This is a genomic window from Haemophilus seminalis (assembly GCF_006384255.1).
Lineage (GTDB): Bacteria > Pseudomonadota > Gammaproteobacteria > Enterobacterales > Pasteurellaceae > Haemophilus > Haemophilus seminalis.
The window spans coordinates 115343-173013 of the sequence record NZ_VCED01000004.1 but is presented as its reverse complement, the minus strand read 5'-3'; the positions used below and the strand labels follow the sequence as shown (position 1 = coordinate 173013).

General features: G+C 36.9%; 55 protein-coding genes, 1 pseudogene and 1 riboswitch (1 of these 57 cut by a window edge). Of the genes and pseudogenes, 34 read left to right on the top strand and 22 right to left on the bottom strand.

Annotation, left to right across the window (positions count from 1 at the left end; genetic code table 11):
* On the top strand, positions 1–1763 hold the 3' portion of the coding sequence (fdhF, locus tag FE813_RS07140) for a formate dehydrogenase subunit alpha (RefSeq protein WP_232604891.1). It extends 397 nt beyond the left edge of the window; only the last 1763 of its 2160 coding nucleotides appear in the window; its start codon lies beyond the left edge, outside the window; the stop codon is at positions 1761–1763.
* A 104-nt stretch (positions 1764–1867) separates the two neighbouring features.
* Here fdhF and hypA read toward each other — a convergent pair whose 3' ends face one another.
* From hypA to htrB, 5 genes are all read right to left on the bottom strand, one after another.
* The gene (gene hypA / locus FE813_RS07135; protein ID WP_005633520.1) at positions 1868–2209 is read right to left on the bottom strand and encodes a hydrogenase maturation nickel metallochaperone HypA; all 342 of its coding nucleotides are present in this window, start codon (positions 2207–2209) and stop codon (positions 1868–1870) included.
* A 94-nt stretch (positions 2210–2303) separates the two neighbouring features.
* Positions 2304–3518 (bottom strand): sodium/glutamate symporter, encoded by a 1215-nt coding sequence (gene gltS / locus FE813_RS07130; RefSeq protein WP_133498681.1) that lies wholly within the window; start codon positions 3516–3518, stop codon positions 2304–2306.
* Positions 3519–3547: 29 nt separating this feature from the next.
* Complete coding sequence (gene parC, locus FE813_RS07125) at positions 3548–5803, bottom strand: DNA topoisomerase IV subunit A (RefSeq protein ID WP_139990022.1); 2256 nt, start codon at positions 5801–5803, stop codon at positions 3548–3550.
* A gap of 67 nt (positions 5804–5870) precedes the next feature.
* The gene (gene parE / locus FE813_RS07120) at positions 5871–7769 is read right to left on the bottom strand and encodes a DNA topoisomerase IV subunit B (protein ID WP_139990021.1); all 1899 of its coding nucleotides are present in this window, start codon (positions 7767–7769) and stop codon (positions 5871–5873) included.
* 73 nt (positions 7770–7842) lie between these two features.
* Positions 7843–8778 (bottom strand): lipid A biosynthesis lauroyl acyltransferase HtrB, encoded by a 936-nt coding sequence (gene htrB, locus FE813_RS07115; RefSeq protein WP_139990020.1) that lies wholly within the window; start codon positions 8776–8778, stop codon positions 7843–7845.
* A 96-nt stretch (positions 8779–8874) separates the two neighbouring features.
* Between htrB and hldE the strand changes: the two genes are divergently transcribed.
* The 3 genes and pseudogenes from hldE to rpsO all read left to right on the top strand — a co-directional run bounded on the left by hldE (position 8875) and on the right by rpsO (position 10950).
* Positions 8875–10308 carry a bifunctional D-glycero-beta-D-manno-heptose-7-phosphate kinase/D-glycero-beta-D-manno-heptose 1-phosphate adenylyltransferase HldE gene (hldE, locus tag FE813_RS07110; RefSeq protein WP_139990019.1) on the top strand — a complete coding sequence of 478 codons (1434 nt, stop codon included), beginning with the start codon at positions 8875–8877 and terminating at the stop codon, positions 10306–10308.
* Between the two features lie 56 nt (positions 10309–10364).
* Positions 10365–10502, top strand: a pseudogene (locus tag FE813_RS10700) (ModD protein); the annotation flags it as partial.
* Positions 10503–10680: 178 nt separating this feature from the next.
* Positions 10681–10950 carry a 30S ribosomal protein S15 gene (rpsO, locus tag FE813_RS07100; RefSeq protein ID WP_005628925.1) on the top strand — a complete coding sequence of 90 codons (270 nt, stop codon included), beginning with the start codon at positions 10681–10683 and terminating at the stop codon, positions 10948–10950.
* 55 nt (positions 10951–11005) lie between these two features.
* On the opposite strand, the gene FE813_RS07095 is transcribed toward rpsO, so the two are convergent.
* Positions 11006–11668, bottom strand: coding sequence for an NAD(P)H-dependent oxidoreductase (locus tag FE813_RS07095; protein WP_139990018.1), 663 nt, complete (start codon positions 11666–11668; stop codon positions 11006–11008).
* A 108-nt stretch (positions 11669–11776) separates the two neighbouring features.
* On the opposite strand from FE813_RS07095, the gene siaB reads away from it, so the two are divergent.
* A complete protein-coding gene (siaB, locus tag FE813_RS07090; protein ID WP_180978703.1) occupies positions 11777–12451 on the top strand; it encodes a 5-acetyl neuraminic acid cytidyl-transferase in 675 nt (224 codons plus the stop codon).
* A 37-nt stretch (positions 12452–12488) separates the two neighbouring features.
* Here the strand turns inward: siaB and FE813_RS07085 are convergent, their stop codons facing one another.
* Complete coding sequence (locus FE813_RS07085) at positions 12489–13223, bottom strand: YdcF family protein (RefSeq protein ID WP_139990016.1); 735 nt, start codon at positions 13221–13223, stop codon at positions 12489–12491.
* 133 nt (positions 13224–13356) lie between these two features.
* Between FE813_RS07085 and lsgA the strand changes: the two genes are divergently transcribed.
* The 7 genes from lsgA to FE813_RS07050 are packed head-to-tail and all read left to right on the top strand — an operon-like array spanning position 13357 to position 20130.
* On the top strand, positions 13357–14562 hold the full coding sequence (gene lsgA, locus FE813_RS07080) for a lipooligosaccharide flippase LsgA (RefSeq protein WP_139990015.1): 1206 nt from the start codon (positions 13357–13359) through the stop codon (positions 14560–14562).
* Entirely contained in the window at positions 14559–15473 is a 915-nt protein-coding gene (lsgB, locus tag FE813_RS07075; protein WP_139990014.1) for a lipooligosaccharide biosynthesis sialyltransferase LsgB, read from the top strand. Before lsgA ends, lsgB begins: the two co-directional genes overlap by 4 nt.
* Position 15474: 1 nt before the next feature.
* The gene (gene lsgC, locus FE813_RS07070; protein ID WP_139990013.1) at positions 15475–16536 is read left to right on the top strand and encodes a lipooligosaccharide biosynthesis family 4 glycosyltransferase LsgC; all 1062 of its coding nucleotides are present in this window, start codon (positions 15475–15477) and stop codon (positions 16534–16536) included.
* A gap of 11 nt (positions 16537–16547) precedes the next feature.
* Positions 16548–17321 (top strand): lipooligosaccharide biosynthesis galactosyltransferase LsgD, encoded by a 774-nt coding sequence (lsgD, locus tag FE813_RS07065; RefSeq protein ID WP_139990037.1) that lies wholly within the window; start codon positions 16548–16550, stop codon positions 17319–17321.
* An 11-nt stretch (positions 17322–17332) separates the two neighbouring features.
* Complete coding sequence (lsgE, locus tag FE813_RS07060; RefSeq protein WP_139990012.1) at positions 17333–18214, top strand: lipooligosaccharide biosynthesis N-acetyl-glucosamine transferase LsgE; 882 nt, start codon at positions 17333–17335, stop codon at positions 18212–18214.
* Between the two features lie 9 nt (positions 18215–18223).
* Positions 18224–19027, top strand: coding sequence for a lipooligosaccharide biosynthesis galactosyltransferase LsgF (gene lsgF / locus FE813_RS07055; RefSeq protein ID WP_180978702.1), 804 nt, complete (start codon positions 18224–18226; stop codon positions 19025–19027).
* An 8-nt stretch (positions 19028–19035) separates the two neighbouring features.
* Positions 19036–20130, top strand: coding sequence for a lytic murein transglycosylase (locus tag FE813_RS07050; RefSeq protein WP_139990011.1), 1095 nt, complete (start codon positions 19036–19038; stop codon positions 20128–20130).
* Between the two features lie 40 nt (positions 20131–20170).
* On the opposite strand, the gene aroA is transcribed toward FE813_RS07050, so the two are convergent.
* The 3 genes from aroA to FE813_RS07035 form a co-directional block, all read right to left on the bottom strand.
* On the bottom strand, positions 20171–21475 hold the full coding sequence (aroA, locus tag FE813_RS07045; protein WP_139990010.1) for a 3-phosphoshikimate 1-carboxyvinyltransferase: 1305 nt from the start codon (positions 21473–21475) through the stop codon (positions 20171–20173).
* Positions 21475–22311, bottom strand: a complete 837-nt coding sequence (purU, locus tag FE813_RS07040) for a formyltetrahydrofolate deformylase (protein ID WP_139990009.1) — start codon at positions 22309–22311, stop codon at positions 21475–21477. The genes aroA and purU overlap by 1 nt, the downstream gene beginning before the upstream one ends.
* A gap of 70 nt (positions 22312–22381) precedes the next feature.
* The gene (locus FE813_RS07035) at positions 22382–22786 is read right to left on the bottom strand and encodes an H-NS histone family protein (RefSeq protein ID WP_139990008.1); all 405 of its coding nucleotides are present in this window, start codon (positions 22784–22786) and stop codon (positions 22382–22384) included.
* Between the two features lie 224 nt (positions 22787–23010).
* A riboswitch (Lysine riboswitch) is annotated at positions 23011–23187 on the top strand.
* Between the two features lie 57 nt (positions 23188–23244).
* Between FE813_RS07035 and FE813_RS07025 the strand changes: the two genes are divergently transcribed.
* The 3 genes from FE813_RS07025 to ilvN all read left to right on the top strand — a co-directional run bounded on the left by FE813_RS07025 (position 23245) and on the right by ilvN (position 27245).
* Positions 23245–24765 carry a Na+/H+ antiporter NhaC family protein gene (locus FE813_RS07025; protein ID WP_139990007.1) on the top strand — a complete coding sequence of 507 codons (1521 nt, stop codon included), beginning with the start codon at positions 23245–23247 and terminating at the stop codon, positions 24763–24765.
* Between the two features lie 267 nt (positions 24766–25032).
* Positions 25033–26754, top strand: a complete 1722-nt coding sequence (locus FE813_RS07020) for an acetolactate synthase 3 large subunit (RefSeq protein ID WP_139990006.1) — start codon at positions 25033–25035, stop codon at positions 26752–26754.
* A complete protein-coding gene (gene ilvN, locus FE813_RS07015) occupies positions 26754–27245 on the top strand; it encodes an acetolactate synthase small subunit (protein ID WP_048952595.1) in 492 nt (163 codons plus the stop codon). Before FE813_RS07020 ends, ilvN begins: the two co-directional genes overlap by 1 nt.
* 50 nt (positions 27246–27295) lie before the next feature.
* Here ilvN and cmoB read toward each other — a convergent pair whose 3' ends face one another.
* Together cmoB and putP are read right to left on the bottom strand one after the other, a co-directional pair.
* On the bottom strand, positions 27296–28261 hold the full coding sequence (gene cmoB, locus FE813_RS07010; RefSeq protein WP_139990005.1) for a tRNA 5-methoxyuridine(34)/uridine 5-oxyacetic acid(34) synthase CmoB: 966 nt from the start codon (positions 28259–28261) through the stop codon (positions 27296–27298).
* Positions 28258–29772, bottom strand: coding sequence for a sodium/proline symporter PutP (putP, locus tag FE813_RS07005; RefSeq protein WP_139990004.1), 1515 nt, complete (start codon positions 29770–29772; stop codon positions 28258–28260). The genes cmoB and putP overlap by 4 nt, the downstream gene beginning before the upstream one ends.
* A 115-nt stretch (positions 29773–29887) precedes the next feature.
* Here putP and rng point away from each other — a divergent pair, with 115 nt between their 5' ends.
* Positions 29888–31363, top strand: coding sequence for a ribonuclease G (rng, locus tag FE813_RS07000; protein WP_046950290.1), 1476 nt, complete (start codon positions 29888–29890; stop codon positions 31361–31363).
* Positions 31364–31429: 66 nt separating this feature from the next.
* Here rng and FE813_RS06995 read toward each other — a convergent pair whose 3' ends face one another.
* Positions 31430–31729, bottom strand: a complete 300-nt coding sequence (locus FE813_RS06995; protein ID WP_139990003.1) for a hypothetical protein — start codon at positions 31727–31729, stop codon at positions 31430–31432.
* A 110-nt stretch (positions 31730–31839) separates the two neighbouring features.
* Between FE813_RS06995 and FE813_RS06990 the strand changes: the two genes are divergently transcribed.
* Together FE813_RS06990 and FE813_RS06985 are read left to right on the top strand one after the other, a co-directional pair.
* Positions 31840–32385, top strand: a complete 546-nt coding sequence (locus FE813_RS06990; protein ID WP_009500308.1) for a sigma-70 family RNA polymerase sigma factor — start codon at positions 31840–31842, stop codon at positions 32383–32385.
* Between the two features lie 9 nt (positions 32386–32394).
* Entirely contained in the window at positions 32395–32592 is a 198-nt protein-coding gene (locus FE813_RS06985; protein WP_139990002.1) for an anti-sigma factor family protein, read from the top strand.
* Between the two features lie 37 nt (positions 32593–32629).
* Here FE813_RS06985 and FE813_RS06980 read toward each other — a convergent pair whose 3' ends face one another.
* From FE813_RS06980 to FE813_RS06970, 3 genes are read right to left on the bottom strand one after another with little or no spacing between them, the layout of a single operon-like run.
* Positions 32630–33754, bottom strand: a complete 1125-nt coding sequence (locus FE813_RS06980) for a hypothetical protein (RefSeq protein WP_139990001.1) — start codon at positions 33752–33754, stop codon at positions 32630–32632.
* A 17-nt stretch (positions 33755–33771) separates the two neighbouring features.
* Positions 33772–34632 (bottom strand): Nmad3 family putative nucleotide modification protein, encoded by an 861-nt coding sequence (locus FE813_RS06975; RefSeq protein ID WP_109128443.1) that lies wholly within the window; start codon positions 34630–34632, stop codon positions 33772–33774.
* The gene (locus FE813_RS06970; protein ID WP_139990000.1) at positions 34629–35243 is read right to left on the bottom strand and encodes an Nmad2 family putative nucleotide modification protein; all 615 of its coding nucleotides are present in this window, start codon (positions 35241–35243) and stop codon (positions 34629–34631) included. The genes FE813_RS06975 and FE813_RS06970 overlap by 4 nt, the downstream gene beginning before the upstream one ends.
* 606 nt (positions 35244–35849) lie before the next feature.
* Between FE813_RS06970 and FE813_RS06965 the strand changes: the two genes are divergently transcribed.
* Together FE813_RS06965 and FE813_RS06960 are read left to right on the top strand one after the other, a co-directional pair.
* A complete protein-coding gene (locus FE813_RS06965) occupies positions 35850–36395 on the top strand; it encodes a sigma-70 family RNA polymerase sigma factor (protein WP_139989999.1) in 546 nt (181 codons plus the stop codon).
* 9 nt (positions 36396–36404) lie between these two features.
* A complete protein-coding gene (locus FE813_RS06960; protein WP_005636028.1) occupies positions 36405–36578 on the top strand; it encodes a zf-HC2 domain-containing protein in 174 nt (57 codons plus the stop codon).
* Between the two features lie 95 nt (positions 36579–36673).
* Here the strand turns inward: FE813_RS06960 and FE813_RS06955 are convergent, their stop codons facing one another.
* Complete coding sequence (locus FE813_RS06955; protein ID WP_139989998.1) at positions 36674–37537, bottom strand: DMT family transporter; 864 nt, start codon at positions 37535–37537, stop codon at positions 36674–36676.
* A 175-nt stretch (positions 37538–37712) separates the two neighbouring features.
* On the opposite strand from FE813_RS06955, the gene msrAB reads away from it, so the two are divergent.
* The 4 genes from msrAB to FE813_RS10490 all read left to right on the top strand — a co-directional run bounded on the left by msrAB (position 37713) and on the right by FE813_RS10490 (position 41046).
* Positions 37713–38774: a bifunctional peptide-methionine (S)-S-oxide reductase MsrA/peptide-methionine (R)-S-oxide reductase MsrB gene (gene msrAB, locus FE813_RS06950; RefSeq protein ID WP_139989997.1), complete on the top strand. Its 1062-nt coding sequence runs from the start codon at positions 37713–37715 to the stop codon at positions 38772–38774.
* A gap of 11 nt (positions 38775–38785) precedes the next feature.
* Complete coding sequence (locus FE813_RS06945) at positions 38786–39427, top strand: cytochrome c biogenesis protein CcdA (RefSeq protein WP_139989996.1); 642 nt, start codon at positions 38786–38788, stop codon at positions 39425–39427.
* 43 nt (positions 39428–39470) lie between these two features.
* A complete protein-coding gene (locus tag FE813_RS06940; RefSeq protein WP_005638585.1) occupies positions 39471–39941 on the top strand; it encodes a redoxin family protein in 471 nt (156 codons plus the stop codon).
* Positions 39942–40128: 187 nt separating this feature from the next.
* Positions 40129–41046 (top strand): LysO family transporter, encoded by a 918-nt coding sequence (locus FE813_RS10490; RefSeq protein ID WP_180978701.1) that lies wholly within the window; start codon positions 40129–40131, stop codon positions 41044–41046.
* A gap of 235 nt (positions 41047–41281) precedes the next feature.
* On the opposite strand, the gene argS is transcribed toward FE813_RS10490, so the two are convergent.
* Positions 41282–43015: an arginine--tRNA ligase gene (gene argS / locus FE813_RS06930; RefSeq protein ID WP_139989995.1), complete on the bottom strand. Its 1734-nt coding sequence runs from the start codon at positions 43013–43015 to the stop codon at positions 41282–41284.
* Between the two features lie 79 nt (positions 43016–43094).
* Here argS and FE813_RS06925 point away from each other — a divergent pair, with 79 nt between their 5' ends.
* The 3 genes from FE813_RS06925 to FE813_RS06915 are packed head-to-tail and all read left to right on the top strand — an operon-like array spanning position 43095 to position 44455.
* The gene (locus FE813_RS06925) at positions 43095–43664 is read left to right on the top strand and encodes a VOC family protein (protein ID WP_005638042.1); all 570 of its coding nucleotides are present in this window, start codon (positions 43095–43097) and stop codon (positions 43662–43664) included.
* Between the two features lie 4 nt (positions 43665–43668).
* On the top strand, positions 43669–43965 hold the full coding sequence (locus tag FE813_RS06920; RefSeq protein ID WP_005633732.1) for a hypothetical protein: 297 nt from the start codon (positions 43669–43671) through the stop codon (positions 43963–43965).
* A 25-nt stretch (positions 43966–43990) separates the two neighbouring features.
* A complete protein-coding gene (locus FE813_RS06915) occupies positions 43991–44455 on the top strand; it encodes an outer membrane lipoprotein (protein WP_139989994.1) in 465 nt (154 codons plus the stop codon).
* Between the two features lie 69 nt (positions 44456–44524).
* On the opposite strand, the gene FE813_RS06910 is transcribed toward FE813_RS06915, so the two are convergent.
* Together FE813_RS06910 and FE813_RS06905 are read right to left on the bottom strand one after the other, a co-directional pair.
* On the bottom strand, positions 44525–46291 hold the full coding sequence (locus FE813_RS06910; protein WP_139989993.1) for an ABC transporter ATP-binding protein/permease: 1767 nt from the start codon (positions 46289–46291) through the stop codon (positions 44525–44527).
* A gap of 62 nt (positions 46292–46353) precedes the next feature.
* On the bottom strand, positions 46354–48591 hold the full coding sequence (locus FE813_RS06905; RefSeq protein WP_139989992.1) for a TonB-dependent siderophore receptor: 2238 nt from the start codon (positions 48589–48591) through the stop codon (positions 46354–46356).
* A gap of 181 nt (positions 48592–48772) precedes the next feature.
* Between FE813_RS06905 and truA the strand changes: the two genes are divergently transcribed.
* Positions 48773–49570, top strand: coding sequence for a tRNA pseudouridine(38-40) synthase TruA (gene truA, locus FE813_RS06900; protein ID WP_139989991.1), 798 nt, complete (start codon positions 48773–48775; stop codon positions 49568–49570).
* A 55-nt stretch (positions 49571–49625) separates the two neighbouring features.
* Here the strand turns inward: truA and dacB are convergent, their stop codons facing one another.
* A complete protein-coding gene (dacB, locus tag FE813_RS06895; RefSeq protein ID WP_139989990.1) occupies positions 49626–51065 on the bottom strand; it encodes a serine-type D-Ala-D-Ala carboxypeptidase in 1440 nt (479 codons plus the stop codon).
* A gap of 163 nt (positions 51066–51228) precedes the next feature.
* Between dacB and greA the strand changes: the two genes are divergently transcribed.
* Positions 51229–51705, top strand: a complete 477-nt coding sequence (greA, locus tag FE813_RS06890) for a transcription elongation factor GreA (RefSeq protein ID WP_005637913.1) — start codon at positions 51229–51231, stop codon at positions 51703–51705.
* 38 nt (positions 51706–51743) lie between these two features.
* Here the strand turns inward: greA and yhbY are convergent, their stop codons facing one another.
* A complete protein-coding gene (yhbY, locus tag FE813_RS06885) occupies positions 51744–52043 on the bottom strand; it encodes a ribosome assembly RNA-binding protein YhbY (protein ID WP_005628915.1) in 300 nt (99 codons plus the stop codon).
* Between the two features lie 126 nt (positions 52044–52169).
* On the opposite strand from yhbY, the gene rlmE reads away from it, so the two are divergent.
* From rlmE to sixA, 5 genes are all read left to right on the top strand, one after another.
* A complete protein-coding gene (gene rlmE / locus FE813_RS06880) occupies positions 52170–52799 on the top strand; it encodes a 23S rRNA (uridine(2552)-2'-O)-methyltransferase RlmE (RefSeq protein ID WP_005637911.1) in 630 nt (209 codons plus the stop codon).
* A gap of 89 nt (positions 52800–52888) precedes the next feature.
* On the top strand, positions 52889–54781 hold the full coding sequence (ftsH, locus tag FE813_RS06875; protein ID WP_139989989.1) for an ATP-dependent zinc metalloprotease FtsH: 1893 nt from the start codon (positions 52889–52891) through the stop codon (positions 54779–54781).
* A 123-nt stretch (positions 54782–54904) separates the two neighbouring features.
* Positions 54905–55732 (top strand): dihydropteroate synthase, encoded by an 828-nt coding sequence (gene folP / locus FE813_RS06870; RefSeq protein ID WP_139989988.1) that lies wholly within the window; start codon positions 54905–54907, stop codon positions 55730–55732.
* 32 nt (positions 55733–55764) lie between these two features.
* Positions 55765–57099 carry a phosphoglucosamine mutase gene (glmM, locus tag FE813_RS06865; protein ID WP_139989987.1) on the top strand — a complete coding sequence of 445 codons (1335 nt, stop codon included), beginning with the start codon at positions 55765–55767 and terminating at the stop codon, positions 57097–57099.
* Positions 57100–57157: 58 nt separating this feature from the next.
* Positions 57158–57637, top strand: coding sequence for a phosphohistidine phosphatase SixA (sixA, locus tag FE813_RS06860; protein WP_139989986.1), 480 nt, complete (start codon positions 57158–57160; stop codon positions 57635–57637).
* Positions 57638–57671 lie beyond the last annotated feature (34 nt).

Below are 57671 nucleotides of genomic sequence, written 5' to 3'. Positions count from 1 at the left end.
ACAACATTGACTGTTGTGCACGTGTCTGACATGGCCCATCTGTAGCAGGTCTGCTCAAATCAGTGGGTAATGGCGCGATGTCCAATTCAATCGTTGAGATTGAAGACACTAAATGCGTATTTATCTTTGGCTATAATGCCTCAACGTCTCACCCTATTGTGGCGCGTCGTATTAACCACGCAAAAGCAAAAGGGGCTAAGGTTATTGTTTGTGACCCTCGTAAAATTGAAACCGCTCGTATTGCTGACATTTATGCGCCACTTGCCAATGGTAGTAACGTCGCATTTTTGAATGCAATGATGAACGTAATTCTTGAAGAAGGGCTACAAGATCAAAAATTCATTGATGAACATACCGAAAATTTCGATGCGTTCTATGAAACTGTAAAAGCTTATACACCTGAATCAACTCAACATATCACTGGCGTTGAGCCTGAAATGTTGAGAGAAATTGCCCGCACTTATGCGAAAGCAGAAACTGCGACAATCCTATGGGGTATGGGTGTATGTCAGTTCCGTCAAGGTGTGGAAACCGTACGTGCGTTGGCAAGTTTAGCAATGCTTACTGGTAACTTAGGTAAACCAAATGTTGGTGTAAACCCTGTGCGTGGTCAAAATAACGTACAAGGCGCATGTGACATGGGGGCTTTATATAATACTTTACCTGGTTATCAAAGTTATGCGGATCCAGAAATCAACGCTAAATTTGCGAAAGCATGGGGCGTACCGTCTATTCCAACCAAACCAGGTGTACCATTGAGTGAAGTGCCACATGCAGTGGCAGAAGGTAAACTCAAAGCATTCTATATTATGGGTGAAGATACTTTACAAACTGAACCTGATTTGAATGCCATGAAACAAACCTTTAAAGATCTTGAGTTTATTATTGTTCAAGATATCTTTATGACTCAAACGGCAGCGGAAGCGGATGTGATTTTACCAGCAACATCTTGTGCTGAACACGAGGGTGTTTATAGTGCGGCTGACCGTGGTTTCCAACGTTTCTATAAAGCGGTGGATCCTGTTGGTGATGTGAAAGACGACTGGGAAATCATTAGTCTTATGGCACAAGCTTTGGGTTATCCAATGCATTATAACAATACCAAAGAAATTTGGGATGAGTTGCGTGAGCTTTGCCCAATTTATAAAGGTGCAACTTACGAAAAAATGGAAGGCTTGGGTTATATTCAATGGCCATGTACGGATGAAGGCCCTGAAGATCAAGGCACTACATACTTGTATGAAGGTCAAATCTTCGACCGTCCAAATGGTAAAGCTGAATTCTTTGCTTGCGACTGGGAACCGCCAATGGAAGAAGTCTCTGAAGAATATCCATTAGTGCTTTCTACCGTGCGTGAAGTTGGTCACTATTCTTGCCGTTCAATGACGGGTAACTGCCGTGCACTTGCTGCGTTGGCTGATGAACCAGGATTTGTTCAAATGAACGATCAAGATGCGAAAGCTTTAGGTATTAAGAATAATGAGCTTGTTTGGATTTCTTCATCTCGTGGTAAAGTTATATCTCGTGCTGATGTAAGTTCTCGTACTAACAAAGGTGCGTGTTATATGACTTACCAATGGTGGATCGGAAAATGTAACGAACTCACGGCTGAACATTTAAATCCGGGATCTCGTACTCCGGAATATAAATACAGCGCAGTGCGTATCGAGAAAATTGAAGATCAACGTTGGGCTGAGCACTATGTTGTAACTGAATATACTAAGCTCAAATCACGCTTAAAAGAAACCGCACTTGTGGCTTAATTATCATATTTATCATGATGAGGACAGGCTTTATGCCTGTCCTTTTTTATACTTAATGAAATATGATATGGGTAAGAATATTGGAAATGCTAAAAAAGAGCGGTTTATTCAAAGGCAATTTCTTTAATACGTAATTCATCACCACTTTGTCGTTGCAAGTGTATGCTGCCACAATTTGGGCAGGAATCATGATGCGCTTGTATCTCAACTAATTTTTGACACTGCCAACACCAGGCTTGTGCTGCTATAGGAATCAGATGAAGTTTACAGCCTTCAGCAGCGGTACCTTGAAAGGTTATATCAAAACAAAATTCTAATGCGTCAGGTTCTACACAAGAGAGTGCGCCAATTTCTAACCAAAGATCCGTAACTTTTTTTATATCGTGACTCTTGCATTGTTGTTCTACTATTTCCAGCATATTTTGACAAAGAGATAATTCGTGCATAGTTTTTCCTTTTGTTTTTCTTCCTTAAAATAAATGCCTTTATCAATTCAAGATAAAGGCATTTCTCTAAAACATTGTCAATTTTAACCGCACTTTACGCGAGCATATTTACAACTGCAAATGAGACTTTTAATAGCGCAGCATTGATTAAATCAATAAAGAATGCACCGACCATTGGAACGATTAAAAATGCTTTGTGTGATGGCCCAAAACGGCTGGTAATGGCTTGCATATTTGCAACGGCTGTTGGTGTTGCACCTAAACCGAAACCACAATGACCAGAGCTTAATACAACCGCATCATAATCTTTACCCATTGCGCGATAAGTAACATAGATTGCAAATACCGCCATAAAGACAACTTGTACTGCAAGGATGATTAATACATCTACCGCTAAGCCTGCAAGTTCCCAAAGTTTTAATGACATTAAGGCGATAGCTAAGAAGATAGATAAACCCACGCTACCTAATACATCAATAGCCGAATCAGCTACTTGGAAACGGAAGATATTGGTTAAAATATTGCGGATAATTACCCCGGTAAATAAACACCATACGAATGTTGGTAATTGGAATGCGGTGCCTTTCGTTTGAGCATCTAAATATTGGCCGATAAGCAAACAGATAGACATCATTGCAATAGTTTCAATCAACGAGCGTGAAGTAATTTTACGTTTGTAAGTTGGATGTTCAAAAGCCTCTTGAATATCATCTACTTCATCATTTTCAGGATTTTCACCTTGTTTTTGACGATTTAATAAGAAACGTGCAACAGGACCACCGATGATACCACCAAAGACTAAACCAAAGGTTGCACATGCCATAGCAATTTCAGTAGCGCCTTGTAAATTGAATTGATGAACGAATGTATCAGCCCATGCTGCACCAGTGCCATGACCGCCAGTTAATGTTACAGAACCCGCTAATAAACCGTATGCTGGATGGATACCTAATGCTAATGAACCTACGACACCAATAACATTTTGGCAAATAATTAGCAAACCAGCGACGAACAAAAATACGATAAGTGGTTTTCCGCCTTTAATTAAACGGGAAAAGTTTGCGCTTAAACCAATGGAAGTGAAGAACACTAACATCATGGTAGTTTGCAAATTTTTATCGAAGTTAAAGGATGTCCCGTCAACTTTATTCCAAATTAAAAGACCAATGGCAACAATAAAACCACCAACAACTGGCTCAGGAATGTTGAAGGTTTTTAAGATGCTGATTCGTTTAACGAGAAAATAACCCAAGAGCAAGACTAAGCTTGCTAGTGCAAGGGTTTCATACGTGCTAAATGTATGACTCATAAATTGGATCTCCCTATGTTGTGTTTAAGTTATGTGTTGTGTTGCGGTTCGATTACCACTATTTCAACATTGCTATGTAATCCACGTGGTAATGTCGAACCTTTTCTGCCTCGTTCAGCACGGAACTTCTGCAGATCTTCCGGTTTTAATACAATTTTTCGTTTTCCGGAATGAAATTCAAGACTAGCTTGATCTGAAATGAGCAATAATTTCAGTAACAATTCACTACGCTCTTTTGCATTTGCTGCAGGAATTGTAACAATTTTATTGCCTTTGCCTTTTGATAATGCCGGTAAATCTTTTGCCGGGAAAATCAACATTCTGCCAGCGGATGTCATAGCGACAACAAGTGCGGTGGCATTCGCCAGCGTCTTAGGCTCCATCACTTTGGCATTTTCTGGTAAAGAAATCAAGGCTTTTCCTGCTTTATTACGTGCAATTAAATCCTCAAATTTACAAATAAAACCATAACCCGCATCAGAAGCCATCAATAATTCTTGCTGTTCACTCGCCATTAAGACATATTCAATGGTCGCACCAGCTGGTAAATTTAGCTTACCCGTGAGGGGTTCACCTTGCGAACGAGCGGAAGGCAATGAAAGCGGATCGAGTGCATAACTTCGCCCCGTACTATCAATGAATACAACGGCTTGATTACTCTTGCCACAAGCATGAGCTCGATAATTATCACCCGCTTTGTAGCTTAATGATTTAGGATCAATATCGTGTCCTTTAGCACAACGTACCCAGCCCATTTCTGATAAGATGACAGTGACAGGCTCTGCTGGCGTCATGTCACTTTCAGAGATCATTTTGGCTTCTTCACGTTCGACCAGTTGAGACATACGTGGACTGGCATATGTTTTCGCATCTTCTTGAATTTCTTTTTTGATAAGCGTATTCAAACGGCGTTCTGATCCTAAAATTGCTTCTAAATTTAACCGCTCTTTTTCAAGTTCATCTTGTTCAGCTTTGAGTTGGTTTTCCTCTAATTTTGCTAAATGACGTAAGCGTAAATTTAAAATTGCATCGGCTTGTTCATCGCTTAAATTAAAGCGAGCCATAAGCTCTGCTTTTGGATCATCTTCATGACGTATAATTTCGATAACTTCATCAATATTTAAAAAGGCTATCATCAAACCTTCTAAAATATGCAAGCGAGAGAGTACTTTATCTAGGCGATATTGAAGGCGACGAGTTACGGTCGTACGACGGAAGGTAAGCCATTCATTTAAGATTTCTAATAAACCTTTTACCGCAGGTTTATGATCAAGCCCGATCATATTCATATTTACACGGTAGCTTTTTTCAAGATCTGTGGTAGCAAATAAATGTGCCATTAACGCATCAGTATCGACTCGGTTTGATCGAGGGACTAGTACAATGCGAATTGGATTTTCGTGATCGGCTTCATCACGAATATCTTCTAGCATTGGCAGTTTTTTTGCCGTCATTTGTTCGGCTATTTGTGCAATAACTTTGGATGGCGAAGATTGATGTGGAAGCGCAGAGATAATAATCTCACCCTCTTCTTTTTTCCAAGTTGCACGCATTTTTATTGAGCCACGACCTTGCTCATAAATTTTACGAATTTCTGATTTTGGCGAAATAATTTCTGCTTCTGTTGGAAAATCTGGGCCTTGAACAATTTCAAGTACATTATCTAATCCCGCTTTCGGATTATCTAGCAACATTACTGCCGCATCAGCAATTTCGTTAATATTGTGTGGTGGAATATCTGTGGCCATCCCCACCGCAATACCTGTTGTGCCGTTCAATAAAATATGAGGTAAACGAGCAGGTAAATATTGCGGTTCAGCCAAGGTTCCATCAAAGTTTGGTTGATAATCTACCGTTCCTTGTCCGAGTTCACTCAGCAAGATTTCAGAGATTTTAGACAGGCGTGATTCAGTATAACGCATGGCAGCGAAAGATTTTGGATCATCCGGTGTCCCCCAGTTACCTTGACCATCTACAAGTGGATAACGATAAGAGAATGGTTGTGCCATTAACACCATCGCTTCATAACAAGCACTGTCACCATGTGGATGGAATTTACCGAGTACATCACCGACGGTACGGGCAGATTTTTTGTATTTTGCCGTGGCATTTAAGCCAAGTTCAGACATTGCATATACAATACGGCGTTGAACAGGTTTTAAACCGTCACCGATAAAAGGCAGAGCACGATCCATGATGACATACATGGAATAGTTGAGATAAGCCCTTTCCGTGAAGGTGCGTAGAGGCATTTGCTCAATGCCTTCATAATTGATATTTGTCATTTTGGTTTCTGTTAATTGAATAGATTCTTAATTTATTAAAATTCGGATTTGCTGAGATTAATTTAGTCTAAACAGATAAATCAACCTGATCGCCTTTCGCTTGCAACCAATTTTTACGGTCTTCGGAACGTTTTTTTGATAACAACATATCCATGAGTTCTAATGTATCCGCGCCTTGGTCTTCCTCTAAATCATAAGTTAATTGAACAAGGCGACGAGTATTAGGATCCATCGTTGTTTCACGTAATTGTGATGGGTTCATTTCACCTAAACCTTTAAAACGTTGAACATTCGGTTTGCCTTTTTTATTTTTCAATCGATCTAAAATTGTCTCTTTTTCACTTTCATCTAATGCGTAGAAGACTTCTTTATTTAAGTCAATGCGATAAAGAGGCGGCATTGCTACATAAACGTGACCGTCTTGTACCAATTTCGGAAAATGGCGTAAGAACAGGGCGCAGAGTAGGGTGGCAATATGGAGTCCATCAGAGTCAGCATCCGCGAGAATACATACTTTACCATAGCGAAGTTGTGATAAATCATTGCTGTCAGGATCGATCCCTAGAGCAACGGCGATATCGTGAATTTCGGTTGAACCTAATACTTGATCAGGTGAAACTTCCCACGTATTTAAGATTTTTCCACGTAACGGCAAAATCGCTTGATATTCGCGATCACGTGCTTGTTTTGCTGAACCGCCCGCAGAGTCACCTTCCACTAAAAATAATTCCGTTTTTTCTAAATCCTGTGAGCCACAATCTGCTAATTTTCCTGGTAATGCAGGCCCACTAACAAGTTTTTTACGTACGACTTTTTTAGCTGCGCGTAACCGGCGTTGTGCAGAACTGATCGCAATTTCTGCTAATTTTTCAGCGTCTTGTACGTTTTGGTTGAGCCATAGACTGAACGCATCTTTTAAAACACCGCTGACAAACACCGCACTTTGGCGTGATGATAAGCGTTCCTTAGTTTGCCCCGCGAATTGCGCATCCTGCATTTTAAGGGAAAGAATGTAAGAACAACGATCCCAAATATCATCAGCGGTAAGTTTTACGCCGCGTGGTAATAGATTTCTAAATTCGCAGAATTCTCGAATGGCATCTAATAAACCTTGACGTAGGCCATTAACATGCGTTCCGCCTTGAATAGTCGGAATTAAGTTTACGTAGCTTTCGCCAATCAATTCACCGCCTTCTGGCAACCAAAGTAATGCCCAGCTAACCGCTTCATTTGTTCCCTTAAATTCACCAACGAATGGTTTTTCCGGAAGGGTTTCAAAGCCGTTAACTGCTTCGATAAGGTAATCGGAAAGACCGTCTTCATATAACCAAATATCTTGAGTATTGTTTACTTTATCAATGAATTTGATTTCAAGCCCTGAGCAGAGTACCGCTTTCGCTCTTAATAAATGGCGTAGGCGGCTAACGGAAAATTTCGCGCTGTCAAAATATTTTGGATTCGGTTTGAAGTGAACGGTTGTTCCTGTTGTGCGTCTGCCACAACTCCCAATAACTTCCAATTCTTCTACTTTATTGCCGTTTTCAAAGGCAATTTTATACACTTCACCATTACGTTTGACTTGAATATCCACGCGTTCAGAAAGCGCATTCACCACAGAAATCCCAACACCGTGTAAACCACCCGCAAATTCATAATTTTTATTGGAGAATTTACCACCCGCATGCAGTTTAGTCAGGATTACTTCTACCCCAGAAACGCCTTCTGTAGGATGAATATCCACAGGCATACCGCGACCATTGTCTGTGACTTCAATGGATTGATCTGGGTGTAAAATTACTTCAATTTTTGTGGCAAAACCCGCAAGGGCTTCATCCACGCTGTTATCAATAACTTCTTGTGCGAGGTGATTCGGGCGAGTGGTGTCTGTATACATACCAGGGCGAATTTGCACCGGCTCGAGATCTTTAAGAACGGTAATTTCTTGAGCTGAATAATTAGTTGTCATGGTTAGATGAGTCGTTAATTTTTTAAATTTGAGAAAATTCTATCAAAAAGTGCGGTGATATTCGACCGCACTTTTAATCGTATAAACTAGGCGTATTTTCATCTGGACGCGTTTTAAAACGACGATGTAGCCACATATATATTGTTATGTCCTTCATTATTTCCTTTTCAACGATTTGATTCATTCGCGCAGCAATCGCCGTTTCATCTTGTAAATCCGTAAAATCAACAGGCGCTGAAATACTCACAGTATAGCCTGAACCATCTTTATTGCGTAATGGCGCAAATGGAATCACTTTGCTATTTGGTGAGGATTTCAATAAATAATAACTACCTGTGGTTGTGCAAGCATCGGGCACCGCAAAAAAGGGAACAAAAACGGCATTTTTTCTGCCGTAATCGTGATCAGGCGCATACCAAATGGTTTCTTCATTGCGTAAAGCTTTGATCATTCCGCGTAAATCTTTACGATCAAGCATATCTTTATTAGAGCGTAAACGGCCTTGTGTTTGTAGCCAATCAAGCAAAGGATTATCATTTGGACGATAAACACCAATGCCTGGATGATGCAAGCCAAGAATGCGTGCGCCAAGTTCTAGCGTTAAGAAATGAACACCGACGAGAATAATTCCATCTTTTTGATTTTCTTTTAGATAATGCAAGCCTTCAACTTTCGACCATTTTTTGATACGTGAATCCGACCAAAACCAAGCCATGCCGGTTTCGATAATTGCCATGCCTACTGAACGAAGATTTTCTTGTAAAATCGCCTCACGTTCGTTTTCAGGCATATCAGGGAAACAAAGTTCAAGATTACGGTGTGCAATGGCAGCTCGACGTTTACCTACTTTTAAATGTGAAAACAGCCAACCGAGACCATGACCAATATGGCGCAAAATAGGATAGGGAAGACATAAAATACTTCGCCAAATTGCCACGCCTAGCCAAAAAAGCCAGTATTTTGGGGCTAAAAAGTGCGGTTGAAATTGAGGGAGTTTTTCGTTTTTCATTGTTCTTTCCACGTAAGTTAGGGGCGTAGTTTATCGTAAATTTGAGTTGTGGTAAAATTGCCGCAATTTTGGTTATTCAAATAGAGAGATTTTAAAATGGCTCAATATTCAGCAGAATTTAAGCAAGCAAAAGTACTCGTATTAGGCGATGTGATGCTTGATCGTTATTGGTTCGGCGCAACCAACCGTATTTCACCAGAAGCACCGGTGCCAGTGGTTCGTGTACAGGAAGAAAATGAAGAGCGCGCGGGTGGAGCAGCAAATGTGGCGATGAATATTGCTTCACTTAATGTACCCGTTCAATTAATGGGATTGATTGGACAAGATGAAACCGGTTCTGCACTTTCCCTCTTATTAGAAAAACAAAAAATCGATTGTAATTTTGTTGCATTAGAGACCCATCCAACCATTACTAAATTACGTATTTTATCTCGTCACCAACAGTTACTTCGCCTTGATTTTGAAGAAGATTTCAATAATGTAGATTGCAAAGATTTATTAGCGAAGTTAGAAAGTGCGGTGAAAAATTACGGTGCTTTGATTCTTTCTGATTATGGTAAAGGCACGCTTAAAGATGTTCAGCAAATGATTCAAATTGCACGCAAAGCAAATGTGCCTGTATTGATCGATCCAAAGGGAACTGATTTTGAACGTTATCGTGGTGCGACATTATTGACACCAAATATGTCTGAATTTGAAGCTGTTGTGGGTAAATGTAATACAGAAAAAGAGATTATTGAGAAAGGTTTAAAATTAATTTCTGATATTGAATTAACCGCACTTTTGGTAACTCGTTCTGAAAAAGGGATGACATTATTACGTCCAAATCAAGAACCCTATCATTTGCCAACTGTCGCAAAAGAAGTGTTTGATGTGACAGGAGCTGGTGATACTGTTATTAGCGTATTAGCAACCGCATTAGCAGATGGACGTTCTTTCGAAGAATCTTGTTACCTAGCCAATATTGCCGCAGGAATTGTGGTGGGGAAATTGGGGACTTCAACGGTTTCGACTGTGGAACTTGAAAATGCGATTCATGCTCGTCCTGAAACGGGATTTGGCATTATGAGCGAAGCAGAATTAAAAGATGCTGTCGCACAAGCTAAAGCGCGCGGTGAAAAAATTGTGATGACGAATGGCTGTTTCGATATTTTGCATCCAGGGCATGTTTCTTATTTAGAAAATGCACGCAAATTGGGCGATCGTTTAATTGTCGCGGTAAACAGCGATGATTCCGTTAAACGCTTAAAAGGTGACAGTCGCCCAATTAACAACCTTGAAACTAGAATGGCGGTACTGGCTGGTTTGGCATCTGTGGATTGGTTGGTGCCATTCACTGAAGATACACCACAACGTTTAATCGGTGAAATTCTACCGGATCTTTTAGTCAAAGGCGGAGATTACAAACCCGAAGAGATTGCTGGCGCAAAAGAAGTTTGGGCAAACGGAGGTGATGTTAAAGTACTAAACTTTGAAAATGGTTGTTCAACAACAAATGTGATTGAAAAAATTAAATTATTGAAAGATTAAGTGAAAGGTTGGGGAGTCCCAACCTTTTTTGTTGCTTTAATATTTATATGAAATTAAAGGCTTTATCGCTATTTCAATTAAAACAGAAAGATATTCTGCTTTCTGTAGTTGGAGGGGGAAATAAAGATAACATATCAGATTATGCCAAATTAGGTATTCGTTTATTTATCACTTCTGTACCTTATTATGCATAGCCAGAGGATATAAAGGTGGTGATTGAGAAGATATAATGTTTTTCAATTTTATTTTTTAGCTTTTAGCTTTAAACCTTGCATTTAAGCTTATTGAACGCTAGAATGCGAGCTCCCTGTCATCGCTGAGTTAGAGATCGGCGAATGATGTATTAACAACACTACCTTTTAGGAGTAAAAAATGTCTCTAAGTACTGAAAAAAAAGCAGCAATCGTTGCTGAATTTGGTCGTGATGCGAAAGATACTGGTTCTTCTGAAGTTCAAATCGCATTATTAACTGCACAAATCAACCACTTACAAGCTCACTTTGCAGAGCATAAAAAAGACCACCATGGTCGTCGTGGTTTATTACGTATGGTTTCTCGTCGTCGTAAACTTTTAGATTACTTAAAACGTACTGATCTTGCTTTATACCAAAGCACTATCGCTCGTTTAGGTTTACGTCGCTAATTTTTAATGCTAAAAATAAAGCTCCCAAGTTGGGAGCTTTTTACTTTATACAGGATTATTCTACCCACTGTATAATTTCATCAAATTCCTTTCGAGATTTTTTAGTAATATCACGTGAGCGATAACCAAAGGTTGCTGCAACAGAAACGCCGTATTCATTAGGATCCAATAGACCTTCTTGAGCTAAGCATTCATTCATTTTATCATAATTGAATCCTTCAATAGGGCAGGAATCAATACCAAGTGCGGTTGCCCCAGTTAACATATTGGCAAGGGCAATATAGGTTTGTTTACTACACCAATCAAATAAAGCGCGTTCATTTTTAAGTAATTTCATGTCTTCTTCTTGAAAGCTCTTATATTTTTCTAGTGCCGCATGTTGTTGTTCTATATTTAGACCTTTACGTGTCATCACATCGGTAAAAAACTCACTATCATAACGTGTATTTTTCTTTGCTAGGATGATCACTAGATGGCTACAGTTATCTAATTGATTGTTCATTCCCCAGCTGAATGGTTTCATTTTTTCGCGTAAGGTTTTATTTTGGATGACTAAAAATTTCCAAGGCTCGGAACCAACAGAACTTGGTGATAATCTTGCGCATTCTAAAATAGCTTGAAAATCTTCGTTGCTAATTTTTTTGTTTGGATCGTAATAGCGTGTAGAGCTACGTCTATTGAATAGTTCAATAAGTTGTTCGCGAGTAAGTTGAATCATTTGTTTTCCTTTTATTAGAAAATAGATGAGGATATGTTAAAGATTAATTTTTGCTAAAACAAGGGAAACATTCTAAAATGAAAGACACTTTGTCATGTGGAGCAAAAAATGAAAAGAATTGCAATTATACCTGCTAGGGCTGGTTCAAAAGGAATTAAAGATAAAAATTTACAGCTTGTTGGAGGTGTGTCTTTAGTTGGTCGTGCCATTTTAGCTGCACAAGAATCGGGAATGTTTGATCAGGTTGTTGTAACCTCTGATGGGGAGAAGATTCTGAAAGAGGCAGAAAAATATGGTGCAATTTCGGTGGCTCGCCCTGAGAGTTTAGCACAAAGTGATACTCGCACAATTGATGCTATTTTACATTGCTTAGAAAGCCTAAATATTTCTGAGGGAGTAGCTGTTTTGTTACAGCCAACAAGTCCATTACGCAATGCTTTAGATATTCGTAATGCAATAGAAATTTTCCTAGGAGGAAAATATAAGTCGGTGATATCAGCTTGTGAATGCGAACATCATCCTTATAAATCATTTACTTTAGAAAATGAAGATGTAAAACCTATTCATGAGATAAGTGATTTTGAAGCACCGCGTCAAAAATTACCGAAATCTTACCGTGCAAATGGAGCTATTTATATTAATGATATTGAGAGTTTATTTGTAGAAAAACGTTTTTTTATTGAGCCTATGCGTTTTTATTTAATGCCTACTTATCGCTCGATTGATATTGATTCAACTCTGGATTTACAATTAGCCGAAAGTTTAATCTCAAAAGAATTTTAGAAGATTGGTCGCATTTTGTGACCTCTTTTATATCAGATTAATGTACTTTCCAATAACCAATCCACTCTTTTAATAAAACCATATTGCTATTCAACGCACCTAAGTCAGGAACAAAAGATTTTGCAGATAAATTTCCTTTGCTGCCATAGCTTGCCGCTGCAGCAGGAAGTACATCGAATCCTTGTTTTTCAAAAAGATATTTGGCTCGTTTCATATGCCATTGATTTGTTACTAAAATGATTTTTTGAATATGATCTTTAACCAAAATATTTTTAGTGAAACTGGCATTTTCTTCCGTATTACGGGCTTTATTTTCTATCCATTGCGTTGGTACATTAAAGAATTGGTTAAGTTCTTTTGCCATTAAGTCGCCTTCGGAAATACCTATCAAAGAATAGCCCGTTGTTAAAACAGGCAAGCCCGTTTCTTTTTGTAAAAATGCCGCATAACGTAAACGTTCTAGTTGTGGTGCGCCAGAAGCTGTTTCTGAATACAGTTCTTTGGTTGGGTAAGATCCACCGCCTAATATGACAATGGCTTGAGCTTGTTTATAGTCATTTATCGTAAGGGCTGGCGTATCATCATTATCTGTTAGCAATAAACCTGTAAAAGGCACACTCATGACATAAAGCCAAGTGAAACTGATAAGCGCAAGAAATTTGGCTAATTTTTTGAAATGAACACGATAAAGAATCACTGCAATAATTAGTAATACAAAGGTATTGAGAGGTGGCGCGATAAGTGCGGTAAGAAGTTTTCCTAGTTCTAACATAGATAAGATCCTTGATATAGAGCGGTTTTATTATAATGATTAGTCATAGCTTGTCTATGTTGATTTTGTTAAAATAAGCCCCTTATTTTTTGATAAACAAACGCTCGAATTCATCAAAAGTGCGGTTATATTTATGAAAGTTTTTAAAGACAGTGTCATTTACCTTTTTGGGGAATTATCGTCAAAGTTAGTTCCTTTTTTACTTTTGCCTTATTTATCACGTAAATTGGGCGTAGAAGGGTATGGCTCACTTTCTTATTATCAAACTTTTTTAAGTTTATTCTTGATTGTGGTTTCTTTAACTCAAGAGGGCGCAATTTCCCGTTATTTTTATTTTTACGGAAAACGTTCATTAAATTTAGTGGTGAATACTGGCTATGCTTATACCACGATAATTGGCTGCATTATTTTAATGGGTTGTTGGATTGCTCAGTCTGAAATATTATTTTATGCCGCACTTTCCTCAATTTTCCAATCTTTCTTAAATGTTCAGCTAAGTGTAAGACAATGCCAGAAAAAGGCTTGGTCCTATGCTTTTATTCAATTTTCACTCACTGTTACTGGTGCGGTGTTTACCGTCGCATTGCTTGAGTATTATCAAAATGATCTTGTTGAAAAAAGAATTTTGGCAATTTTATTGAGCAATTTGGTCGTTTGGTTTTTTTCTTATTTTCTTTACAGAAAGAGTGCAACATCTAAAAAATATCAATTTAAACATTATCAATCTGCATTATTTTATATTTTAGGATTTGGATTGCCGCTTATTTTGCATCATGCGAGTTTTTTCTTAAAAGGGCAGTTAGACCGTATTTTTATTTATCACAAATTCAGTGAAACAGATTTAGGGCTTTACGCCATGGGCGCCCAACTTGCTTTAGTTGTCTCTATTGCTATTCAAGCACTTAATAAAGCGATCATTCCCTATTTTTATGAAGCCTTAAAACAAAAAAAATTAATGATTCAACAATTACATAAATGGGCGTTATTTTCCTTTTTGCTGATACCTATTCCTGCTTTAGTCATGTGGATTATTCCTGAAGATGTGCTAGTTTGGATTTTAGGTAGCCAATTTGTGGGAACGAAATATTATATTATTTTATTTTTAATTTCGACCACATTAAGTATTCCTTATTTGATTTTAGTTAATTATCTTTTCTATTATGGAAAAAATAAACTTATTTCCCAATGTTCCGTTTTATCTACAATCATTTATGTAGCGAGCCTTGTGGTTTTAACTTTTACAGAAATTAAATATATCCCTTATGCTGGAATTATTGGTTCGCTTTCCATTATTCCTATTCTTTATTTTATGACATCTAAAGTGAGTAAAACCCTATGAATCTCATTCTTTGTTGCACACCATTGCAAGTATTAATTGCGAGAAAAATCATTGAATTACATCCTAACGAGCAATTCTTTGGCGTCATGTTTGGTGGTGTATGGGATAAAAAAAGAACCTTGTATGCGAGTAAATTAGCAGAAGTTTGTAATGATTCGATCAACATTGATACGGGAAAAGATCTAAAAGGTTTCGATTCTCTCAAGTTAATGCGTCAGCTTAAGAATAAAATTACGCACAAAGGTTTTGATAAGGTTTTTCTCGCCAATCTTAATTCATTATGGCTACAAACTTATCTTAGTCATGTTTCATTTAAAGAGCTTTATACCTTTGATGATGGTTCAGATAATATTTTCCCACACCCTAATTTATTGAGAGAGCCTGATACATTTAAATATAAACTGATTAAAGCCTTTATTGGCGATAAATATAGTGTGAATAAATTATTTAACAAAATAAAAAAACATTATACAGTTTATCCTAATTATAAAAATATTGTTCCCAATGTTGAACCTATTTCCTTATGGGATAATAAAGTAGATGGTGATATAGATGGTAAGGTCTCATTTTTTATTGGACAACCCTTGTTAAATACAAAAGAGGAAAACATCTCATTAATAAAAAAATTAAAAGATCAGATTCCTTTTGACTATTATTTCCCTCATCCAGCAGAAGATTATCGAGTGGATGGGGTAAATTATGTTGAATCAGAACTCATTTTTGAAGATTACGTATTTAAGAATTTAGCTAATAAAAAAGTGATTATTTATACGTTCTTCAGTTCTGTTGCATTTAATTTATTAAGTCATCCTAATGTAGAAATTCGTTTTATTAGAACGAGTATTCCAAGATGGCAATTCTGTTACGATTCATTTCCAGACCTTGGATTAACGATTTATAAGGAAATTTAAGATGAAAAAAATCGGTTTCTTTATTATGAATATCGAAAGTGCGGGTGGAACGGAGCGAGTTTCTATTAATGTTGCTAATGCTCTTGCTAAACAGGGATATGATGTTTCTTTTATTAGCATTGGCGGTAATAAGCCTTTTTTCCAAGTTGATGAAAAAATTAATATTTACGCAATGAATAAATTGCCCTATTCATTGAAAAAAGATTATTTTTCTATCACAAAAAAATTAAGAGAATTGGTTAAAGAATTACAGCTGGATACCTTAATTGTAGTTGATGGTGCGATTATGCTTTTTTCTGCTTTAGCGTTGGTTAATTTACATGTAAAGCATATTTTATGGGAGCATTATTCTTTTAACTTTACCGGCAATCGTCTAGTTCGTACACTTGGTAAATATTTAGCTTCAACAAGATGTGATAGAGTCGTTACATTAACCGAGTCAGAAAAAACGCTGTGGCAAGAAAAATTTAAAACGAACAATATAATCAGTATTGCTAATCCAAATACGCTTTTGCCAAAGAATAAATTAGCAAAATGGGAAAATAAAACTCTTTTATCTGTAGGGCATTTATTTTCTTATAAAGGTTTTGATTATTTATTAAAAGCTTGGCATTTTTTGTCAAAAAATCATCCGGATTGGAATTTAAAAATAGTGGGATCGGGTGAGGAAGAAGAGAATTTAAAAAATCTTGCTAAAGCATTGGATATTGAAGATTCAGTTAATTTTATTCCTCGTACCAATGATGTCGCTTTTTATTATGAAAGCAGTTCAATTTATTGTTTACCTTCACAAACAGAAGGCTTGCCTTTAGTTGTTATTGAAGCAATGGCATTTGGCTTACCTATTGTTGCCTTTAATTGTTCTCCTGGTGTAAAGCAATTAGTGGAACATAAAGAAAATGGTTTTCTTTGTGAACAAAATAATATTGAAGAAATGGTTAACGGTTTAGATTTATTAATGAATAATCCTGAACTTTATCAACAAATGTCAGATAAATCTCGTTTAATGAGTGAAGATTATGGCATTGAGAAAATTATTGAAGAATGGAAAGTGATTTTATAAGGAATAATTTTATGTTAAAAAAATATTTGATCTCTTTAGATAAAGATATTCAGCGTCGGGAATTATTCTTTTCTCAAAAAAATACTGAGGATTTCCAAATTTTTTCTGCCATTAATACCATGCAAAAAGATTGGGATGAATTAGCTACTATTTTTAATATTGAACAATTTAAAGCACATTATGGCCGTAATGTCACTAAGGGCGAAATCGGCTGTACATTAAGTCATCTTTCTGTGTACCAAAAAATTGTTGAAGACAATGGCATCGCTGAAGATCGTTATGCGTTAGTCTGTGAAGACGATGCTTTATTTCACTCAGATTTTCAGCAAAATTTAACCGCACTTTTATCAGAAAAACTTGAGTCTGAAATTATATTGGTTGGACAGTCTAAAATTAATGATTTCAATGATTTTGATTTAGAAATTAATTATCCGACAACTTTTTCTTGTCTATGCAAAAAAACAGGCAATGTAAATTACGCTTTCCCTTATAAAAGTTATTTTGCTGGAACTGTGGGCTATCTTATTAAAAAATCAGCTGCAAGAAGATTTATTCAGCAATTTTCTCAAAATAAGCCATTTTGGTTAGCGGATGATTTTTTACTCTTTGAACAGGATTTTAATATAAGAAATAAAGTGGTTCGTCCTCTTATGATAATTGAAAATCCTGTATTGATAAGCAATTTAGAAAGTGTTCGTGGATCTTTATCCAATAATTTGTTTAAAAAATTAATAAAATATCCATTGAAAAAATTTTTTGCGATTAAGAAAAATTTGGCTAATTAAAGGAAGGAATTATGTTAAGCATTATTGTGCCTTCTTATAATCGAAAAGCAGAAGTGCCAGCTTTATTAGAAAGTTTAACTCAACAAACATCGACTCATTTTGAAGTGATTATTGTGGATGATTGCTCCAAAGAGAAAGTCGTCGTTGAGGAAAGCTATTCTTTTCCAGTTACAGTGATTCGTAATGAAACGAATCAAGGTGCGGCAGAAAGTCGTAATATTGGCGCGCGTGCATCAAAGGGAGATTGGTTGCTGTTTCTCGATGATGATGATCGTTTTATGCCAGAAAAATGTGAAAAAGTGTTACAAGTTATTGAGCAAAATCCAGACATTAATTTTATTTATCATCCAGCTAAGTGTGAAATGGTCAATGAAGGGTTTACTTATGTGACTCAACCGATTGAACCTCAAGAAATCTCGACAGAACGTATTTTGTTAGCCAATAAGATTGGTGGCATGCCAATGGTTGCGATTAAAAAAGAGATGTTTTTAAAGATAGGCGGATTATCCACTGCACTTCGTTCTTTGGAAGACTATGATTTCTTGTTAAAACTGCTACAAGAGCCGAGTTTTAAACCTTATAAAATTAATGAGCTACTAACTTATTGTACTTTCCATACCAAACGTTCAAGTGTGTCTACGGATACTACTAATACGCAGAAAGCGATTGATTATATTCGCGAGCATTATGTGAAAACGGTAGAGCAAGCTCATAATTTTGATATTAACGCGAGCTATATTTTGGCTTATCCCCATATCATGAATTTATCGCGTAAAGCGGCAAAATATTATTTTGATATTTTTAAGAAAACAAAAAGCATTAAGCAATTCATTATTACGTTGGTTATTTTAATTTCGCCAAAATTAGCGATTAATTTAAAACGGTTTATGTAGGAAAATAAAATGAAATTTTCAGTCCTAATGTCCTTATATATTAAGGAAAATCCTCAATTCTTGCGGGAGTGTTTTGAAAGTCTTGTGGCACAAACTCGTCAAGCAGATGAAATTATATTGGTATTTGATGGGGCAGTAACGCCAGAATTAGAATCTGTTGTGACGGAGTTTGAAACAAAACTGCCATTAAAATTAGTTAAATTGCCACAAAATCGAGGCTTAGGGAAAGCCTTAAACGAGGGTTTATTGCATTGTGCTTATGACTGGGTTTTCCGTATGGATACCGATGATATTTGCGTGCCTGATCGTTTTGAAAAGCAAGTGGCGTTTATTGAAAAGCATTCTGAAACCATTATTTTTGGCGGACAAATTGCTGAATTTGGTGAAAATGTAAATGATATTGTGGCATATCGTAATGTGCCAACGTCTGCTCAAGAAATTATCAAATTCACGCAAAAACGTTGTCCGTTTAATCACATGACGGTGGCATATCAAAAAAGTGCGGTCATTAATTGTGGTGGATATGAAGATCTTCAAGAAGATTATTATTTGTGGATCAAACTTGTCGCGCAAGGTTTACATGTCGCGAATTTGCCTGATATTTTAGTTTATGCACGAGTAGGAAATGGCATGGTGAGTCGCCGTCGTGGTGTCAATCAAGCCAAAGCAGAATGGCGTTTATTCAAATTAAAATATCGTTTGGGAATTCAAGGATTGTTATCTGGATTATTTACTTTTGCATTGCGTTTTGGTTCTCGTTTATTGCCAACCTCGTTATTGAAAAACCTTTATCAAACTTTTTTACGTAAATAGGAAATCCAATGAAATTGAATATGTTATTTAAAATTTCTGTATTATCGACCGCACTTTTTTTAGTTGGCTGTTCTAGTTCGTCTGATATTAAGCCTGTAGTTAATAGCACTAGTTATACTAAGCAAAGAACACCAGAAAATTTTAATGATTATGTTCAATTTTTAAAAGGTAAAGCAGCCGCTGAAGGTGTGTCATTATCGGTATTGAATGCTCAAAATAATATTCTCTATATGCAAAAGGCAGTAGATTTAGATCGTGAACAAGCCGGTAAAATTCGTAAAAAAGATCCTAACTCCCCTCTAGTGGCTAATCCTAATGGCACGAGTAATTATCTCAATAGAGTGCTAACTCAAAATAAAGTGAATGTCGCGGCTGAGCGTTATTGGGAAGTGCAAGCACCATTGCAAAAAGCAAGCCAAAAATATGGTGTTCAGCAGGAGTATTTGCTTGCTCTATGGGGAATGGAAAGTAGTTTCGGGCATTATCAAGGCAAATATGATGTACTTTCTGCAGTGGCAACCTTGGCTTTTGAAGGTCGTAGAGAAAAATTATTTACGAAAGAATTTATCTCAGCCATGAAAATGCTTGAAAAAGATCATATTCAACGTGAACGTATGTTAGGTTCGTGGGCGGGCGCGATGGGACAAACTCAGTTTATGCCAAGCACTTTCTTACGTTATGCGGCTGATGGAAATAATGATGGCGTAAAAGATATTTGGAAAAACCAGTTTGATACTTTTGCTTCTATTGCAAATTATTTGCATACAGTAGGCTGGGATAATAGTTTACCTTGGGGCGTAGAGGTGATGCTCACCCAACCTATTGATTTGAGTTATTCTGGTACAGAAAGCAATAAAGCTCGCTCTTTAAAAGATTGGCAAACGATGGGGCTAATTTTAAAAAGTGCCAATCCACAAGAGCAAGCAAAATTAAATACACTTGAAAATGCTCAGCTTTGGTTAGTTCGCCCTGATCGCGAAGCGGATAGAGCGTTTTTAGTTTCGAATAATTTCCGTACTATTTTAGATTGGAATAAATCTAATTATTTTGCATTGAGTATCGGCATATTTGCTGAACGGATTAAAGATAATGTAGGATTATAATGTACGAAAAGTGCGGTCATATTTTTGGCCGCACTTTAAGTTAGTTTCTTATGCAAATTTTCTCAAATTCATAGAAGAATTTCGGAAATGTTTTGCTTGTACACTTAGGATCAAGTATTGAGACTGATGTATTTGAAAGTGCAATTAACGAAAAGCACATTGCCATGCGGTGATCATTATAAGTCTCAATATCAGCATGTTTAAACTGATTGAATGCAAGCGGTTGAATACGAATAAAATCTTCGCCTTCTTCGACTTCTGCACCAATTTTACGTAGCTCAGTTGCCATTGCTGTTAATCGATCTGTTTCTTTTACGCGCCAGTTATAAATATTTCTAATGACGGTTTCACTATTGGCAAAGAGAGCAGTGGTTGCGATCGTCATTGCAGCATCAGGAATATGGTTCATATCCATATCAATACCGTGTAATTCATTATGTTCGGCTTGAATAAAATCCTCTCCCCAAGTGATTTTTGCCCCCATTTTTTCTAATACATCAGCAAATAAACGATCGCCTTGAATTGAGTTTTTACCAATGCCCGTTACTTTTACTTTTCCTTTTCCTTTAATAGCACCAGCTGCGAGAAAGTAAGAGGCTGATGAGGCATCCCCTTCTACTAAATATTTACCCGGTGAAATATAGGACTGATTGCATTTTACGTGGAACTTTTGATAATCATGATTTTCAACATGAACACCAAAATATTTCATCATTGAAAGGGTGATGTCAATATAAGGTTTAGAGACTAATTCACCGATAATTTCAATTTCTGTATCATTTTCTGCAAGTGGAGCAGACATTAAAAGTGCGGTTAAAAATTGGGATGAAATAGAACCATCAATTTTGAGTTTTCCCCCTTTTATCCCTGTGTTGCGAATTGCGAGCGGAGGATAACCTTCATTTTCTAAGTAGCGAATCTCTGCACCCGCTTGGTGTAATGCATCGACTAAATGTAGAATTGGCCGTTCTTTCATACGAGGTTCACCTGTTAAGATGATTTCCCCCATTTTTTGCCCCTTTAAACAAAGCGCGGCAGTTAGGGGGCGCATTGCGGTTCCTGCGTTGCCAAGGAAAAGAGAAAGTCCATCTTGAATATTAAATGAACCTCCTAAGCCTTCAATTTCACAAATTGTTTTATCATCAGAAAGTTGATATTTCACGCCCAAGGAACTGAATGCATTAAGCATATGGCGAATATCATCGCTATCTAATAAATTGGCTACTTTTGTTGTGCCTTTAGCTAAGGCAGCCAAAAGTAATGCTCGGTTTGATAAACTTTTAGAACCTGGTAAATTAATCGTTCCTTCAACCGCACTTATTGGAGAAAGGGTGATTTTTTCCATTACAGCACCACCGTTTTATTTTTATAAACAAAAATTTTATCGTGTAAAGCAAGATCAAGTGCGCGACTTAATACTGTTTTTTCTACATCACGACCAGCACGCATCATCGCTTCTGCGCTATAAGTATGATCCACATTAATGACATTTTGCATAATGATTGGACCTTGATCTAATTCATTATTAATGAAATGTGCTGTTGCACCGATAATTTTTACACCTCGTTCATAGGCTTGTTGATAAGGTTTGGCGCCAATGAAAGCAGGTAAGAATGAATGGTGGATATTAATCACTCGATTTGGATAACGAGCAACAAATTCGGGATTTAGTACACGCATATATTTAGCGAGAACAATATAATCTGGCGTATATTCATCAATTTTTTCAGCTAATAATTTGTCGTGCTCAATACGAGTTAAGCCTTCATGACTAACTAAATGAAATGGAATATTGAAGCGCTCAACGAGCTCGCGTAAATTATCATGGTTGCCGATTACTGCTGCAATTTCTACATCAAGCGCACCATAATAATTTTTCATTAAAATATCGCCGAGACAGTGAGCTTCCTTTGTGACTAAAATAACAATTCGTTTACGTTTTGCACTAATTAATCGACAATGTGTTCCTTCGGGTAAGCTATATTTTAGATCTTCTAATAAAGTAGCTTCGTTAAAAATACCTTCCAATTCTGTGCGCATAAAGAAATGTTTGGTTTCAAAATCTACAAATTCATTATTATGCAGAATATTTAGTTGATGTTTGTAACAAATGTTAGTTATTTTAGCTATTAGGCCTTTATCATCAGGACAATCGGTGAGTAATATTTTTTTTTCGATCATAATGTTGTGTGCTAGGTTTAGATAAAAAAATAGAACCCATAAAAATGGGTTCTAGTTTCAAATAGAAAAATTAAATTTCGAAATCAGATAATGATTTACCTGAATTTAATGCATTTTGAATTGGGCGAGGTGTTCGGCCTTGACCAGTCCATGTTTTACGCTCTCCATTTTCATCAATAAAGGCATATTTTGCTGGGCGAGGTGCACGTTTAACTCTAGGAGTAACAGATGATACATTAAAAATAGCTTGGAATTCTTCAGCCGTTATACCATCTTGTTCCATTAATTCTTTATATTTTGCAATACGCTCTTTGCGTTCTGATTCAGACTTAATCAATTCCTCTTCAGCAATACGTTTTTCTTCAATTACAGTTTGTAGTTTTTCAAGCGCGCTTTCTGCTTGTTCTAAAGTGAGTTCACGTACAGCAACACGCAAACTGCGTAGATTCATTAATCCTTTTGTTAATTCATTCATTATAAACCTCATAGTAAAAATCAATGTTTGTTAATTTAAAATTGGCACTATTAATAATAGAGAAAGTTAAAAAATTTGTAAATACTGAATTTATATAAATATATTAAAATTAAATTATGTTAATATTTTGTTTTAAAATTAAGGTGTATTTATCTAAATTTATTATAAAAATAATATTATTTTTGTTGGCAATGCAAGATTTTTAAGGTAATCTTGTTAGACACTACAAAAGTAGAGGCGCAATTATTATAAGTATTTTTTCTGAGTGGATAACGATGAAGAAAAAAGAAAGGAATGATTGCCGAAATTAGTTGAAAGTCATTTCAGCTAGTTGGTGGCGTACTTGAAAGGGGCGTCACTGTCATAGTTTTTTTGATTAACTATGGAGCGCTACGGTTGTTCTGGTCTTATTCTGTCCTTTGCTTTCCGTTCTCTCCATTAATTGTAGGTATCTCTTAATGGAACTTATCGATTTTTCATCCTCAGTTTGGTCAATCATCCCAGCTTTACTGGCGATTGTCTTGGCGATTGCAACTCGTCGTGTATTGGTGTCTCTCAGTGCAGGGATTATTGTTGGTGCGTTAATGTTAGGTGGCTGGAATATTGGCCCCTCTTTCAGTTATCTATCAAGCAACGTGATTTCACTTGTTTATGCTGATGGCGCAATTAACTCTAATATGAACATTGTCTTGTTCTTATTATTGCTTGGTGTTTTAACCGCACTTTTAACCGTATCAGGTAGTAATCGTGCGTTTGCTGAATGGGCACAAAGCCGTATTAAAGGTCGTCGTGGTGCTAAATTATTGGCGGCATCATTAGTTTTTGTTACTTTTATTGACGATTATTTCCACAGTCTCGCTGTAGGTGCAATTGCTCGTCCTGTGACCGATCGTTTTAAAGTTTCTCGTGCGAAACTTGCGTATATTTTGGATTCAACGGCAGCACCTATGTGTGTAATGATGCCAGTTTCAAGTTGGGGCGCATACATTATTACCTTAGTAGGCGGTTTATTAGCAACTTATTCCATTACTGAGTACACACCAATTGGTGCATTCGTGGCAATGAGCTCAATGAACTTCTATGCAATTTTCTCAATTATCATGGTGTTCTTTGTGGCATATTTTTCTTTCGATATTGCTTCAATGGCACGCCATGAAAAATTAGCTTTGGAAAATTCTGAAGATGAATTAGAAGAAGAAACTGGTGCAAAAGGTCACGTACGTAATCTCGTATTACCTATCTTAGTTTTAATTTTTTCAACGGTTACAATGATGATTTACACCGGTGCATCAGCATTAGCAGCGGATAGCAAAGAATTTAGCATTTTAGGTGCGTTTGAAAATACGGTTGTTGGAACTTCTTTAGTTGTGGGTGGTACTTGCTCGATTCTAGTTTCTACTTTATTAATTATTATTGATCGTCAAGTAAGTGTTCCTGAATATGCACGCTCTTGGATCGCAGGTATTAAATCAATGGCTGGTGCAATCGCAATTTTATTCTTTGCATGGACAATTAATAAAGTCGTTGGGGATATGCAAACTGGTAAATATTTATCTTCGCTTGTTTCTGGTAATATCCCAATGCAATTCTTACCAGTAATTTTATTTATTCTTGGTTCTGCAATGGCCTTCTCAACCGGCACAAGCTGGGGGACATTTGGTATTATGTTACCAATTGCAGCGGCTATGGCTGCAAATACTGCGCCAGAATTATTACTCCCTTGTTTATCTGCAGTGATGGCGGGAGCTGTATGTGGTGACCATTGTTCGCCAGTATCGGATACAACGATTTTATCTTCAACTGGTGCAAAATGTAACCATATGGATCATGTGACTACTCAGCTTCCTTATGCTGCAACAGTTGCAACTGCAACGGCTATCGGTTACATCGTAGTTGGATTCACTTATTCAGGTTTAGCTGGTTTTGCTGCGACAGCGGTTTCATTATTTTTAATCGTATTTGCCGTGAAAAAACGTTAAAAATGTGATCTTGCTCAAAAATCTAAATAAAGTATAAAATTTTGATAAATTTATAAAATGCGACATAAGGTCGCATTTTTTTATTTTAAAGTGTTATTTTTTTTATAAAAATCTAATTTAGTGCGATTGTTTAATTTTTTATTCTGTTTTGTTGTTTTTTTTAGCCGTTATGTAGACTAGACAAAAACTTTTTGCTTAGTATGATGTAAATCATTGATACAAAGCATGAGCACTTTTGAAAGTGCGGGTTCGTTTTAGGAGTAAAAAATGAAGAAGTTATCTGGCGCAGAGATGGTGGTTCAATCTTTACGCGATGAAGGCGTAGAGTATTTATTTGGTTATCCTGGTGGGGCAGTATTAGATATTTATGATGCGATCCATACACTAGGTGGTATTGAACATATTTTAGTTCGCCATGAACAAGCAGCCGTACATATGGCGGATGGCTATGCACGTTCTACAGGTAAAGTTGGATGTGTATTAGTGACTTCGGGGCCAGGAGCAACAAATGCAATCACTGGGATTTTAACGGCTTATACAGATTCTGTGCCTATGGTTATTATTTCTGGTCAGGTCATGAGTAATTTAATTGGCCGAGATGCGTTCCAAGAATGTGATATGGTGGGGATTTCTCGTCCAGTTGTGAAGCATAGCTTTATTGTCAAAAAAGCGGAAGATATTCCATCTATTTTGAAAAAAGCTTTTTATATCGCCTCAACTGGTCGTCCTGGACCTGTTGTGGTGGATATTCCAAAAGATACTGTAAATCCGAATTTTAAATATCCTTATGAATACCCAGAATCTGTAGAGTTACGCTCTTATAATCCGACAGTAAATGGGCACAAAGGCCAAATTAAAAAAGCATTAAAAGCACTTTTAGTGGCGAAGAAACCGATACTTTTCGTTGGTGGCGGGGCAATTTCAGCGGAGTGTAGTGAAGAATTAACAATTTTAGCACATCGTTTAAATTTACCTGTAACAGCCTCTCTAATGGGATTAGGCGCGTATCCAAGCACAGATAAACAATTCCTAGGAATGTTAGGGATGCACGGTACTTTCGAAGCCAATACGGCAATGCACGAAAGTGATCTTATTTTAGGGGTTGGTGTTCGTTTTGATGATCGTACAACAAATAATTTAGAAAAATATTGCCCAAATGCCAAAGTGATTCATATTGATATTGATCCAACCTCGATTTCTAAAAATGTTCCAGCAGCGATTCCAATTGTCGGAAATGCGAAAAATGTATTGGAAGAATTTTTGAGTTTATTGAATGAAGAGGGATTAAAATCTCAAACAGATCTTGAAAGTTGGTGGCAAGAAATCAACCAATGGAAAGCAAAAAAATGTTTGGAATTTGACCGCACTTCTGGCGTGATTAAACCGCAACAAGTCATGGAAGCGGTATATCGTCTTACTAAAGGACAGGCATATGTGGCTTCTGATGTTGGACAACATCAAATGTTTGCAGCGTTACATTATCCATTTGATGAGCCTCGTCATTGGATTAACTCTGGTGGCGCTGGTACCATGGGATTTGGTTTGCCCGCTGCATTAGGCGTGAAATTGGCTCATCCGGAAGCAACGGTTGTTTGCGTTACTGGCGATGGAAGTATTCAAATGAATATTCAAGAGCTTTCTACTGCAACTCAGTATGGCATCCCTGTTGTTATTATTTGTTTGAACAATCATTTCTTAGGAATGGTAAAACAATGGCAAGATTTGATTTATTCTGGCCGCCACTCGCAAACCTATATGAATTCCTTGCCTGATTTTGTGAAATTGGCTGAATCTTATGGTCATGTCGGTATAAAAATTGCGACACCAGATGAACTTGAAAGTAAATTGCAAGAAGCATTCAGCATTAAAAATAAATTAGTATTTGTAGATATTAATGTAGATGAATCTGAGCATGTGTATCCAATGCAAATTCGTGGTGGCGCAATGAATGAAATGATTTTAAGTAAACCTCAAGAGGAGACAAACTAATGCGTAGAATTTTATCTGTTTTACTCGAAAATGAGTCTGGTGCTTTATCTCGTGTTGTTGGTTTATTCTCCCAACGTGCATTTAATATTGAAAGTTTGACAGTTGCACCAACGGACGATCCTACATTGTCTCGTATGACGATAGAAGCTGTGGGAGATGAGCAGGTTTTAGAGCAAATCGAAAAGCAACTTCATAAATTAGTTGATGTATTTAAAGTGATTAATTTGAGTGAGCAAGAGCATGTAGAACGTGAAATAGTTTTGGTTAAAGTAAGAGCAGTTGGTTCATCTCGTGATGAGATCAAACGTTTAGCGGATATTTTCCGTGGACAGATTGTAGATGTGACGCCAAAATCTTATACCGTTCAACTTAGCGGTACGAAAGATAAAATTGATGCTTTTATTAATGCATTAAAAGAGGAGGCGACATTGCTTGAAATAGTTCGTTCAGGATTAATTAGTTTATCCCGTGGTGAAAAGAATATTTTATAGTAGTAGGTAAAAATAAGGGGGATAATATCCCCCTTTTTTTGATTGAAAGCTTATTTATTCGATAAAATTACCGCTCTTTTCGGTGCTTGATAACCTTCAATGGTTTTACAGTGATCATTTGGATCTAAGAAATCAATCAGGCTTTCATTTTCCAACCAATCAGTTTTACGCTGTTCTTCTAATGTAGTTGTCGCAACATCCACACAACGTACGTTGGTAAAGCCAACTTTTTCTAGCCAGTTAATTAGTGCGGCGACAGAGGGGATAAAATAAACATTTTTCATTTTCGCATAGCGATCTGCTGGTACGAGCACAGTATTTACATCGCCATCCACTACTAACGTTTCTAATACCAATTCACCACCTTTTACTAATTGATTTTTCAACTGACTTAAATGATCTAATGGGGATTTACGATGATAGAGTACGCCCATTGAAAATACAGTATCAAATGCCGCTAATGGTTGCATTTGCTCAATACCAAGCGGGATAAGATTGGCTCGACGATCATTATTAAGCAGCTTGCGTACTGCTTCAAATTGGCAAAGGAAAAGTTCGGTAGGATCAATCCCGACGACCATTTTTGCGCCTTCGCCTACCATTCTCCACATATGATAACCGCTGCCACAACCCACATCTAAAATAGTGCGACCTTGCAGCGGTGCTAAATGAGGAAGAACACGATCCCATTTAAAATCTGAACGCCATTCACAATCTACATGAATATCGAAAAGATGATAAGGCCCCTTTCTCCATGGCATTAATTGTTTTAAATGATGGATAATTCGTTGTTTTTCACCTTCTGAAAGGGGAGAAGTGCGGTCAGATTTCACCGCACTTTTGAGATCGATTTCATCAGCATGTAAATCAGGTAGGAAATCAACAATTTTGCTCCATTTCTCATAATCGCCATGAGTTTGAGTTTCCCATTCTTTCAATTGGAGCGGTAAGGTCTCTAACCAGTCTGATAAATTTGTAGTCGCAATTTGTTGATAAAAAGGGCGAAAGTCGATCATTTTGCTTCCTTATAGGCCTTTTCTGCTTTGTCAAAGGTATCTAGAACATTTTTTTCTGGTTTGCTAGACAGCAATGAGACAACAATAATTGCAAGGCTACCGAAAGCAAAACCAGGGATCATTTCATATACTTTAAACCAATCGGTATCCGCTGGAATAACTTCTTTCCAAGCAAATACTGTTACTGCGCCTACAAGCATACCTGCCATCGCGCCTGATGATGTCATTCGTTTCCAGAAAAGAGAGAAAAGTACAACAGGGCCAAAAGCACTACCAAAACCAGCCCAAGCAAATTCGACAAGTTTTAATACTTTGCTGTTTTCATCTTGTGCGATCCAGATAGCAAGTGCGGCAATAACTAACACCATAATTCTTCCAAGCCATACGAGCTCTTTTTCAGATGCGTTAGGGCGAATAAAACCTTTATAGAAATCTTCTGTGATTGAGCTAGATGAAATTAACAATTGCGCGCTTAATGTACTCATTACAGCAGCCAAAATAGCAGAAAGTAATATGCCTGCGATCCAAGGATTAAACAAAAGTTTAGCGAGTTCAATAAACACTTGCTCTGGTTCATTGTTGACTGTGCTGGCAATGTTTGGATTGGCAAAGAAATAAGGAATTGCGAAGAAACCAATACCAATTGCACCACCTAAGCAAAGCACCATCCATGTCATACTAATGCGGCGAGCTTTGATAAGTGATTTGACAGAATAAGCCGCCATAAAACGCGCTAAAATATGTGGTTGCCCAAAATATCCCAATCCCCAAGCTGCAAGGCTTAATAGACCAAGTGGCGTAGTGGCAGTAAATAAATCTGTAAAATCTTTATTGGCAGCCGCTTCAGCTTGCGCTAATACCGCGGAAAATTGAGCGGTATCGCCAATGCTTAATAACACAAAAATAGGCGTTAAAAGCAGCGCAAAAATCATAAGGGTTGCTTGAATGGTATCTGTCCAACTTACAGCTAAAAAACCACCGATAAAAGTGTAGAGAATAGTGGCTAATGCTCCATACCAAAGTGCGGTGGAATATTCGACCGAAAATAAATTTTGGAATAATTTTGCACCTGCAACTACACCCGAAGCACAATAAATAGTAAAAAATACTAAAATAATGGTGGCAGAAACAAGTTTTAATAATTTGTGTGATGAACCAAAACGATTGTGAAAATATTCTGGGAGGGTGAGGGCATTATTATTTAATTCTGTATAAACACGCAAACGACCAGCCACTAAAAGCCAGTTAAAATAAGCCCCGATAGTTAAACCAATAGCAATCCAGCCTTCAACTAAGCCTGATAAATATACCGCACCAGGCAAGCCCATTAAAAGCCAACCAGACATATCTGAAGCACCAGCAGACATTGCGGTGACAAAGCTGCCTAAACGACGTCCACCGAGAATGTAATCTGATAAATTATTCGTATAATAATAGGCTAGTACGCCAATCAGCAACATCCCGAAAATATAAATAGTAAAAGTAACAAGAGTTGGGTCGAATCCAAACATTTAAAAAGTCCAAAATGGGTTAAAAATTTCAGAAAGGGTGCATTTTACCTTATTTCGGGCTATTATTCTATTTAGACTGAATATTTGATGAAATTTAAGAAATTAGGAATATAAAATGGATGCTGTAGAGTTATTGATGAACGTAACTCCTAACGAAACACGCATTGCGCTAGTAGAAACAGGAATGTTGCGCGAAGTGCATATTGAACGCCAAGCCAAACGAGGAATTGTCGGAAATATTTATAAAGGTCGTGTAACGCGAGTACTGCCCGGAATGCAGTCTGCGTTTGTTGACATTGGTTTGGAAAAAGCGGCTTTTTTACACGCTGCCGATATTGTATCTCATACGGAATGTGTAGATGAAAATGAACAAAAGCAATTTAAAGTTAAAAGCATTTCAGAATTAGTACGCGAAGGGCAAGATATTGTTGTACAAGTGGTGAAAGATCCCCTTGGTACAAAAGGCGCACGTTTAACAACAGACATCACATTGCCATCGCGTCATCTTGTTTTCATGCCGGAAAATAGCCATGTAGGCGTTTCACAACGCATTGAAAGCGAAGAAGAACGCGCCCGTTTAAAAGCATTAGTTGAACCTTTTTGTGATGAACTCGGCGGTTTCATTATTCGTACCGCCACAGAAGGGGCAAGCGAAGAAGAATTACGTCAAGATGCTGAATTTTTAAAACGCTTATGGCGTAAAGTCTTAGAGCGTAAATCTAAATATCCAACTAAATCAAAAATTTATGGCGAGCCAGCCCTTCCGCAACGTATTTTGCGTGATTTTATCGGAACAAACTTAGAGAAAATTCGTATCGACTCTAAACTTTGCTTTGGCGAAGTGAAAGAATTTACCGATGAATTTATGCCTGAACTAAGCGATAAACTTGTTCTTTATTCTGGCAATCAACCTATCTTTGATGTGTATGGGGTTGAAAATGCGATCCAAACAGCGCTAGATAAACGTGTTAATCTCAAATCTGGTGGCTATTTGATTATCGAGCAAACAGAAGCCATGACCACCATTGATATTAATACAGGCGCATTTGTGGGGCATCGTAATCTAGAAGAAACTATATTCAATACCAATATTGAAGCAACTAAAGCCATTGCTCAGCAACTACAACTACGTAATTTGGGTGGCATAATCATTATTGATTTTATTGATATGCAAACAGATGAACACCGCAATCGAGTATTAGAATCTTTATGCGATGCACTTTCTAAAGATCGTGTGAAAACTAATGTGAATGGCTTTACGCAATTAGGCCTTGTGGAAATGACTCGTAAGAGAACTCGTGAAAGCCTTGAGCATGTGCTATGTGATGAATGTCCAACATGCCATGGACGCGGTCGAGTGAAAACTGTTGAGACAGTTTGCTACGAAATTATGCGTGAAATTATTCGGGTGTATCATTTATTCAGTAGCGAACAATTTGTTGTTTATGCCTCACCAGCAGTTTCCGAATATCTTATTAACGAAGAATCTCACGGCTTACTGCCAGAAGTGGAAATGTTTATTGGCAAACGAGTGAAGGTGAAAACAGAACAGTTTTATAACCAAGAACAGTTTGATGTGGTGGTGATGTAAACTCTGTTTCAACAAAGTGCGGTGAAAAATTTTTGATATTTTCACCACACTTTTACAGACTGTTCTTTACATTTTTTCTTTTGTCATTTTCATTTTTTTATTTGATTTCATCTTTTTGTCAGATTTCATTTTCATATCAGATTTCATTTTCATATCAGATTTCATTCCCATTTCATCAGACTTCATTATGTGGTCAGAGTGCATTTGCATGTCATCTGATTTCATCATTTTTTTCATTGGCGCATTCATCATTGGTTCTGATTTCATTGACATGGTATCAGATTTCATTTCTTCTGCATAAACGGTTGTCGCACCAAATAACATAGTCATACTTAAGATTGCACTTTTCAATGTAATATTTTTCATTTTAAATTTCCTTGTTTGAGTGGTAAAAATAGTATTGAAAGAAATTGTTTCTTTCATTCTATTAGACGAAGCTCTCTTACATTTCTTACAAAAATTTTAAAGGAATTAAAATGAATGCCATTTCTGATACGGAACTCCAACAAATTCGTACGCAGATGTTGAAATTTGCAACGTTACAGTTGCACCATGCTGACCTCGCTGAGGATTTAGTACAAGAAGCATTTTTAAGTGCATTTAACAATCTCGCGAATTTTAAACATCAAGCCGCTTTTAAAACTTGGGTTTTTGCTATTCTAAAAAATAAAATTATTGATTATCTTCGCCAGAAAGGACGCTTTGTATTAGAAAGTGAAATTGAAGATGAACAGTCAACTAATACATTTTTTGATGATACAGGCCATTGGAAAATAGAATATTATCCGAGCGAATTACAGGGCGAAGAGGAAACGGTGTATTCTGATGAGTTTTGGTTGATTTTCGAAACTTGCCTTACTTGTTTACCCGCTAAACATGCCAAAATTTTCATGATGAGAGAGTTTTTAGAATTGTCATCGGATGAAATTTGTCAAGAAACTCAGCTTACCACATCCAACTTGCATACCACACTTTATCGGGCCCGTTTGCAGTTGCAAAATTGTCTATCAAAAAAACTTTAGGAGAAAATTATGCGTTGTATTCAAGCCACTCGGATAATTTCTGATTCTCATGAGCGACCATTAGAATTGCAAGAAAAAATGGGTTTAAAAATGCATTTGTTAACTTGTCCTCATTGTCGTCGTTTTCAAAGAAATTGTAAAACTTTAAGTGAAATGATGAAGCGGTTTAAAAATAGAAAAAATCAACCATTGTCAGCAAATGATTGATTTTCTTTCTAGCATTAATCGTTGTGGAATATGGTGCTTATATATTTTGCTCTTCCACAATATCTTGGAATTCGCGAATATAGTTTGCTATTTCTTCTGCGTACTCTTTTACCATTCTTGCTCGGCGTTGTGGGTGTTTGAAATAGTCAAAATCTTGGCTATCTAATGTCCAAAAGTTTAAATGATATTTATCGGGATTTTTCCAGCCAAACCACCAAGGGTTTGCATTTAATGATGACGAAACTAATTTGGTTAGTTCAATAATTTTATTATCAAGTTCAGTGTTTTCCCTTGTCTCTTGTGGGCGACGGAATCCATAATAAAGCGAATTGTCTAATTCCAGTTTAAAGGTTATATTTTCTCCATCTTGGGTTGTGTGAACTGGAATTTCAATACCATACCAGCGATGACGTTTTCTTGAACGAGCATAATATTGTGTAATATCTTGGCTAAAATCTTGTTTCTCAAACTCAATGCCTTGTACTAAAAGCTGATCTTGCATTTCATTCCAAAAATAATTTTGCATTTCATATTTATCTAGTTTTTCCCCTTCAATAAACAAATCACACCCATCTAACAGAGTTTTAATACTTTCTTTGGCAATTGGGTGGCTTGATGTTTTATATAAGTCATTTTTCAAAATTGCCACTATGCTAAATAACTCTTCGGCAAATGAAGCATAATAGCCAGCAACCAAACTTTGCTTATCTGTGCCTGCAATCATAAATTCATTCATTTTTTTGATTAAATTTGTCACACGTTCAAATATCGCTTGCGTGGTTTCTTCTGAACTATGCATTTGGATATAAGAAAGCTGGAACAGCAAGTCCTTTAATTCATCAATGGTATCTACAGGATCTTTATTCAGCGCAATTTGCACCTTGCCATCTTCCACAATATCTTTTAATTTTTCTAAGAATTGGTGATAAACCTCTTGTTTCTTTTCAAACACAGTTAAGTTTTTATCGCGTTCTTCTTCTGTTGCGGTTTGTCCTTGTAGTAAGAAAACCGTCACAATTGCTGTCAGAATAGCCCCGATTGCGCCATTGTTAATTTCTTCAATAATCTTGGGTAACGCATCTTCATAGACTTTATCCAACACGAATAAACTTAATGAAATGCTGAGTAAAATGCCAAGCCAGGCATAGATTTTTTTAGACATAATTTTTCCTTAGGTTGTTAGACATGATTTTTAATAAGGTTAATTGCCCAGTTTTTGACTTCCGGGAAATATTGGGTATCGAGGACAAATTCTTGTCCGCGCGCAACGGTTTTCAAAATAACCTTTTGACTATCTGAATCGTCCTCCCAACGGGTTAAATTTCCGTGATAACTCATTGCGTGATTAGAATTACTTCTTGCATCAAAACATTTTGGTAACGACCAAATTGAGCGTGAACGTCCTTGTTTCGTCAGAATTAAATCCGATGAAAATTGATTGAACATACCGCCTCCGAATGAATTTGGCACAAAATCCGATCGCTCTTTTGCAATGAAAATCAGATTATTTTCACCTTTACCGGCAGGATAATAATGCGGATGGATTGAAAGAAACGGATAAGGTTCTAACACTTTCATATCCTTAACATTAACAATCTCGTCAATTTCTAACCATCCGAATAAAGCATGAAAATGCGGTCCATAATATTCCCATTTTTCGGTTTGCGGATTTTGTCGAATATGTCTAAACCAACCTAGAAAAAGAAATAAATCACCTTTTTCAACATGTTGGTTTAACAAATGTCCGGCGGCTGCTTTGACTTGCCCGATTGCAGGTCGCCAGCCCTTTGTTCGCTTTTCCTTTTTTCGATTCAAATCAGGATCTAAATGAAGTGAAATATTCAGATAATCTGCAGGTAATAAATCTTGAATAATTTTCTTAAGATCAATCTCTTCAGTTTCCATATCGTCCCAAGATAAGTTGCCTTTAGATGAAGGAATTGGAAAAGAAATGATTTTTCCGTTAGGTAAAATAGGGCTGGGAAAGCGGCCATTATCTTTTCCACTATCAAACCCTTTTCTCGATAAAATAATTTTCATGCAAAATAGTTTCCGTGTTTGCCTGATGAATGAATTCCTCGTTGTTTTAATTCTTCATTAAAAAAGAGGATAAATTCATTAATAAGTTGTTGTTCTGTAGTTTTTCGATGCCCGCGACCGACTGAAAGATGATCATTTGGTAGTTGAATGTAATGTGTTGGATGATTTGAACCGAAATACCAATATTTACGCCCTATCAACACTCTTTTTCCGGAATAAAGATCCCTATATCTGCAGGATTCGTCGTGTCCTGATTTACTTTCTAGTAACACATACTCGCCATTTTCTTGGGGAATCCAAATACAATCACCATTGTGGCTTTTATCGGTAGGAATACGATGGTTTAAATCCGCCGAATTTTTACAACGTTGATAGTAATCCTTCCATTCAACGATTTCATCAATTACCATGCAGTACACAATATGATTCCCCATACGTTTCGGACTTAACCCTAAAACAATATCACCGATTTTTGCACAACGGCGAATGACCGGCTTGCAAATAGCGAGCGTGCAGATATTAAAATCAGGATTTGGTGCATTGCCGTGATCGTAAGAAACGATATAGCTGTACAATGAAGGATTTTCGGTTTGTTTGATTAATCGTTCCATAGGTTTTCTTGTGAAAAGTGAGGTTGAAATTAACCGCAATTATATTTCTTTTTATCAAGCGTTTTTTACTTCAAATAATTTGAATTCTGCATATCTTTTCAAAACATCTTTTTCAACTTTAGAAACAGCTTCATTCTCATTACTTGCTGAAACATAGCTGTTTCCACTAGTCCAAAGACGATCTGTTGTTTTTCTCTTGAATTGGTATCTCACATTGTATCTACTCATTTTTTTATTTTCTCCTAGGTCATTTAACGTAATTTTAGTCTGATGCTATGTAACCAAAACTAGTGCTAATAGCTGCATAAGTTTAAATCAAGCTCCAATCCTAAAATCTTTTCTCTTTACAGCATTTACCAATGAATGAAAAATAACAATTTGCACAAAACTTAAAACGAATTCTTGCAGAAAAAGGAATTTCACCTAAAGTCTAGGTGCTTGAGCGAGAATTTAATTTACATCCCTATGGCACCAATTGGCTTGCAAGCAGTAATTTGTCGGTTGTGCAGTGAAGTATTGTCTTCTTTGGTTCGGGTTACGTGCATTAGTAGACTGGCTGGAGGTCAAATTCTTCCATTTCTTACAAAAAATTTTAAAGGAATTAAAATGAATGCTATTTCTGATACGGAACTCCAACAAATTCGTACGCAGATGCTGAAATTTGCAATGTTACAGTTGCACCATGCCGATCTTGCTGAGGATTTAGTACAAGAAGCATTTTTAAGTGCATTTAACAATCTCGCGAATTTTAAACATCAAGCCGCTTTTAAAACTTGGGTTTTTGCTATTCTAAAAAATAAAATTATTGATTACCTTCGCCAGAAAGGACGCTTTGTATTAGAAAGTGAGATTGAAGATGAACAGTCAACTAATACATTTTTTGATGATACAGGCCATTGGAAAATAGAATATTATCCGAGCGAATTACAGGGTGAAGAGGAAATGGTGTATTCTGAAGAGTTCTGGTTGATTTTCGAAACTTGCCTGACTTGTTTACCCGCTAAACATGCCAAAATTTTTATGATGAGAGAGTTTTTAGAATTGTCATCGGATGAAATTTGTCAAGAAACTCAGCTTACCACATCCAACTTGCATACCACACTTTATCAGGCCCGTTTGCAGTTGCAAAATTGTCTATCAAAAAAACTTTAGGAGAAAATTATGCGTTGTATTCAAGCCACTCGGATAATTTCTGATTCTCATGAGCGACCATTAGAACTGCAAGAAAAAATGGGTTTAAAAATGCATTTGTTAACTTGTCCTCATTGCCGTCGTTTTCAACGAAATTGCAAAACCTTAAGTATGATGATGAAGAAATTTAAAGATTCACATTAAGAATAGTGAAAGTATAAAAAACACTACTATTTTTGACTGTACTTTATAGTGGTATTGCTAATTTATCCGTATGGCATTGGATAATCTCAAAGGTTTTATTTCTTCATCTTCGCCAATAAACTCACTGCACTCACAATTATAACTGCACCGAACCAAAAATAGAGGTTAGGCGTATGATGCCAAAAGAGCCAGTCGAAAACGCTAGAGAAAATTACGCCAGTGAACGCAAAAGGAGTAATGATATTGGCGGGTGCGTATTTAAAAGCGCGCGTGAGTAATAATTGGAAAATCAATCCAAATCCGCCCACTAATAGCAATAAACCAAGCTCATATAAATTAGGGATTTTCCATTGGTTAATAAAGAAGATTGGTAACATGAAGGTACCAATCAAGTGAAAATAAAATACGATATTTTTGGGGGTGTTGTATTTGTTTAATTCTTGTAAGCCAATAAATGCCATTCCTGCCAATACGGCACCAGATAATCCAATCAGCACATAAATAGGATCAACATTGCCATTGTTATTGGTGAGTAAAATAATGGAAACGCCAAGAAAACCGATTAAGCTATACAAAAGTACATTAAGCGGTGTTTTTTGATGGAAAAAGAGCAATAAAATTGGGATAAATAGAGCAGAGGTATTCATCAATAAGACCGCGATGGAAAGCGGTAAGAACTTTACGACATAAAAGTTAATCAACATGCTCGATACACCCGCGGCATTCCGCAGGATTAAAAATTTCCATTGACTAGTATCTACTTTAAAATCGCGATCTTTAATCACAAAAGGTAGTAAGAAAAGCAAGCCGATTAAAAAACGTGAAAATAAGGTTTCACTTGCAGGGATTGTTTGAGATGCCGTTTTGACAAATACATTCATCAAGGTAATGGAAAAGTACGCTGATACCATAAAACTAATCGCTTTGTGATAAAGCGAAGGAGTGGAATATGATTGCATATAGATTTTTTACCTTAGAAAAGAGGGAGAAATAGTGTGTTTTAGCTCTTTATTATTGGTTATAACAATGAATTTTAGTCAATTTCTTTAAAAATTTTACAAAAATCTGTAAGAAATCGAATTATCCGCCGTCTAACCTTATGTAACGTTAATTTTTACATCATAAGGAAAAACAATGAAACTATCAAAAACATTTCTATTTATTACCGCACTTTGCTGTGCAACACCAACTTTGGCAATACAAAATTCAACATCATCATCTGGAGAACAAAAAATGGCAATGGAAAATACACAAAACATTCGTGAAATTTATCTTGCTGGTGGCTGTTTCTGGGGTATGGAAGCATATATGGAGCGCATTCACGGTGTGAAAGATGCGATTTCTGGCTATGCTAATGGTAATACGGAGAAAACTAGTTATCAGATGATTGGCGTAACTGATCATGCAGAAACCGTAAAAGTCACTTACGATGCAAATCAAATTTCGCTCGATAAATTATTGCAATATTATTTTAAAGTGATTGATCCAACCAGCGTAAATAAACAAGGCAACGATCGTGGCAGACAATATCGCACGGGGATTTATTATCAAGATGGGGCAGATAAAGCGGTGATCGAACAAGCACTCGCCCAGCTTCAAACCAAATATAAAAAACCAGTACAAATTGAGATTCAACCGCTTAAAAATTACATCGTAGCGGAAGAATATCATCAAGATTATTTGAAGAAAAATCCAAATGGTTATTGCCATATTGATATTACCAAAGCAGATGAACCTGTGATTGACGAGAAAGATTATCCGAAACCGAGTGATGCAGAACTCAAAGCGAAATTGACACCGTTGCAATATTCCGTCACTCAAAATAAACATACTGAACGCTCTTTTAGTAACGAATATTGGGATAATTTCCAACCCGGTATTTATGTTGATGTCACCACAGGCGAGCCTGTTTTTTCTTCAAATGATAAATTTGAATCGGGTTGTGGCTGGCCGAGTTTTACGAAACCAATAGCAAAAGAGGTAGTGCATTATCAAACAGATAATAGTTTTAATATGCAACGTACCGAAGTGCTAAGCCGTGCGGGCAATGCTCATTTAGGTCACGTATTTGATGACGGCCCGAAAGATAAAGGTGGTTTGCGTTATTGCATTAACAGTGCATCAATTAAATTTATTCCGTTAGCTGAAATGGAAAAGGCAGGATACGGATATTTGATTCAGTCCATTAAAAAATAAGGAGATGTAGGATGTTAGATCAACAACTCCTTATTGGAACTGTATTTTTAGCGGGGCTTGCTTCTTTTCTTTCGCCTTGTATTTTCCCGATTATCCCGATTTATTTCGGTATTTTGAGTAAAGGTGGTAAAAAAGTCCTAAATACTTTTTTATTTATTTTAGGGCTTTCCCTTACATTTGTAAGTTTAGGCTTTAGTTTTGGCTTTTTAGGGAATATTTTATTTAGTAATACAACTCGAGTAATTGCTGGCATTATCGTGATTATTCTTGGTATTCACCAAATGGGAATTTTCAAAATTGGGTTACTTGAACGCACGAAATTGGTGGAAATAAAAACATCAGGAAAATCGACCGCACTTGAGGCATTTGTGCTTGGTTTAACTTTTAGTCTTGGTTGGACACCTTGTATTGGCCCGATTCTGGCTTCCGTGTTAGCGTTATCAGGCGATGAAGGCTCTGCACTTTACGGTGCATCAATGATGTTCATTTATGTCTTGGGGCTTGCAACTCCGTTTGTACTGTTTTCGTTCTTCTCTGACAGCTTGCTAAAACGTGCTAAAGGGTTAAATAAACACTTAGACAAATTTAAAATCGGTGGCGGAATTTTAATTATCGTGATGGGCATTTTATTGATTACGAATAATTTTTCGTAAGGCATAACCTCAACAAAAGAAATCTATTAAAAGGAAAAAAACAATGAAAAAACTACTATCAATATTTTTAATGGCATTCAGCCTAAACGCTTTTGCACAAACGAATTTGGCGGATGTGCAACTCAAAGATTTAAACAATCAGCCAGTTACTTTAAGCCAATATAAAGGCAAACCTGTGTATGTAAAAATGTGGGCATCTTGGTGTCCGATTTGCTTGGCGGGATTAGCTGAAATTGATGATTTAAGTGCGGAAAAAGATCGTGGATTTGAAGTCATAACTATTGTTTCGCCAGGTCATAAAGGCGAAAAATCACCGGCTGATTTTATTGAATGGTACAAAGGGCTAGAATATAAAAATATTAAAGTCTTGCTAGATGAAAATGGTGAAATTATTGATCGTGTTCATGTTCGAGGTTATCCGTTTAATCTATTTTTAGATGCTGATTTAAATGTGAAGAAAACTGTGCCAGGACATTTAGGACGGGAGCAAATAATTAAGTTTATTGAGAAATAAAATCAAGCGGCTGGTAATTAAAATTTAACCAGCCGCTTTTTTATTTCTGGCATAACGTAGATATTCTTTCATTGGGAATTTGGTAGATTGATGAAAATTATATATTATAAATAACACTTATATCGTTTGAATAGTTGTTAAATTTGCTTTTAAAGAGCAGATAAAACCAGTATTTGTGAAGGAAACAATGGAAGAAATAATTAACGGACTACTCATTGTGCTTGTGCCGATGGTACTGGGTTACTTAGTCAAAATACAGAATCAAAATGCGTTGTCATTCATTAATAAAATTGTAATGTTATTGCTTTACATCATTTTATTTATGATGGGGTTTATGCTTGGGCAGCTAGAGCATTTAGAACAAAAATTGCCAATTATTGGTATGACCGCTTTAGGGCTATCGGCTATTATTTTGACTTGTAATATCGTAGGCTTGGCTATTTATGACCGCACTTTGCCTAAGCCAGTTAATTACTTGCAGGGAGAATTACCATCTCGTTGGCATTCGTTAATGGACTCAATTAAATTATTAAGTGCGGTAATTATCGGTATTGTTTTAGGTTGGTTGTGCAATGATTGGTTGCATTTCCCACATGGTTCCAATCTTTACGTGCTTATTGCGTTGATCTTTTTTGTCGGGATTCAGCTTCGCAATAACGGTATTTCCTTGAAAGAAGTCTTATTAAACAAGCAAGGTTTAACGATGGGGGCAATTTTTACCCTAAGTTCTTTAGTCGGTGGTGTTATTTCGTCATTTTTTCTAAGTATGCCGATTACTCAAGGTTTAGCCTTTTCATCGGGATTTGGTTGGTATTCTTTATCAAGCGTCGTGTTGACAAATGCTTGGGGGCCGATTCAGGGGAGCATTGCCTTTTTCAATGATTTATCGCGTGAAATTTTGAGTTTATTTTTGATTCCATTGTTTATGCAACATTATCGCTCTACAGCTATTGGGATTACAGGCGCAACGGCACTAGATTGTACATTGCCGATTATTCAAAAATCAGGTGGAATTGAAGTAACGCCTATCGCCATTTCTTTTGGTATGGTGACAAATTTATTACCACCGCTGTTATTAGTCTTTTTCTCGAGTTTTCCTATTTAAAAGCTTAAAAAACTTGATTTTGATAAAAAAATCGTGACCAACTTCACAAATCTGAAAATATGTATTTGCATAACTGATCGGATTTCTTTATTCTGAAACCACTAAAAACAAGTGCTATCTTAAATAGCCGACATCTATTTTGCTTTCCGAGTAGTGCCCCATTGGGGCACTTTTTTTATTCTGTAAATAAGCATAAAAAATCCCTTTCGTAAGAAAGGGATTTTAATTATCTAAATTACATTTTTTCTACGGTTTTAATACCGAGTAACTCTAAACCTTGTTTTAAGGTTTTTTCCGTTAATAATGCCAATTTCAAACGGCTTAATTTTACGGACTCATCTTCAGCATTTAAAATTGGGCAATGTTCATAGAATGACGAGAATATGCCTGCTAGTTCGTATAAATAAGCACAAAGCACGTGTGGTGTGCCTTCTTTTCCGACTGTTTGCACCGCTTCTTCAAATTGTAGAAGTTTAATTGCAAGTGCTCTTTCTTTATCATCTTCAAGCGTTAAAGGTGCAGCCAAAAGTGCGGTCGAATTTATATCTGTTTTATTAAAGATCGAACGAATTCGAGTATAGGCATATTGCATATAAGGCGCAGTGTTACCTTCAAAGCTTAACATGTTATCCCAATCAAAAACGTAATCAGTAGTACGGTTTTTGGAGAGATCCGCATATTTCACCGCACCAATACCGATAGCCTCAATCACGGCTTCTTTTTCATCATTAGATAAATTTGTATTTTTTTCATTAATTAATACAGTAGCGCGTTCAATTGCTTCATCTAATAGATCGGCTAATTTCACCGTGCCACCGGTACGGGTTTTAAATGGTTTGCCATCTTTACCAAGCATCATCCCAAAGTTTTTATGCTCCAAAGAGAAACTGTCTGGTACATAACCTGCTTTACGAGTAATTAACCAAGCTTGTTGCATATGTTGGCTTTGGCGAGTATCTGAAAAAACAAGTGCGCGATCAGCTTTTAATGTTTCATAACGATATTTTGCTGCAGCAATATCGGTTGTAGTGTAAAGGAAACCGCCATCTTTTTTCTGAACGATTACGCCCATTGGGTCACCTTCTTTATTTTTGAATTCATCCAAATAAACAACCAATGCACCATCATCTTCTACAGCTAAGCCTTGTTTTTTAAGATCTTCTACGATGCTTGGTAACATAGGATTATAAAGACTTTCGCCCATCACATCTTTTTCGGTTAAAGTCACATTTAAGCGATCATAGTTGTGCTGATTTTGTTGCATGGTGATGTCAACTAAACGTTTCCACATCGCTCGACAATATTCATCACCACCTTGTAATTTCACAACATAATTACGCGCTTTTTCTGCGAATACTTCATCTTCATCGTAGTGTTTTTTGGCTTCGCGATAAAAGGCTTCAAGATCTTGTAATTCCATTTCACTCGCATGCTCGTTTTGCATTTTTTCAAGATAAGCAATAAGCATTCCGAATTGCGTTCCCCAGTCACCAACATGGTTTGCTCGAATGACATTGTGACCTAAAAATTCCAGGGTTCTTACAACCGCATCACCAATGATAGTAGAGCGCAAGTGACCTACATGCATTTCTTTTGCTACGTTTGGAGATGAATAATCAATCACAACAGTTTGTTTATCAGTAGCTTGAATGCCTAAATTTTTTTGGGAAAGCGCAGTTGAAACTTCAGTTGTTAGCCAAGTTGGATTTAAGAAAATATTGATAAAGCCCGGCCCTGCGATTTCTAATTTTTCTGCAATATCAGATAGTTGAGCATTATCTAAAACTTTTTGAGCAAATTCTCGTGGATTTAAACCTAATTTTTTCGCCGCAGCCATAATGCCATTGGCTTGATAATCGCCAAATTGTGGTTTTCCTGATTGACGAACAAGCGCATCGCAAGATTGATCTGCTCCAGCAAGAATCATAGCTTGTTTGATTTTGTCGGATAAAATAGATTGAATATTCACGTTTTTTCCTATGTTCAAATTGAATAATGAAAATAATCGGCTATGATACCGTTCTTTATGAGTTTCTCAAAGGGACAAAATGACAAATTTACAGGAAAAATCACCCGCACTTTTTTCTGATTTGGCGGAATTTGAAAAAAAAATTCAACAATTAGCTCAAATGATGTCAATCGATTTTTCAAATTATGAGATCGATCACCTTGCCGTGCGTGTAAATAATGAACAAAATGCAAAAAACTGGCTGACACTTTTATTGAAATACGGTAGAATTTTATCCGATAACATTGTCAACGGACGTAAGATTTATCTAATTCAGTTAGAAAAAGCAGTGAAGTTCGCTAATCAGTTCGTTGATGTTATTGAACTACCGTTCCCTAAAAATAAGCAGTATCCTGTAGAAGGTTGGGAGCATATTGAGGTTGTAATGCCATTTTTACCGAATGAATCGATAAATGAATGGGTACAGCGTATTAATATGCGTTTTTTATGGAGCGAATTAACTCAATTAACCATTAAAGTGAGCGAGCCTAAAGTGGATGGCGAGAGATTGCCTAATCCATCTATTGCAGTAAGTTTTGTTGATAAGACATCAAATCATACTTGTATTAAGGTTCATCCTTATTCTATAAAGAAAATACTCGAGGTTTAGCAAAATGAAAAAATTATCTCTTGCATTAGCGGTTTTAGCAGCTGTAGGTTTAAGTGCTTGTTCTTCTTTCCAAAAAGATGAAAATGCTTATAAAGGTCAAATCGTTTTTAGCCAAATGGAAGGTGAAAATCTTAAATTAACCATCCGTAAAAATGATTGTTCAGGCCGTCAACAAGATGGTGAGCAAGTTGTGCTTACTCACAAGTATGATTCAACCTTAGTTGTTGGTGCTTGTGTTTTAGTATCTGACAATGGTAATACTAAAAACATTTCAACTTTTTCTCCGAGAAATCCACTTTAATTCCTTTTCAGAGGGAACATAGCATATGAAAAAAACAAGTATGGCATTGGCATTGTTAGTTGCTTTTAGTGTAACTGGTTGTGCAAATACTGATGTTTTCAGCGGTGATGTTTATAGTGCATCTCAAGCTAAAGAAGCTCGTTCAATTACTTATGGTACGATTGTTTCTGTGCGTCCTGTTAAAATCCAAGCTGATAATCAAGGTGTTGTTGGTACGCTTGGTGGTGGTGCTTTAGGTGGTATTGCAGGTAGTGCAATTGGCGGAGGTCGTGGTCAAGCTATTGCAGCAGTAGTTGGAGCGATCGGCGGTGCAGTAGCTGGAAGCAAAATCGAAGAAAAAATGAGTCAAGTAAACGGTGCTGAATTAGTGATTAAGAAAGACGATGGTCAAGAGATTGTCGTTGTTCAAAAGGCTGATTCGAGTTTTGTTGCTGGAAAACGAGTTAGAATTGTTGGTGGCGGTTCTAATCTTAATGTTTCAGTGCTATAAATTAAATTTTAATAAAAAGCGAACGTTTGGTTCGCTTTTTTATTATCTAAAATATGTTAGAATAAACGATTATTCACATAATAAACATATATCTAATTTCAATTGTTTATTGTGGAATTGTTGAAGTGTACTTCTATGGCCTATACTTAAAATAATCATTTCAGGTAAATGATATCGAATTTTTCGATAGAGCAAATACTCAGTTGTTTCATCTAATGCAGATGTTGTTTCATCTAAAAATACGACATCGGGTTTAGTGAGTAAAATACGAATAAAGGCAACACGTTGTAATTCTCCCGGGGATAAAATAACTTGCCAGTCATTTATATGATCAAGGGCATGGATATATTTACCTAAGGCACAATCTTCCATTGTTTGAATTAGATCTGGATGGTTGGGATTGATATTAGGATAACAAATTGCTTCCCGTAAAGTGCCTTGTGGCATGTAAGGACGTTGTGGTAAGAATAAACTTCCAGTACAAGGATGTTCTGCAATACCAATCGTTTCAAAAGGATAAATTCCCGCAATTGCTTTTAATAATGAAGTTTTCCCTGTGCCTGATGCGCCCTGAATTAATAGTGCATCGCCATTAACTAAATTAATATTTAAATTATTAAGTAATACACGACCTTTTTCATCTTTAATTCCAAAGTCTTTTAATGCGACACGATGAGAACATAGAAATGGTTGATAAAACGCTTGATTATCTAAATCATCCATTTTTTTCATAAAACCATATAAACGGTTTAAACGAGCCTGATAGAGTGTAAATTGCTCATAAAATAATCTAAAAAATGAAAGGGCAGTCATTAACCGGTTAAAAGCCTGTACAGTTTGATGCATATCACCAAGTTTAATTTGTCCTGCAAAGAAACGTGGTGCTTGTAACATTAATGGTAAGAGTTTTGCAACTCGAGTAACTCCAGAATTAAATCCATCCAATCCAAGCATTTTTAATACAATAGCCCAACGGTTATGAATAATCTGACGAAATTGATATTGTAAGAAAGTTTGTTCTTTTGGTTCGCCATTATAAAAAGCAATGCTTTCTGCATTGTCTCGTACACGGATTAAGGAATAACGATAATCGCCATTGAGTTTCTCTTTTGTAAAATTTAACTTAATTAGTGGGCGACCAATCCACACGGACATGAGTGTTGCAAAAATAATAAAGGCATAAATGAAGAAAACGACGCCTTTTTCAATATTAAATCCAAATAAAGTTAATACGCCAGAAAGTGACCATAAAATAATCGTAAATTCAATGGTCGTGAGCACTGAGTTAATCACGCCTCGCACAATTTGTACCGTACTGGTAATAAATTCTCTCGCATCTTGTTCAATACGTTGATCGATATTATCTGGTAAATCTCGTTCGTATTTCAGGCGATAGTATTTTTTCTTATTTAGCCAGCGTTTAATAAGTGTTGCATTAAGGCTTTCCAACCAACGAATTTCAAAAACTTGTTGAAAGAAGTAATCAGCAATGGCATGTATAACTTGTGCTACCACAAGAAGAACATTTAGTTTTGCAAAGAACCAAAATTTCTCAATGTTTAATTCTTGCATTGAGCTATACAATCCATTGTAAAAAAATGAATTAAGCACACTAAATCTAACTTCCAGCAATATCATCATAAAGAGTACTAACAGCATTAAAATTAGTTTAATGCTTGTTTTTTTGTTTATTAATGGAGAGACGATACACCAGAATTTTTTGCCGAAAGTAGTTTGTTTTAAGGCTAACATTGTTACGCTAAAGCACAATATCACCCAAAAAAGTGCGGTTAAAATCCAGTTTAAACTATTATTAAGTTCGGTTTGCCAGTTCATTTATTATCCATAAAAGTCAAAACAAAAAGGGCGAAATATTCGCCCTCGTATTGTGCGCTCAATTAAAACTCAACTTTAGTGTTGAAGATAAATTCACGTCCATAACCTAATGCAACAGGTATTAACGTGTTTGTTGCATTACCAGAGGTGGATGGATAGTAAGTTTTATTTGTTAAGTTTTTACCGTTAAGTTGGAAAGACACTTTCTTGCCAGAGATTTTAGTATCATAAGCAATAAAGGCATCATATACCACGGCATGAGGTAATTTGTATGCTTTTGTATAAGTATTATTGTAGGCATACCAGGAACCTAAATAACGAGCGCCACCACCAACACGGATGTTGCCAAAATCAAATTCACCTACGTTATAAGCTAAGAATAAGGAAGCTTGATGTTTTGGTACACCAGAAAGTTGTCGATTTACCGCATCAGGATAAAGTTCATTTTCAAGTGATTTTACTTTGGTGTATGTATAGTTAGCCGCTACGCTTAGACTATCCGTAATTTGACCATTAAGATCGAATTCCGCACCACGAGAACGTTGTTTGCCGACGATATTTAATTGTGCATTTGAACCCGAACCAACAGCCTCAGCCACATTACGTTTGCTGATATTGAATAATGCAAGTGTAGCATTGAAACCTGAGTTTTCATATTTTGCACCAATTTCAAAGGATTTACCTTGTTCAGGTTTTAAATCTCCACTAACGGGTGTCGCCACACTCATTTGTGGACGGAAAGACTCCGAGTAGTTTGCAAAGGTCGCAATATGTGGGGTAAATTTATATACGGCACCTAATTGATACAATAATTTACCATCGTGTTGATCGGTATTTCCGGTTTTTGTTAGATTTTGACCTTTTTTACAGTTTGCCGCATTTAAGCAATGACGCCCTGCAAATTGATCAAAATACTCATAACGTAAACCGCCCGTCATAATAAAGTTATCTGTAAAGTAGGCGGTATCTTGAATATAAACACCAACAGTTTTGAGATAGTTATATTGATAGGCGTTGCCGTTACCATTTTTATGTTCCGCAACAGGGCTGGTATAGTTTGGATTATGAATATTGATATCAGAATTCATGATGCCTTGGTTATAAATAGGACCAAGATCACGAATATTACGCATTGCATCAATACCGGCTACAAAGCGGTTAGCAATATCACCAATACCAAATTCACCAACGATATTTAATGTACCGCTATGAACGCGTTGATCGCCTTGTTGCTGTTCAATAGCTCGGCGTGCATGACGCGCGCTTAATTCAGGAGAGGTAATCTCGCCCTTTTTATTTTTAACAGCAGGGATAGCGATATCTGTAACGTTAATATTTGTAATACGAGCTTGATTGTAGAAATATTTGTAACGCGCATAGCTATAACCCGCATTTAATTTCCAACCATCACTTAATTTGTGTTCAATTTTAAAATCAATGTTATCGGTTTTTGCGGTTGTTTCATTATTTGGTTCATCTAAACGACGCGATACAGGAATATCCGGTAATGCATTGGTTGCTGTTAAAAGATTTGTGCCACGATCAAATGGCTCAAGAATATCTTTATGTTCATAAGAAAGAAGCACTTTAGTTTTATCATTTTCCCAAGAAAGTGATGGTGCGTAAGTGGTATTTTTCACTGTGCCAAAATTACGCCAGTAGTCTTTTTCTTGTTTGTCATAGATAAAGCGGTAAGCAAAACCATTTCCTAAACCACCAGTGAAATCTAATTGCGTTCCCCAGAGGCTATGATTACCTAAGGTTCCACCAACGACATAACGTGGCGTTTGTTGTGGTTTTTTAGTAATGATATTAACCACACCACCTGGATCTTGAATACCATAAAGTACAGATGCAGGTCCTTTTAAAACTTCAACGGTTTCAGTTGTCGCGCTAAAGTTTTTAGCTGGGCCGGCTTGTAAACCGTTACGCATAATTGAGTTATCGCGGTTTCCACCAAAACCACGTTTTTGGATGGCATCAAACATACCTCCTAGAGTATTCGCTTGACTCACACCACTGACGTTATAAAGCGCATCAATAAGTGATTCAGATTTGCGATCTTCTAGTAGTTTGCTCGAAAGAATATTTACTGTGTTTGGCGTGTCGAATACTGGTACTTCAGCTTTTGATACGACGGATGTTCCTGTCGTTTGATAGCCATTTTGTTTAATACCTGTATCTTGAACATTAATTTGTTCAATCGTTTCAGTACTAGCTTTATGTTGCGTTTCAGCTAACGCAGAAACAGAAACTCCGGCAAAAAGTACGGTGTAAATTAGGCTTAATTTAAATTTCATAAAATGCTTCCGTAGATTAGATATAGGTAAAAGGAGGCGCGAGTATATCTAAAAGGTTAATTTACATCAATAGTAATTATTATCATTTAATAAAAAATATGTTTATTCTTACATAATGAAATTTGCGTACCCTATAAAGTTGCGTTACCATAATTTCACTCTATCAAAAATAAGGCATAAGATGAAAATTGCATTAGGTATTGAATATCAAGGCACAAATTATTACGGCTGGCAACGCCAAGAAAATGTGCGTAGCATACAAGAACAACTTGAAAACGCGCTTTCCATTATTGCTAATGAAAAAATTGAAATTTTTTGTGCCGGGAGAACTGACTCAGGGGTGAGCGGAACAGGGCAAGTCGTACATTTTGAAACTAGTGCAGTACGTCCTGATAAAGCATGGACATTCGGGACAAATGCGAATTTACCTGATGATATTGCGGTTACTTGGGCAAAAAAAGTTGATGATGAATTTCATGCGCGTTTTTCAGCAATGGCTCGTCGATATCGCTATATTCTTTATTGTAATAAATTACGCTCAGCTATTTTACACGGAGGAATTACGCATTGTTATTTAGATCTGGATGCAGAAAAAATGCATCAAGCTGGTCAGTATTTACTAGGCGAGCATGATTTTTCCTCTTTTCGTGCCGCACAATGTCAATCAAACACGCCGTGGCGTAATGTTCATCACTTATCAGTTACTCGGATTGGGCAATATATTATTGTGGATATTCAAGCCAATGCTTTTGTGCATCATATGGTCCGTAATATTGTTGGGAGTTTGATTGAAGTTGGTGCAGGTAAAGAATCAATTGAATGGATGAAATGGCTACTAGAACAAAAAAATCGTCAGCTTGCGGCACCAACTGCAAAACCTGATGGACTATATTTAGTAGATGTAATTTATCCTAAAAAATTTGGCCTTCCTAAAAGCCATTTAGGGCCATTATTTTTAGGTAATGAGTATGTTAAATAATTAAAAAACACCGCACTTTGTCATTTTAAGTGCGGTGTTTTTTTAGAAGATTTTATTAATATTTATAGATTTCGTTGTATAACCCACTCTCAAATTGTACTAATGGTGCTCGTTTTGTTTTGCTTTCCAAATCGCCTGTTGAGTAGCCATTAATAAATTGTACAAAGGCTACTTTTTCCCCCCGAGCATTTGTCATAAAGCCGGCTAGGTTATAAACCCCTTTCAAAGAACCAGTTTTAGCAATAACATTTTTGACTAATGGCGGGCTAATTAATCCACCTCGCCCACTGATCGTGCCATCTACACCAGCGATGGGGAAAGTTTCCATTAAATGTAATTTATCTTCGTTTTTGGCGATGTATTCTAAAACGGATAGCATTGTTTTAGGTGCTACAAGATTATGGCGAGATAGACCCGAACCATCGGCTAAAATACTGTTACCAAAACGAATTCCTTGTTTTTGCAAGATGGATTTAATCGCTAATGTACCTAATTGAAAGGATGCCGGGCGTTTATAGTAATTGAATGCCACCGCTCGGAACAATGAATCGGCAATTTGGTTATCCGATTTTTTCATCATTTTTTTCAATAAATCTGGTAATGGTTTCGATAAATGTTTAGCTAATAGCTGACCTTGTTGTGGTTTTTGTGGCAGCATGACTTTGCCATTAAACTCAATACCTAATTGTCTTAATTGACGTTGAATAATCGCGGCAGCATAAGCATCCGTATCTTGCACAGCAAAGCTTAAGCCAAAAGGTTTAGATTGACGTGCTAAACATCCTTTTACTTGATAGCGATTATTGTCGTGTGCAACAACATCGAGCTGACAATAGGGCGCTTCATTGCTATCCGCTACGTAAACTTGTCCGAACACTTGAATTGGAAATTGTGCTGGCACATTGATTTTTACTGTTTCACCGGGATTTTGATTGGCATCTAGTTCCGCATAAAAGCAGTTGTTATCAATATTCGCCGCGGACGGGGGAGAGTTGAAACACATGGTCAGATCGTTCCAAATCCAACCTAATCCTCGGTCGTGACTAGAAAAAACAGAGGTATCTAATACTAAATCGCCATTAATTTTTTTGATACCTTGTTTTTTTAATTCTGCAAGTAAGGTATAAAGTTGGCCACTTGTGAGATCAGGATCGCCTGTGAAACGCACGATTAAGTGACCATCTAAATTCCCATTTTGAATTTTCCCATTACTCAAAAGTGCGGTCTCAAATTGGAATTGATCGCCTAATGCAAGTTTAGCGGCGACAGCAGTAAAAACTTTTTGTGTGCTCGCAGGAAGCATAAAGGTTGAGCCATTATAATCCGCAATAATTTGGTTTTGATTTATATTTTTTGCGATGAAACCTACGCTAGAGCCTTCAGGCAATTTTTGTGTTAAATCTGAAACATTAATATTTGCGAAGGTTGGCAGGCTAAAGCTCACTGAAAGTAAAAAGGATCCAAGTGCGGTAGAAATTGAAGATAATTTTTTCATATTAGGTTTGTTATGGTTGCTATTTTTTTTTAGACGAACAATAATAAGCCCCGAATGAAATTGAGTAAATCATTTTCTCATTTCAAGTTTATTTTTAATAATACTGCGGCAAGATTTTAGGATTTTGTCGTGGTTTTTGTTTTATTTAGTAAAAGGAAAAACAATGCAACAAATTCCAATGACTGTGCGTGGCGCAGAACAATTACGTGAAGAATTGGATTTCTTAAAAAATGTACGTCGTCCAGAAATTATTAAAGCGATAGCAGAAGCACGCGAGCACGGTGATTTAAAAGAAAATGCAGAATATCATGCAGCTCGTGAGCAACAGGGGTTTTGTGAAGGTCGTATTCAAGAGATTGAAGGTAAACTTGGTAATGCTCAAATTATTGATGTAACAAAAATGCCAAATAACGGTAAAGTTATTTTCGGTGCAACCGTTGTGCTTGTAAATACTGATACAGACGAAGAAGTCACTTATCGCATTGTAGGCGATGATGAAGCGGATATTAAATCGGGTTTGATTTCGGTTAATTCTCCCATTGCGCGAGGTTTAATTGGTAAAGAATTAGATGATACCGTTAATATTACAACGCCTGGCGGTGTCGTTGAGTTTGATATTATTGAAGTGAATTATATTTAAATAAAAAAGTGCGGTTAAAAATGACCGCACTTTTGTTGTTATTTGCGTGGAAGCTGAATTTTTGCTTCTTCGCTTGGGCGATAAAGCACCAAAATATGCCCGATAGTTTGTACTTGTGCTGCTTTAGTTTCACGCACAATCGCATCGATAATAAGTTGTTTTGTCTCGCGATCTGCACCAGCAACTTTTACTTTAATGAGTTCGTGATGATTAAGTGCATTTTCAATTTCAGCAAGTACGCCTTCGGTTAAGCCATTTCCACCAAGCATAACTACTGGGTTAAGATGGTGCGCAAGACCTTTTAAAAATTGTTTTTGTTTGGTTGATAAGGTTGTCATAAGGATTCCTAATTAAAAAGAGCGGTTGATTTTCTCAATGTTTTTCACTGATTTCAATCAGCCTCGGCTTGAATTCGGCAGATTGTAACCAAATATAAGCAAAACTACTACCAAAAATAGAAGATTATGGGAAAGAAAAAACGTTCAGCGAGTTCTTCTCGCTGGCTAAATGAACATTTTAGTGATCAATTTGTGCAAAAAGCGCATAAGCAAAAGTTACGTTCACGCGCTTATTTTAAGATTGATGAAATTCAACAAACGGATAAATTATTTAAACAAGGAATGACTGTGGTCGATCTTGGCGCTGCACCTGGCGGTTGGTCGCAATATGTGGTGGGACAGATTGGTGGAAAAGGTCGAGTGATTGCTTGTGATATTTTGGAAATGGATCCCATTGTAGGTGTTGATTTTCTGCAAGGCGATTTCCGTGATGAAAATGTTTTGAATGCTTTATTAGCGCGCGTAGGCGAAGATAAAGTTGATGTTGTGATGTCTGATATGGCACCCAATTTTAGTGGAATGCCATCGGTGGATATTCCGCGCGCAATGTATTTGGTCGAGCTTGCTTTAGATATGTGTAAACAAGTCTTGGCAACCAAAGGAAGCTTTGTTGTTAAAGTTTTCCAAGGTGAAGGCTTTGATGAATATTTAAGAGAAATTCGTTCTTTATTTAATGTGGTGAAAGTGCGTAAGCCTGAAGCATCACGCGGACGCTCTCGTGAAGTATATATTGTGGCGACTGGCTATAAAGGCTAATTGCTTTGATAGCTTTTCATCGCTAATGATGTGTAGTATCTTGTAAAAAATTTTTTAACTTAGGAAAGGTAGGTTAGACTTTGAACGATATGGTCAAAAATCTGGTGCTTTGGGTGGTAGTAGCGGTCATTATGATGACAGCATACCAGAGTTTTAATTCCTCCTCGGTAGATAATTCTACTGATTATACAACCTTTGTTTACGATGTAAGCAATGGACAAGTGACAGAAGCTCGTTTTGATGCCAATGAAATTACGGTAACGAAAACGGATGGATCTAAATATTCAACCGTAATGCCCCCACTTGAAGATAAAAAATTGCTTGATGATTTATTAAGCAAAAAAGTGAAGGTGGAAGGTACGCCATTTGAAAAACGTGGTTTCTTATCTCAAATTTTAATTTCTTGGTTCCCAATGTTATTCCTTGTTGGTGTATGGGTATTCTTTATGCGCCAAATGCAAGGTGGTGGCGGCAAGGCGATGAGCTTTGGTAAAAGCCGCGCCAAAATGCTGAATCAAGATCAGATTAAGGTTACTTTTGCGGATGTTGCTGGTTGCGATGAAGCAAAAGAAGAGGTAGGCGAAATCGTTGATTTCTTGCGTGATCCGAATAAATTCCAAAACTTGGGCGGTAAAATTCCAAAAGGTATTCTGATGGTTGGTCCTCCTGGTACTGGTAAAACCTTATTGGCTCGTGCTATTGCAGGGGAAGCAAAAGTTCCATTCTTCACTATTTCTGGTTCTGATTTCGTAGAAATGTTTGTGGGTGTTGGGGCATCTCGTGTACGTGATATGTTTGAACAGGCTAAGAAAAATGCACCTTGCTTAATCTTTATTGATGAAATTGATGCTGTGGGGCGTCAACGCGGTGCAGGTTTAGGCGGTGGACATGATGAGCGTGAACAAACCTTAAACCAAATGCTAGTTGAAATGGATGGATTTAGCGGTAATGATGGTGTAATTGTTATTGCAGCGACTAACCGTCCAGATGTACTTGATCCAGCCTTAACTCGTCCAGGCCGTTTTGACCGACAAGTTGTTGTTGGTCTGCCTGATGTAAAAGGTCGTGAGCAAATCTTAAAAGTACATATGCGCAAAGTGCCTGTAGCACAAGATGTTGATGCAATGACATTGGCGCGTGGTACGCCTGGCTATTCCGGTGCAGATTTAGCAAATTTAGTGAATGAGGCTGCCTTATTTGCTGCTCGAGTAAATAAACGTACGGTAACCATGCTTGAGTTTGAAAAAGCGAAAGATAAGATCAATATGGGGCCAGAGCGTCGTACCATGATTATGACGGATAAACAAAAAGAGTCGACTGCTTATCATGAAGCAGGTCATGCGATTGTGGGTTATTTAGTTCCTGAGCATGATCCTGTACACAAAGTGACTATTATTCCCCGTGGCAGAGCGTTGGGTGTGACGTTCTTCTTGCCTGAAGGTGATCAAATTAGTATTAGCCAAAAACAATTAGAAAGTAAGCTTTCTACCCTGTATGCAGGTCGTTTGGCAGAAGATTTGATTTATGGTGAAGAAAATATCTCAACAGGTGCATCAAATGATATTAAAGTAGCGACTAATATCGCGCGTAATATGGTGACGCAATGGGGATTCTCTGACAAATTAGGTCCAATTCTTTATACGGAAGATGAGGGCGAGGTTTTCTTAGGTCGTTCAATGGCGAAAGCAAAACATATGTCAGATGAAACGGCTCATGCAATTGATGAAGAAGTTCGTGCAATTGTAAATCGTAACTATGCGAGAGCAAGACAGATTTTGATCGACAATATGGATATTCTTCACGCCATGAAAGATGCGTTAGTCAAATATGAAACCATTGAAGAAGAACAAATCAAACAATTGATGAATCGTGAACCAGTCACTCCGCCATCTGGATGGGAAGAGCACATTGGGCAAGCTGCTTATGCAAATAGCAATAATGCTCAAAGTGCGGGTGAAAATTCGGTAGATTCTAATTCCTAATCAATTCTCTAATCAATAAGGCCTTTCTTCGGAAAGGCTTTATTTTTCCCTAATGATTTTTTTCTTCAGCGTATTCCGCTATAATCGCCCGACTAAAATTAATCTAAAAATCCACCGCACTTTATGAAACTTTACGCGAATAATAAATGTCTTGATTTAAGTGTTCCTCAGATTATGGGAATCCTTAATTTTACGCCTGATTCTTTTTCTGATATCGGACAGTTTTTTAGTTTGGATAAAGCGCTTTTTCAAGTTGAAAAAATGTTGGAAGAAGGTGCGACAATTATTGATATTGGCGGTGAATCTACGCGTCCTAATGCGGATGAAGTCTCTGAACAAGAGGAATTGCATCGTGTTGTGCCAGTAGTGGAGGCGGTGCGAAGCCGTTTTGATTGCTGGATTTCTGTCGATTCCTCAAAAGCAGTTGTGATGCGTGAAGCAGCGAATGTTGGAATGGATTTGATTAATGATATTCGTGCTTTGCAAGAGCCAAATGCGTTAGAAACCGCAGTAAAACTTGCTTTACCTGTTTGTATTATGCATATGCAAGGTCAACCTAGAACGATGCAGGCAAATCCTCATTATGAAAATGTCGTACAAGATGTATTAGCTTTTTTACAGAAACGTACTGATGAATGTCTTTCTGCTGGTGTTAAAAAAGAAAACTTAATTTGGGACATGGGATTTGGTTTTGGTAAGTCTGTACTGCATAATTATCAATTATTACAAAATCTGAATGAATTTTGTCAGATGGGCTATCCAGTATTAGCGGGATTATCTCGCAAATCAATGATTGGCGCTGTGCTTGATAAACCCGTCGATCAGCGAGTGATAGGTAGTGCGGCAGGTGCGCTTATTGCAGCACAAAAAGGTGCAAAAATTTTACGCGTACATGATGTTGCGGCAACATCAGATATGCTCAAAGTTTGGCAGGCGACAGAAAATGCCTGATGGTTTTATAAAAAAATTAAAGGAATTGTATTATGGCAAATCGTAAATATTTTGGAACAGATGGTGTACGTGGAAAAGTGGGCACTTATCCAATCACACCAGATTTCGCATTAAAATTAGGCTGGGCTGCGGGAAAAGTATTAGCTTCCCAAGGTTCTAAAATGGTTCTAATCGGTAAAGATACCCGAATTTCGGGATACATGTTGGAATCAGCCCTTGAAGCAGGTTTGGCTGCTGCGGGTTTATCTGCTGCATTTACCGGCCCTATGCCTACACCTGCTATTGCTTATTTAACTAGAACTTTCCGTGCTGAAGCGGGTATCGTGATCTCAGCCTCTCATAATCCTTATTATGATAATGGCATTAAATTCTTTTCAGCAAAAGGTACTAAATTACCTGATGAAATTGAAGAAGCCATTGAAGCGATGTTAGAGCAACCGATGGATTGCGTGGAATCTGCTGAATTAGGTAAAGCAAGCCGTATTAATGACGCAGCAGGACGTTACATTGAGTTTTGTAAAGGCACATTCCCAGCACACTTAGGCTTGGATGGTTATAAGATCGTGGTAGATTGTGCAAATGGTGCAACCTACCATATTGCGCCTAACGTGTTGAGAGAGCTTGGTGCGGAAGTCATTGAAATTGGTACAGATCCAAATGGTTTGAACATTAATGAAAAATGTGGCGCAACGGATGTGACAGCATTGCAAGCTAAAGTAGTTGAAATGAAAGCTGACGTTGGCTTAGCTTATGATGGCGATGGTGACCGCATTATGATGGTCGATCATTTAGGAAATAAAATCGATGGCGACCAAATTCTCTTTATTATTGCGCGTGAAGCATTACGCTCAGGTCAATTAAAAGGCGGTGTCGTTGGCACATTAATGAGTAATATGAGCTTAGAGATTGCGTTGAAAATGCTTGGTGTTCCTTTCTTACGCGCAAATGTGGGCGATCGTTATGTATTGGAAAAAATGGTTGAAAACGATTGGACGCTTGGTGGTGAGAATTCAGGACATATTATCATTGCGGATAAAAATACAACTGGCGATGGCATTGTTGCGTCATTAGCTGTATTGGCGGCGATGGCTCAGCATAAATTATCATTAAATGAATTAGCGAGTGCGGTTAAATTATTCCCTCAAGTGTTAATCAATGTACGTTTTGCAGGTGGGGAAAATCCACTTGAAAGTGATGCTGTAAAATCTGTTGCCGCAGACGTTGAAAAACGTTTAGAAGGTAAAGGCCGTATTTTATTGCGTAAATCGGGTACAGAACCACTTATTCGCGTTATGGTGGAATGCCAAGATGCTGCACTTGCACAACAATGTGCAGAAGAAATTGCAGAAGCAGTGAAATCTCATTAATTTTTTAACCGCACTTTATTTAGTGCGGTTTATTTTTATCAAATACTTAGGAAAGCAAATGAATATTTTTATTATGCGTCATGGCGAGGCTGAAGTAATGGCTAATAGCGATAAAGCTCGTCGCTTAACTGCCTATGGTATTAAACAAGCCTTTACTCAGGGGCAATGGTTAAGAAAACAGTTAGAGTTAGCCACGCCAGATCGTATTATTATTAGTCCTTATGTGCGAGCACAAGAAACCTTCGAGCAGGTAAATCAGGCTTTTAATGGTGAACTATCATCAAAAATAGAAATTTGGGACGGTGTTACACCTTATGGCAATGCAGAAATGGTGACGGATTATTTTTCTGTATTGCGTAATGAAGGTATAAAATCTATATTTATTATTTCTCATTTACCTTTAGTCGGTGAAATTGTAGCGGAGCTCTATGGAAAGCGAAATCCAATCAGTTTTTACCCAGCCACTATTGCATATTTAAATTGGTCTGGACAATATGCAAAAATTCTCATGTATAAAAATGCAGATACGTTGTTCTAATTGTATTATTAATAATTAAATTAATGGTTGTTTA

Excerpts from the sequence above, each read along its gene's own strand:
- FE813_RS07085 (WP_139990016.1), bottom strand. The coding sequence starts at position 13,223 with ATGTTAGAACTAGGAAAACTTCTTACCGCACTTATCGCGCCACCTCTC.
- hldE (WP_139990019.1), top strand. The coding sequence starts at position 8,875 with ATGGCTCAATATTCAGCAGAATTTAAGCAAGCAAAAGTACTCGTATTA.
- lsgF (WP_180978702.1), top strand. The coding sequence starts at position 18,224 with ATGAAATTTTCAGTCCTAATGTCCTTATATATTAAGGAAAATCCTCAA.
- parE (WP_139990021.1), bottom strand. The coding sequence starts at position 7,769 with ATGACAACTAATTATTCAGCTCAAGAAATTACCGTTCTTAAAGATCTC.
- hypA (WP_005633520.1), bottom strand. The coding sequence starts at position 2,209 with ATGCACGAATTATCTCTTTGTCAAAATATGCTGGAAATAGTAGAACAA.
- cmoB (WP_139990005.1), bottom strand. The coding sequence starts at position 28,261 with ATGATCGACTTTCGCCCTTTTTATCAACAAATTGCGACTACAAATTTA.
- dacB (WP_139989990.1), bottom strand. The coding sequence starts at position 51,065 with ATGAAAAAATTATCTTCAATTTCTACCGCACTTGGATCCTTTTTACTT.
- rlmE (WP_005637911.1), top strand. The coding sequence starts at position 52,170 with ATGGGAAAGAAAAAACGTTCAGCGAGTTCTTCTCGCTGGCTAAATGAA.
- rng (WP_046950290.1), top strand. The coding sequence starts at position 29,888 with ATGGATGCTGTAGAGTTATTGATGAACGTAACTCCTAACGAAACACGC.
- lsgC (WP_139990013.1), top strand. The coding sequence starts at position 15,475 with ATGAAAAAAATCGGTTTCTTTATTATGAATATCGAAAGTGCGGGTGGA.
- lsgE (WP_139990012.1), top strand. The coding sequence starts at position 17,333 with ATGTTAAGCATTATTGTGCCTTCTTATAATCGAAAAGCAGAAGTGCCA.
- parC (WP_139990022.1), bottom strand. The coding sequence starts at position 5,803 with ATGACAAATATCAATTATGAAGGCATTGAGCAAATGCCTCTACGCACC.
- yhbY (WP_005628915.1), bottom strand. The coding sequence starts at position 52,043 with ATGACAACCTTATCAACCAAACAAAAACAATTTTTAAAAGGTCTTGCG.
- aroA (WP_139990010.1), bottom strand. The coding sequence starts at position 21,475 with ATGGAAAAAATCACCCTTTCTCCAATAAGTGCGGTTGAAGGAACGATT.
- FE813_RS06965 (WP_139989999.1), top strand. The coding sequence starts at position 35,850 with ATGAATGCTATTTCTGATACGGAACTCCAACAAATTCGTACGCAGATG.
- putP (WP_139990004.1), bottom strand. The coding sequence starts at position 29,772 with ATGTTTGGATTCGACCCAACTCTTGTTACTTTTACTATTTATATTTTC.
- FE813_RS07050 (WP_139990011.1), top strand. The coding sequence starts at position 19,036 with ATGAAATTGAATATGTTATTTAAAATTTCTGTATTATCGACCGCACTT.
- rpsO (WP_005628925.1), top strand. The coding sequence starts at position 10,681 with ATGTCTCTAAGTACTGAAAAAAAAGCAGCAATCGTTGCTGAATTTGGT.
- FE813_RS06970 (WP_139990000.1), bottom strand. The coding sequence starts at position 35,243 with ATGGAACGATTAATCAAACAAACCGAAAATCCTTCATTGTACAGCTAT.
- gltS (WP_133498681.1), bottom strand. The coding sequence starts at position 3,518 with ATGAGTCATACATTTAGCACGTATGAAACCCTTGCACTAGCAAGCTTA.
- FE813_RS06985 (WP_139990002.1), top strand. The coding sequence starts at position 32,395 with ATGCGTTGTATTCAAGCCACTCGGATAATTTCTGATTCTCATGAGCGA.
- FE813_RS06915 (WP_139989994.1), top strand. The coding sequence starts at position 43,991 with ATGAAAAAAACAAGTATGGCATTGGCATTGTTAGTTGCTTTTAGTGTA.
- FE813_RS06910 (WP_139989993.1), bottom strand. The coding sequence starts at position 46,291 with ATGAACTGGCAAACCGAACTTAATAATAGTTTAAACTGGATTTTAACC.
- FE813_RS06925 (WP_005638042.1), top strand. The coding sequence starts at position 43,095 with ATGACAAATTTACAGGAAAAATCACCCGCACTTTTTTCTGATTTGGCG.
- FE813_RS06960 (WP_005636028.1), top strand. The coding sequence starts at position 36,405 with ATGCGTTGTATTCAAGCCACTCGGATAATTTCTGATTCTCATGAGCGA.
- FE813_RS07025 (WP_139990007.1), top strand. The coding sequence starts at position 23,245 with ATGGAACTTATCGATTTTTCATCCTCAGTTTGGTCAATCATCCCAGCT.
- lsgD (WP_139990037.1), top strand. The coding sequence starts at position 16,548 with ATGTTAAAAAAATATTTGATCTCTTTAGATAAAGATATTCAGCGTCGG.
- greA (WP_005637913.1), top strand. The coding sequence starts at position 51,229 with ATGCAACAAATTCCAATGACTGTGCGTGGCGCAGAACAATTACGTGAA.
- folP (WP_139989988.1), top strand. The coding sequence starts at position 54,905 with ATGAAACTTTACGCGAATAATAAATGTCTTGATTTAAGTGTTCCTCAG.
- purU (WP_139990009.1), bottom strand. The coding sequence starts at position 22,311 with ATGATCGAAAAAAAAATATTACTCACCGATTGTCCTGATGATAAAGGC.
- FE813_RS06995 (WP_139990003.1), bottom strand. The coding sequence starts at position 31,729 with ATGAAAAATATTACATTGAAAAGTGCAATCTTAAGTATGACTATGTTA.
- FE813_RS06990 (WP_009500308.1), top strand. The coding sequence starts at position 31,840 with ATGAATGCCATTTCTGATACGGAACTCCAACAAATTCGTACGCAGATG.
- FE813_RS06975 (WP_109128443.1), bottom strand. The coding sequence starts at position 34,632 with ATGAAAATTATTTTATCGAGAAAAGGGTTTGATAGTGGAAAAGATAAT.
- FE813_RS06945 (WP_139989996.1), top strand. The coding sequence starts at position 38,786 with ATGTTAGATCAACAACTCCTTATTGGAACTGTATTTTTAGCGGGGCTT.
- siaB (WP_180978703.1), top strand. The coding sequence starts at position 11,777 with ATGAAAAGAATTGCAATTATACCTGCTAGGGCTGGTTCAAAAGGAATT.
- FE813_RS07020 (WP_139990006.1), top strand. The coding sequence starts at position 25,033 with ATGAAGAAGTTATCTGGCGCAGAGATGGTGGTTCAATCTTTACGCGAT.
- lsgA (WP_139990015.1), top strand. The coding sequence starts at position 13,357 with ATGAAAGTTTTTAAAGACAGTGTCATTTACCTTTTTGGGGAATTATCG.
- sixA (WP_139989986.1), top strand. The coding sequence starts at position 57,158 with ATGAATATTTTTATTATGCGTCATGGCGAGGCTGAAGTAATGGCTAAT.
- truA (WP_139989991.1), top strand. The coding sequence starts at position 48,773 with ATGAAAATTGCATTAGGTATTGAATATCAAGGCACAAATTATTACGGC.
- ilvN (WP_048952595.1), top strand. The coding sequence starts at position 26,754 with ATGCGTAGAATTTTATCTGTTTTACTCGAAAATGAGTCTGGTGCTTTA.
- FE813_RS06980 (WP_139990001.1), bottom strand. The coding sequence starts at position 33,754 with ATGTCTAAAAAAATCTATGCCTGGCTTGGCATTTTACTCAGCATTTCA.
- FE813_RS06955 (WP_139989998.1), bottom strand. The coding sequence starts at position 37,537 with ATGCAATCATATTCCACTCCTTCGCTTTATCACAAAGCGATTAGTTTT.
- FE813_RS10490 (WP_180978701.1), top strand. The coding sequence starts at position 40,129 with ATGGAAGAAATAATTAACGGACTACTCATTGTGCTTGTGCCGATGGTA.
- FE813_RS07035 (WP_139990008.1), bottom strand. The coding sequence starts at position 22,786 with ATGAATGAATTAACAAAAGGATTAATGAATCTACGCAGTTTGCGTGTT.
- msrAB (WP_139989997.1), top strand. The coding sequence starts at position 37,713 with ATGAAACTATCAAAAACATTTCTATTTATTACCGCACTTTGCTGTGCA.
- FE813_RS06940 (WP_005638585.1), top strand. The coding sequence starts at position 39,471 with ATGAAAAAACTACTATCAATATTTTTAATGGCATTCAGCCTAAACGCT.
- FE813_RS07095 (WP_139990018.1), bottom strand. The coding sequence starts at position 11,668 with ATGATTCAACTTACTCGCGAACAACTTATTGAACTATTCAATAGACGT.
- ftsH (WP_139989989.1), top strand. The coding sequence starts at position 52,889 with ATGGTCAAAAATCTGGTGCTTTGGGTGGTAGTAGCGGTCATTATGATG.
- FE813_RS06920 (WP_005633732.1), top strand. The coding sequence starts at position 43,669 with ATGAAAAAATTATCTCTTGCATTAGCGGTTTTAGCAGCTGTAGGTTTA.
- glmM (WP_139989987.1), top strand. The coding sequence starts at position 55,765 with ATGGCAAATCGTAAATATTTTGGAACAGATGGTGTACGTGGAAAAGTG.
- htrB (WP_139990020.1), bottom strand. The coding sequence starts at position 8,778 with ATGAAAAACGAAAAACTCCCTCAATTTCAACCGCACTTTTTAGCCCCA.
- FE813_RS06905 (WP_139989992.1), bottom strand. The coding sequence starts at position 48,591 with ATGAAATTTAAATTAAGCCTAATTTACACCGTACTTTTTGCCGGAGTT.
- lsgB (WP_139990014.1), top strand. The coding sequence starts at position 14,559 with ATGAATCTCATTCTTTGTTGCACACCATTGCAAGTATTAATTGCGAGA.